At 59.6% G+C, this 57,671-nt stretch carries 56 protein-coding genes (1 of these 56 running past the window's edge); 1 reads left to right on the top strand and 55 read right to left on the bottom strand.

Annotation, left to right across the window (positions count from 1 at the left end):
• From ACZ3HH_RS24815 to flhA, 12 genes are all read right to left on the bottom strand, one after another.
• A protein-coding gene (locus ACZ3HH_RS24815; RefSeq protein WP_465808589.1) for a CheW domain-containing protein crosses the window boundary here: on the bottom strand, positions 1-641 show its 5' portion. It extends 226 nt beyond the left edge of the window; the window shows 641 of its 867 coding nt (coding positions 1-641); its start codon is at positions 639-641; its stop codon lies off the left edge, out of view.
• 132 nt (positions 642-773) lie between these two features.
• Positions 774-1,562: a ParA family protein gene (locus tag ACZ3HH_RS24810; RefSeq protein ID WP_030130563.1), complete on the bottom strand. Its 789-nt coding sequence runs from the start codon at positions 1,560-1,562 to the stop codon at positions 774-776.
• A gap of 43 nt (positions 1,563-1,605) precedes the next feature.
• Complete coding sequence (gene motD / locus ACZ3HH_RS24805) at positions 1,606-2,499, bottom strand: flagellar motor protein MotD (protein WP_465808587.1); 894 nt, start codon at positions 2,497-2,499, stop codon at positions 1,606-1,608.
• 12 nt (positions 2,500-2,511) lie between these two features.
• Complete coding sequence (locus ACZ3HH_RS24800; RefSeq protein WP_030130561.1) at positions 2,512-3,252, bottom strand: flagellar motor protein; 741 nt, start codon at positions 3,250-3,252, stop codon at positions 2,512-2,514.
• Positions 3,252-4,382, bottom strand: coding sequence for a protein-glutamate methylesterase/protein-glutamine glutaminase (locus tag ACZ3HH_RS24795; RefSeq protein WP_465808584.1), 1,131 nt, complete (start codon positions 4,380-4,382; stop codon positions 3,252-3,254). Before ACZ3HH_RS24795 ends, ACZ3HH_RS24800 begins: the two co-directional genes overlap by 1 nt.
• 49 nt (positions 4,383-4,431) lie before the next feature.
• Positions 4,432-6,675 carry a chemotaxis protein CheA gene (locus ACZ3HH_RS24790; RefSeq protein WP_465808582.1) on the bottom strand — a complete coding sequence of 748 codons (2,244 nt, stop codon included), beginning with the start codon at positions 6,673-6,675 and terminating at the stop codon, positions 4,432-4,434.
• Positions 6,676-6,728: 53 nt separating this feature from the next.
• Entirely contained in the window at positions 6,729-7,517 is a 789-nt protein-coding gene (locus ACZ3HH_RS24785) for a protein phosphatase CheZ (protein WP_465808580.1), read from the bottom strand.
• Positions 7,518-7,547: 30 nt separating this feature from the next.
• Positions 7,548-7,919: a chemotaxis response regulator CheY gene (locus tag ACZ3HH_RS24780; protein WP_367374740.1), complete on the bottom strand. Its 372-nt coding sequence runs from the start codon at positions 7,917-7,919 to the stop codon at positions 7,548-7,550.
• Between the two features lie 167 nt (positions 7,920-8,086).
• Positions 8,087-8,827, bottom strand: a complete 741-nt coding sequence (fliA, locus tag ACZ3HH_RS24775; protein WP_095080132.1) for an RNA polymerase sigma factor FliA — start codon at positions 8,825-8,827, stop codon at positions 8,087-8,089.
• Positions 8,824-9,654 (bottom strand): flagellar synthesis regulator FleN, encoded by an 831-nt coding sequence (fleN, locus tag ACZ3HH_RS24770; protein ID WP_003222917.1) that lies wholly within the window; start codon positions 9,652-9,654, stop codon positions 8,824-8,826. The genes fliA and fleN overlap by 4 nt, the downstream gene beginning before the upstream one ends.
• A gap of 117 nt (positions 9,655-9,771) precedes the next feature.
• The gene (flhF, locus tag ACZ3HH_RS24765) at positions 9,772-11,097 is read right to left on the bottom strand and encodes a flagellar biosynthesis protein FlhF (RefSeq protein ID WP_465808575.1); all 1,326 of its coding nucleotides are present in this window, start codon (positions 11,095-11,097) and stop codon (positions 9,772-9,774) included.
• 11 nt (positions 11,098-11,108) lie between these two features.
• Positions 11,109-13,238: a flagellar biosynthesis protein FlhA gene (gene flhA / locus ACZ3HH_RS24760; RefSeq protein WP_460147263.1), complete on the bottom strand. Its 2,130-nt coding sequence runs from the start codon at positions 13,236-13,238 to the stop codon at positions 11,109-11,111.
• Positions 13,239-13,820: 582 nt separating this feature from the next.
• Between flhA and ACZ3HH_RS24755 the strand changes: the two genes are divergently transcribed.
• Positions 13,821-14,180, top strand: coding sequence for a DUF6124 family protein (locus ACZ3HH_RS24755; RefSeq protein WP_465808574.1), 360 nt, complete (start codon positions 13,821-13,823; stop codon positions 14,178-14,180).
• A 116-nt stretch (positions 14,181-14,296) separates the two neighbouring features.
• Here ACZ3HH_RS24755 and flhB read toward each other — a convergent pair whose 3' ends face one another.
• The 43 genes from flhB to ACZ3HH_RS24540 form a co-directional block, all read right to left on the bottom strand.
• Positions 14,297-15,436, bottom strand: coding sequence for a flagellar biosynthesis protein FlhB (gene flhB / locus ACZ3HH_RS24750; RefSeq protein ID WP_465808573.1), 1,140 nt, complete (start codon positions 15,434-15,436; stop codon positions 14,297-14,299).
• Positions 15,437-15,439: 3 nt separating this feature from the next.
• The gene (gene fliR, locus ACZ3HH_RS24745) at positions 15,440-16,225 is read right to left on the bottom strand and encodes a flagellar biosynthetic protein FliR (protein WP_465808572.1); all 786 of its coding nucleotides are present in this window, start codon (positions 16,223-16,225) and stop codon (positions 15,440-15,442) included.
• A 3-nt stretch (positions 16,226-16,228) separates the two neighbouring features.
• A complete protein-coding gene (fliQ, locus tag ACZ3HH_RS24740) occupies positions 16,229-16,498 on the bottom strand; it encodes a flagellar biosynthesis protein FliQ (RefSeq protein WP_460147271.1) in 270 nt (89 codons plus the stop codon).
• A complete protein-coding gene (fliP, locus tag ACZ3HH_RS24735; protein WP_052966797.1) occupies positions 16,495-17,253 on the bottom strand; it encodes a flagellar type III secretion system pore protein FliP in 759 nt (252 codons plus the stop codon). The genes fliQ and fliP overlap by 4 nt, the downstream gene beginning before the upstream one ends.
• Positions 17,253-17,702, bottom strand: a complete 450-nt coding sequence (fliO, locus tag ACZ3HH_RS24730) for a flagellar biosynthetic protein FliO (protein WP_465808571.1) — start codon at positions 17,700-17,702, stop codon at positions 17,253-17,255. Before fliO ends, fliP begins: the two co-directional genes overlap by 1 nt.
• Entirely contained in the window at positions 17,703-18,161 is a 459-nt protein-coding gene (fliN, locus tag ACZ3HH_RS24725) for a flagellar motor switch protein FliN (RefSeq protein ID WP_465808746.1), read from the bottom strand. It lies immediately after the preceding gene.
• 65 nt (positions 18,162-18,226) lie between these two features.
• The gene (gene fliM / locus ACZ3HH_RS24720) at positions 18,227-19,195 is read right to left on the bottom strand and encodes a flagellar motor switch protein FliM (protein WP_465808570.1); all 969 of its coding nucleotides are present in this window, start codon (positions 19,193-19,195) and stop codon (positions 18,227-18,229) included.
• A gap of 9 nt (positions 19,196-19,204) precedes the next feature.
• On the bottom strand, positions 19,205-19,708 hold the full coding sequence (gene fliL, locus ACZ3HH_RS24715; protein WP_465808569.1) for a flagellar basal body-associated protein FliL: 504 nt from the start codon (positions 19,706-19,708) through the stop codon (positions 19,205-19,207).
• A 227-nt stretch (positions 19,709-19,935) separates the two neighbouring features.
• Entirely contained in the window at positions 19,936-21,297 is a 1,362-nt protein-coding gene (locus tag ACZ3HH_RS24710; RefSeq protein WP_465808567.1) for a flagellar hook-length control protein FliK, read from the bottom strand.
• Positions 21,298-21,400: 103 nt separating this feature from the next.
• Positions 21,401-21,748 (bottom strand): Hpt domain-containing protein, encoded by a 348-nt coding sequence (locus ACZ3HH_RS24705; RefSeq protein ID WP_465808565.1) that lies wholly within the window; start codon positions 21,746-21,748, stop codon positions 21,401-21,403.
• A gap of 15 nt (positions 21,749-21,763) precedes the next feature.
• Entirely contained in the window at positions 21,764-23,482 is a 1,719-nt protein-coding gene (locus ACZ3HH_RS24700; RefSeq protein ID WP_465808563.1) for an ATP-binding SpoIIE family protein phosphatase, read from the bottom strand.
• 5 nt (positions 23,483-23,487) lie between these two features.
• On the bottom strand, positions 23,488-23,793 hold the full coding sequence (locus tag ACZ3HH_RS24695) for an STAS domain-containing protein (RefSeq protein WP_465808561.1): 306 nt from the start codon (positions 23,791-23,793) through the stop codon (positions 23,488-23,490).
• Between the two features lie 117 nt (positions 23,794-23,910).
• On the bottom strand, positions 23,911-24,360 hold the full coding sequence (gene fliJ, locus ACZ3HH_RS24690; RefSeq protein WP_465808559.1) for a flagellar export protein FliJ: 450 nt from the start codon (positions 24,358-24,360) through the stop codon (positions 23,911-23,913).
• A gap of 6 nt (positions 24,361-24,366) precedes the next feature.
• On the bottom strand, positions 24,367-25,725 hold the full coding sequence (fliI, locus tag ACZ3HH_RS24685; protein WP_465808557.1) for a flagellar protein export ATPase FliI: 1,359 nt from the start codon (positions 25,723-25,725) through the stop codon (positions 24,367-24,369).
• On the bottom strand, positions 25,715-26,524 hold the full coding sequence (gene fliH, locus ACZ3HH_RS24680; RefSeq protein ID WP_465808555.1) for a flagellar assembly protein FliH: 810 nt from the start codon (positions 26,522-26,524) through the stop codon (positions 25,715-25,717). Before fliH ends, fliI begins: the two co-directional genes overlap by 11 nt.
• A gap of 7 nt (positions 26,525-26,531) precedes the next feature.
• Positions 26,532-27,551, bottom strand: coding sequence for a flagellar motor switch protein FliG (gene fliG / locus ACZ3HH_RS24675; RefSeq protein ID WP_367374722.1), 1,020 nt, complete (start codon positions 27,549-27,551; stop codon positions 26,532-26,534).
• On the bottom strand, positions 27,544-29,331 hold the full coding sequence (gene fliF, locus ACZ3HH_RS24670; protein ID WP_095051755.1) for a flagellar basal-body MS-ring/collar protein FliF: 1,788 nt from the start codon (positions 29,329-29,331) through the stop codon (positions 27,544-27,546). Before fliF ends, fliG begins: the two co-directional genes overlap by 8 nt.
• 15 nt (positions 29,332-29,346) lie before the next feature.
• Entirely contained in the window at positions 29,347-29,676 is a 330-nt protein-coding gene (gene fliE, locus ACZ3HH_RS24665) for a flagellar hook-basal body complex protein FliE (protein ID WP_008072611.1), read from the bottom strand.
• A gap of 341 nt (positions 29,677-30,017) precedes the next feature.
• Positions 30,018-31,403: a sigma-54-dependent response regulator transcription factor FleR gene (gene fleR / locus ACZ3HH_RS24660; protein WP_465808552.1), complete on the bottom strand. Its 1,386-nt coding sequence runs from the start codon at positions 31,401-31,403 to the stop codon at positions 30,018-30,020.
• Between the two features lie 5 nt (positions 31,404-31,408).
• Positions 31,409-32,614 (bottom strand): sensor histidine kinase, encoded by a 1,206-nt coding sequence (locus ACZ3HH_RS24655; protein ID WP_465808550.1) that lies wholly within the window; start codon positions 32,612-32,614, stop codon positions 31,409-31,411.
• Between the two features lie 128 nt (positions 32,615-32,742).
• On the bottom strand, positions 32,743-34,218 hold the full coding sequence (locus ACZ3HH_RS24650) for a sigma-54 dependent transcriptional regulator (RefSeq protein ID WP_465808548.1): 1,476 nt from the start codon (positions 34,216-34,218) through the stop codon (positions 32,743-32,745).
• A gap of 172 nt (positions 34,219-34,390) precedes the next feature.
• Entirely contained in the window at positions 34,391-34,687 is a 297-nt protein-coding gene (gene fliT, locus ACZ3HH_RS24645; protein ID WP_123496028.1) for a flagellar protein FliT, read from the bottom strand.
• Positions 34,688-34,698: 11 nt separating this feature from the next.
• A complete protein-coding gene (gene fliS, locus ACZ3HH_RS24640; RefSeq protein ID WP_123360222.1) occupies positions 34,699-35,094 on the bottom strand; it encodes a flagellar export chaperone FliS in 396 nt (131 codons plus the stop codon).
• Positions 35,095-35,220: 126 nt separating this feature from the next.
• Positions 35,221-36,651, bottom strand: a complete 1,431-nt coding sequence (fliD, locus tag ACZ3HH_RS24635; protein ID WP_465808545.1) for a flagellar filament capping protein FliD — start codon at positions 36,649-36,651, stop codon at positions 35,221-35,223.
• An 82-nt stretch (positions 36,652-36,733) separates the two neighbouring features.
• Positions 36,734-37,102, bottom strand: coding sequence for a flagellar protein FlaG (locus ACZ3HH_RS24630; RefSeq protein WP_465808543.1), 369 nt, complete (start codon positions 37,100-37,102; stop codon positions 36,734-36,736).
• A gap of 71 nt (positions 37,103-37,173) precedes the next feature.
• On the bottom strand, positions 37,174-38,019 hold the full coding sequence (locus tag ACZ3HH_RS24625; RefSeq protein ID WP_008151038.1) for a flagellin domain-containing protein: 846 nt from the start codon (positions 38,017-38,019) through the stop codon (positions 37,174-37,176).
• Between the two features lie 249 nt (positions 38,020-38,268).
• Entirely contained in the window at positions 38,269-38,535 is a 267-nt protein-coding gene (locus ACZ3HH_RS24620) for a hypothetical protein (protein WP_465808541.1), read from the bottom strand.
• Positions 38,532-39,824 (bottom strand): motility associated factor glycosyltransferase family protein, encoded by a 1,293-nt coding sequence (locus ACZ3HH_RS24615; protein ID WP_465808539.1) that lies wholly within the window; start codon positions 39,822-39,824, stop codon positions 38,532-38,534. Before ACZ3HH_RS24615 ends, ACZ3HH_RS24620 begins: the two co-directional genes overlap by 4 nt.
• A gap of 99 nt (positions 39,825-39,923) precedes the next feature.
• On the bottom strand, positions 39,924-40,850 hold the full coding sequence (locus ACZ3HH_RS24610; protein WP_007894181.1) for a ketoacyl-ACP synthase III: 927 nt from the start codon (positions 40,848-40,850) through the stop codon (positions 39,924-39,926).
• Positions 40,851-41,079: 229 nt separating this feature from the next.
• Positions 41,080-42,132, bottom strand: coding sequence for a pseudaminic acid synthase (gene pseI, locus ACZ3HH_RS24605; RefSeq protein WP_465808536.1), 1,053 nt, complete (start codon positions 42,130-42,132; stop codon positions 41,080-41,082).
• Positions 42,129-43,628, bottom strand: coding sequence for a UDP-2,4-diacetamido-2,4,6-trideoxy-beta-L-altropyranose hydrolase (pseG, locus tag ACZ3HH_RS24600; RefSeq protein ID WP_465808534.1), 1,500 nt, complete (start codon positions 43,626-43,628; stop codon positions 42,129-42,131). Before pseG ends, pseI begins: the two co-directional genes overlap by 4 nt.
• Positions 43,625-44,320, bottom strand: coding sequence for a pseudaminic acid cytidylyltransferase (pseF, locus tag ACZ3HH_RS24595; protein ID WP_465808532.1), 696 nt, complete (start codon positions 44,318-44,320; stop codon positions 43,625-43,627). Before pseF ends, pseG begins: the two co-directional genes overlap by 4 nt.
• Positions 44,321-44,326: 6 nt before the next feature.
• Positions 44,327-45,490, bottom strand: coding sequence for a UDP-4-amino-4,6-dideoxy-N-acetyl-beta-L-altrosamine transaminase (pseC, locus tag ACZ3HH_RS24590; protein ID WP_465808530.1), 1,164 nt, complete (start codon positions 45,488-45,490; stop codon positions 44,327-44,329).
• Entirely contained in the window at positions 45,487-46,488 is a 1,002-nt protein-coding gene (gene pseB / locus ACZ3HH_RS24585; protein ID WP_465808527.1) for a UDP-N-acetylglucosamine 4,6-dehydratase (inverting), read from the bottom strand. The genes pseC and pseB overlap by 4 nt, the downstream gene beginning before the upstream one ends.
• 30 nt (positions 46,489-46,518) lie before the next feature.
• Entirely contained in the window at positions 46,519-49,455 is a 2,937-nt protein-coding gene (locus ACZ3HH_RS24580) for a TIGR00180 family glycosyltransferase (RefSeq protein WP_465808525.1), read from the bottom strand.
• Between the two features lie 51 nt (positions 49,456-49,506).
• Entirely contained in the window at positions 49,507-50,244 is a 738-nt protein-coding gene (locus tag ACZ3HH_RS24575) for a cephalosporin hydroxylase family protein (protein WP_465808523.1), read from the bottom strand.
• A gap of 17 nt (positions 50,245-50,261) precedes the next feature.
• Positions 50,262-51,332, bottom strand: coding sequence for a class I SAM-dependent methyltransferase (locus ACZ3HH_RS24570; RefSeq protein ID WP_465808521.1), 1,071 nt, complete (start codon positions 51,330-51,332; stop codon positions 50,262-50,264).
• Positions 51,322-52,179 carry an NAD-dependent epimerase/dehydratase family protein gene (locus tag ACZ3HH_RS24565; protein WP_465808519.1) on the bottom strand — a complete coding sequence of 286 codons (858 nt, stop codon included), beginning with the start codon at positions 52,177-52,179 and terminating at the stop codon, positions 51,322-51,324. Before ACZ3HH_RS24565 ends, ACZ3HH_RS24570 begins: the two co-directional genes overlap by 11 nt.
• On the bottom strand, positions 52,176-53,402 hold the full coding sequence (locus tag ACZ3HH_RS24560; RefSeq protein ID WP_465808517.1) for a methyltransferase domain-containing protein: 1,227 nt from the start codon (positions 53,400-53,402) through the stop codon (positions 52,176-52,178). The genes ACZ3HH_RS24565 and ACZ3HH_RS24560 overlap by 4 nt, the downstream gene beginning before the upstream one ends.
• Positions 53,399-53,959, bottom strand: coding sequence for a dTDP-4-dehydrorhamnose 3,5-epimerase family protein (locus ACZ3HH_RS24555; RefSeq protein WP_465808515.1), 561 nt, complete (start codon positions 53,957-53,959; stop codon positions 53,399-53,401). Before ACZ3HH_RS24555 ends, ACZ3HH_RS24560 begins: the two co-directional genes overlap by 4 nt.
• The gene (gene rfbG, locus ACZ3HH_RS24550) at positions 53,956-55,038 is read right to left on the bottom strand and encodes a CDP-glucose 4,6-dehydratase (RefSeq protein ID WP_465808513.1); all 1,083 of its coding nucleotides are present in this window, start codon (positions 55,036-55,038) and stop codon (positions 53,956-53,958) included. The genes ACZ3HH_RS24555 and rfbG overlap by 4 nt, the downstream gene beginning before the upstream one ends.
• Positions 55,020-55,793, bottom strand: coding sequence for a glucose-1-phosphate cytidylyltransferase (gene rfbF / locus ACZ3HH_RS24545; RefSeq protein ID WP_367374698.1), 774 nt, complete (start codon positions 55,791-55,793; stop codon positions 55,020-55,022). Before rfbF ends, rfbG begins: the two co-directional genes overlap by 19 nt.
• A 279-nt stretch (positions 55,794-56,072) precedes the next feature.
• On the bottom strand, positions 56,073-57,671 hold a 1,599-nt coding region (locus ACZ3HH_RS24540), incomplete at its 5' end, for a calcium-binding protein (RefSeq protein ID WP_465808508.1).

Here is a 57,671-nt window from a genome sequence, read left to right as displayed (position 1 = left end):
ACCGAAATTACGTATTGCAGGCCCTGGCGGAAATCATCGCGATAACGATCTGGCATGACCCAGCGCGCGGTATCCAGCACTTTCAGGTTGCCGGCCTGGCTCGGCAGGATCCCGAGGAACCATTCCGGCTGACCGAACAACGGCGTCAACTCGTGACCGGCCAGGGAATAAATCGAGCCCAGGCACACCAGTGGCACCGCCAGGGTCAACCCGGCGACGTCGAACAACAGGCATTCGAACGGCTCGGCAGCCCATGCCGGACGACCATCGGTTTCCACCGGTGGCGGCGTGTTGCTGGGTGGCAGATGAACTTCAACCAACGGCGGCACCAACGCTTGCAGCAGTGGTGCAATCGTCGACACGGACGCCAGAATCGGTGCCGGCGCTTCGATCACGACCACCGGTGCTTTCACCACTGGCGCAACGATGGGTGCAGCGGCCACGGCCGGTTTTTGCGCATCGCGAGCCTGTTCTTCAAGCACGGCAGCCTGGAACTCATCCAGCGCAGCTTCAACCTCGACAACCTCGGGCAGCGCCTCGATCTCTGGCGGCAACTCTGCGGTCGCGTCCTGCAGCAAGGCGTCCAGATAGGACTGGAGGGCCAGTTGCGGACGCGAGGTGATTTTCACCGGCCGAGTCATGCGCACACCATCGTAGGAGCTGCCGAAGGTTCGGTGCCGCGTTCGGACGATCTTTTGGCGGATTCGAAGATGTCACAAAGCAAGATCAAAAGATCGCAGCCTGCGGCAACTCCTACAGGGATTGAGTTCATCTCAAGCCACCTGCGGAACAAGTTGTGCCGCCAGCAAATGCTTGAGCAGTGCACGGTAAGCGAGAACGCCACGGCTCTTGCCATCGAATTGCGAAGGCGTCAGCCCTGCCCGGCTCGCGTCACGCAAGCGGGTGTCGATCGGGATGTAGCCTTGCCAGATTTCTTCCGGGTACTTGTCGCGCAGCACGCGAAGGGTGCCGAGGGAAGCCTGGGTGCGGCGGTCGAACAGGGTCGGCACAATGCTGAACGGCAGCGCCTGTTTGCGCGAGCGGTTGATCATCGCCAGGGTGTTGACCATGCGTTCCAGGCCTTTGACCGCCAGATGCTCGGTCTGCACCGGGATCACCAACTGCTGGCTGGCCGCCAAGGCATTGACCATCAGCACACCGAGCAATGGCGGGCTGTCGATCACCGCGTAATCGAAGTCCTGCCACAACTGCGCCAGGCTCTTGGCGATCACCAGGCCCAAACCACTCTGGCCCGGCGACTGGCGCTCGAGGGTTGCCAGCGCGGTGCTCGATGGCAACAGGGAAATGCGTTCGTCACTGGTGGGCATCAGCAACTGACCGGGCAAGCCTTGCGGCACGCTGCCCTTGTGCAGAAACAGGTCGTAGCTGCTGTGTTCCAGGCTGTCGGGATCGTAACCGAAGTAGCTGGTCATGGAGCCGTGGGGGTCGAGATCGACCACAACCACGCGCTTGCCCGCCTCAGCCAGCAAACCGGCTAAAGCGATGGAGGAAGTGGTTTTACCGACACCACCCTTTTGATTGGCGACTGCCCAGACTCTCATTCGGATTGTTCCTCCCGGTCGAAAAGGTCGACCGAGAAATAGCTCAACGTATTAATGCGGGTGACGGAGAATTGACGGCGCTCTCTCGTCCCGGCGACTTGACCGGGGTAGGTGCAGTTTGTGTGCCAGCCCGCTTCAACGCGGCATCCGGTTTCGCATTGGCGGTTCCGGTGCCGGTGAGACTGCGGCGTACATCGAGATTTCGCGACACCACCAACACCACTCGACGGTTACGCGCCCGACCTTCGGCGGTGGCGTTATTGGCCACCGGCTGGAACTCGCCGTAACCCACCGACGCCAGACGACCGGGATTCACACCCTGCATCGCCAGCATGCGCACGATGCTTGCCGAACGGGCCGAGGACAGCTCCCAGTTGGTCGGGTATTGCGCGGTGCGAATCGGCTGATCATCGGTAAAGCCTTCGACGTGGATCGGGTTGTCGAACGGCCTGAGGATCGCGGAAATCTTGTCGATGATGTTGAATGCAATGTCGCTGGGCATGGCGTCGCCGCTGCCGAACAACAGGCTGGAATTGAGTTCGATCTCGACCCACAACTCATTGCCGCGCACGGTCATCTGGTTGGAGCTGATCAGGTCGCCGAACGCCGCGCTGATATCATCGGCAATGCTTTTGAGCGGATCCTTGGCGGCCTGGGCGATGCCGGCGTCGATCTGTTCGCTGTCCTTGACCAGCGGCTTGGCCGGGGTCACGGTCTTCGGTCGCTCTTCGCCGATAGGAATCGGCTTGAGGGCGCGATCGGAATCGGTAAATACCCCGATCAACGCCTCGGAAATGATCTTGTACTTGCCTTCGTTGATCGAAGAGATCGAGTACATCACCACGAAGAAAGCGAACAGCAACGTAATGAAGTCGGCGTAGGAAACCAGCCAGCGTTCGTGATTGACGTGTTCTTCAGGTTGCCGACGACGAGCCATGAGGTTATTCCCTTAATCCATGAAGCCCTGAAGCTTCAACTCAATGGAGCGAGGATTTTCACCTTCGGCGATCGACAGAATCCCTTCCAGCAACATCTCGCGATAACGCGACTGCCGCAACGCGATGGATTTGAGCTTGGCGGCAATCGGCAGCAACATCAGGTTGGCACTGGCCACGCCATAAATGGTGGCGACAAAAGCGACGGCAATGCCGCTGCCCAGTTGCGACGGATCGCCCAGGTTACCCATGACGTGGATCAGGCCCATCACCGCACCGATGATGCCGATGGTCGGCGCGTAGCCGCCCATGCTTTCAAAGACTTTGGCGGCTTCGATGTCACGGCTTTCCTGGGTGTAGAAATCCACTTCCAGAATGCTGCGAATCGCTTCCGGCTCGGCGCCGTCCACCAACAATTGCAGGCCTTTGCGCGAGTAGCTGTCGGGTTCGGCGTCGGCCACCCCTTCCAGACCGAGCAAACCTTCCTTGCGGGCGGTCAGGCTCCAGTTCACGACGCGATCGATGCCGCCAGCCAGGTCCACGCGAGGTGGAAACAGGATCCAGGCGAGAATCTGCATGGCGCGCTTGAAGGCGCTCATCGGCGATTGCAGCAGCGCTGCGCCGATGGTCCCGCCGAGTACGATCAACGCTGCCGGGCCGTTGGCCAGCGCGCCGAGGTGACCGCCTTCAAGGTAGTTGCCGCCAATGATGGCGACGAACGCCATGATGATCCCGATAAGGCTGAGTACATCCATCAGAGACACGCCTCGACCAGGTGTCGGCCGATATCGTCCAGGCTGTACACCGCGTCCGCGAGTTCGGCTTTGACGATAGCCATCGGCATGCCGTAGATCACGCAACTGGCTTCATCCTGAGCCCAGATCGCACTGCCGCCCTGCTTGAGCAGACGCGCACCTTCGCGACCGTCGGCGCCCATGCCGGTCAGTACCACCGCCAGAACTTTGTCGCCGTAGGATTTGGCCGCGGAACCGAAAGTGATGTCCACGCACGGCTTGTAGTTCAGACGCTCGTCGCCCGGCAGGATTTTCACCGCGCCACGGCCGTCGATCATCATTTGCTTGCCACCCGGTGCCAGTAGCGCCAGGCCCGGACGCAGGATGTCGCCATCCTCGGCTTCCTTGACGCTGATGCGGCACAGCTTGTCCAGACGCTCGGCGAAGGCCTTGGTGAAGGCTGCCGGCATGTGCTGGATCAACACGATCGGTGCCGGGAAGTTGGCCGGCAACTGTGTCAGCACCCGTTGCAGGGCAACCGGACCGCCGGTGGAGGTACCGATGGCGACCAGTTTGTAGGCTTTGCGTTTGGGCGCTGGAGACGACGGCGTCGCTGCATGGCTGCGAGCCGGAATCGGGGCCGGTGCCGGACGCGCAGGCGCGCTGCTGCCGTAGCTGCTGACGCTCGAAGGCGCAGGCGTCGGTGCTGGCGCAGCTGCCGGAGCCGGGGCACTGTAGGCGCTGACACGACGGTTACTGCGCGAGATGCTGAGAATCTTCTCGCACAGCAGTTGCTTGACCTTCTCCGGGTTACGCGAGATGTCTTCGAAATTCTTCGGCAGGAAGTCCACCGCACCGGCGTCCAGCGCATCGAGGGTCACCCGCGCGCCTTCATGAGTCAGCGAGGAGAACATCAACACCGGGGTCGGGCAGCGCTGCATGATGTGCCGCACTGCCGTGATGCCATCCATCATCGGCATCTCGTAGTCCATGGTGATCACGTCAGGCTTGAGGGCCAGTGCCTGATCGATCGCCTCTTTGCCATTGGTCGCCGTACCGACGACCTGGATATTCGAATCCGCTGAAAGAATTTCCGAGACGCGGCGGCGGAAAAACCCCGAATCGTCCACCACCAGGACTTTGACTGCCATAAACACTCCGTTAGACGGGGCGAGGCTCAGTCGCCCCGCTCCCCCAGAATCAAATACGCCGTGCGGCGTAACGCTTGAGCATGCTCGGCACATCGAGAATCAGTGCAATGCGGCCGTCACCAGTGATGGTGGCGCCGGACATGCCCGGGGTTCCCTGGAGCATTTTGCCCAATGGCTTGATGACCACTTCTTCCTGGCCCACCAACTGGTCGACGACGAAGCCGATCCGCTGAGTGCCCACCGATAGGATCACCACATGGCCTTCGCGCTGCTCTTCGTGAGCGGCGGAGCTGACCAGCCAGCGCTTGAGGTAGAACAGAGGCAGTGCCTTGTCCCGCACGATCACCACTTCCTGGCCGTCCACCACGTTGGTGCGCGACAGGTCGAGGTGGAAGATCTCGTTGACGTTCACCAGCGGGAACGCGAACGCCTGGTTGCCGAGCATGACCATCAGCGTCGGCATGATCGCCAGGGTCAACGGGACCTTGATGACGATCTTCGAGCCCTTGCCCTTGGTCGAGTAGATATTGATGGTGCCGTTGAGCTGGGCGATCTTGGTTTTCACCACGTCCATGCCCACGCCGCGCCCGGAGACGTCGGAAATTTCGGTCTTGGTCGAGAAACCCGGAGCGAAGATCAGGTTGAAGCAATCCGACTCGCTGAGACGGTCCGCCGCATCCTTGTCCATCAGGCCTTTTTTCACGGCGATACCGCGCAGAACATCAGCGTCCATGCCTTTGCCATCATCGGAGATGGACAGCAGGATGTGGTCGCCTTCCTGTTCAGCGGACAGGATCACCTTGCCGCTGCGAGGTTTGCCCAACGCTTCGCGCTCAGCCGGCTCTTCAATACCGTGGTCGACCGAGTTGCGCACCAAGTGGACCAGCGGGTCGGCCAGGGCCTCGACGAGGTTCTTGTCGAGGTCGGTTTCTTCGCCGACCAGCTCCAGGTTGATCTCTTTCTTGAGCTGGCGAGCCAGGTCGCGAACCAGACGCGGGAAGCGCCCGAAAACTTTCTTGATCGGCTGCATCCGGGTCTTCATGACCGCGGTTTGCAGGTCGGCCGTGACCACGTCGAGGTTCGACACGGCCTTGGACATGGCTTCGTCGCCGCTGTTGAGGCCCAGACGGACCAAGCGGTTACGCACCAGTACCAACTCGCCGACCATGTTCATGATTTCGTCGAGACGCGCGGTATCGACCCGCACGGTGGTCTCGGCTTCGCTGGCCGGTTTTTCCGGTGGCGGCGCAGCCGGGGCACGAGCAGGAGCCGGTGCAGCAGCGGCAGCAGGCTTGGGCGCTTGGGCTTTTGGCTCAGGCGCTTTGGCGACAGGTGCCGGCGCCGCAGCCTTGACCACTGGGGTTGCTACCGCCGAAGCAGCAGAACCGGTGCCCACTTCAGTGAACTTGCCTTTACCGTGCAATTCGTCGAGCAGCGATTCGAACTCATGATCGGAGATCAGATCACCGCCGGCCGCTTTAGCGGTTGGCGCAGCCGGGGCCGGGGCCGAAGCAATCGCCGATTCCAGCGCATCGACCGCAAAGTTGCCTTTGCCGTGCAACTGATCGAGCAGTGTTTCGAACTCGTCATCGGTGATGTCGGAGCTGTCGCCTGCCCCTTTCGGGGCAGCCGGTGCGGCGGGCGCCGCGACCACTGCATCGGCGGCGAACTGGCCTTTGCCGTGCAATTGATCGAGCAACGATTCGAACTCGGCATCGGTGATTTCGTCGCTGGTCGCCGTATCGGCGGCAGGCGGAGCAACCACAGGTGCCTCGGCCTGAGCCTTGACGGCATTCAGCGAGTCCAGCAGTTGTTCGAATTCGTTATCGGTAATGTCGCCGGATTCACTTTCAGCGGCCGGCTCTTGCACCACCTCAGCGACAGGTGCCGCTTCATCGCCGGTTTGCGGCTCGGCCAGGCGGGCCAGAGCAGCCAGCAATTCAGGCGTGGCAGCCGTGATCGGGCTGCGTTCGCGGACTTCGCTGAACATTCCGTTCACCGCGTCCAGTGCCTCGAGAACCACGTCCATCAGTTCCGAGTCGACGCGTCGTTCACCCTTGCGCAGGATGTCGAACACGTTCTCGGCGATGTGACAGCACTCCACCAGCTCATTGAGCTGGAGGAAGCCGGCGCCCCCTTTTACAGTGTGAAAACCGCGAAAAATTGCATTGAGCAAATCCGCATCATCCGGTCGGCTTTCAAGCTCGACCAGCTGTTCGGACAGTTGCTCTAGAATCTCGCCGGCCTCAACCAGGAAATCCTGAAGGATCTCTTCATCGGCGCCGAAGCTCATTAAGGGGGTGCTCCTGAGGTCTAAAAACCTAAAAAACCTAAAATGCTAAAACTCTAAAATCCTAGGCTGGATAACAAATCGTCCACATCGTCCTGACCGGACACAACGTCTTCTCTTTTATCGGCATGAATCTGCGGACCTTCACCCTGCGAGAGATGTTTTTGTGGATCTTTTTCAGCCAGCATCGCTTCATGGTCATGTTCGATACCCGCAAAGCGGTCGACCTGACTGGCCATGAGCACGAGCTTGAGCAGATTGCTTTCAACTTCGGTGACCAACTGGGTCACGCGTTTGATCACCTGACCGGTGAGGTCCTGGTAATCCTGGGCCAGCAGAATGTCGTTGAGGTTGCTCGACACGACACGGTTGTCTTCGCTGCTGCGTGTCAGGAAACCGTCAACCCGCCGGGCCAGTTCACGGAACTCTTCAGCCCCGACTTCGCGACGCATGAACCGTCCCCAATCCGTGCTCAGCGCCTGAGCTTCATCGCTCAGGCCGTTGATCAGCGGCGTGGCGTTTTCCACCAGGTCCATGGTGCGGTTGGCCGCAGCCTCGGTCAGCTTGACCACATAACCCAGGCGCTCAGTGGCATCGGTGATCTGAGACACTTCCTCGGCTTGCGGCATGTGCGGGTCAATCTGGAAATTGACGATCGCGCTATGCAGCTCGCGGGTGAGCTTGCCCACTTCCTGATACAGGCCGCGGTCACGGGTCTGGTTGAGCTCATGGATCAGTTGCACAGCGTCGCCGAACCTGCCTTTTTCAAGGCTTTCGACCAGTTCGACCGCGTGTTTTTTCAGGGTCGATTCGAAATCGCCCTGTGAAGATTCGTTTTGCTCCATAGCTCCCCCGTGACGGACTGGCTTTGCACATCAACCGATGCGTTCGAAGATCTTTTCAATCTTGTCTTTCAACGCTTGAGCAGTGAATGGCTTGACCACATAGCCGTTCACACCCGCCTGAGCGGCTTCGATGATTTGCTCGCGCTTGGCTTCAGCGGTCACCATCAGCACCGGCAGGTGCTTGAGCTTTTCATCGGCGCGCACGTGACGCAGCAGATCGATGCCGGTCATGCCAGGCATGTTCCAGTCCGTTACCAGAAAGTCGATGCCCCCGCTGTTGAGAACCGGAATGGCAGTGATGCCATCGTCAGCCTCGACCGTGTTGGTGAACCCAAGGTCACGCAACAGGTTTTTTATGATCCGCCGCATCGTTGAGAAGTCATCAACGATGAGGATTTTCATGTTCTTGTTCAATTCGACCTCCAAGCAGTCTTAAACGCGTCCAGCACCTGGACGCGCCATTTCAATCAATCCGGCAAAGCACTCAATGACTGTCTGGAGCACAACAGATCGAGACCGGCGCGGTTCAACACCACACCGGCTCCATTCGCAGTGTCCCCACACTGCCTTCAGCGCGCTCGCCACTCCCCCAAACGCCCCCGCAAACGGGCCGCGCACTGGCTGTGTAACTGGCTGACCCGCGATTCGCTGACCCCCAGGACCTCACCGATTTCCTTGAGATTCAACTCTTCGTCGTAGTACAGCGCCAACACCAGTCGCTCACGCTCCGGCAAATTGGCAATCGCGTCCGCCAGCGCCGCCTGGAAGCGTTCATCTTCCAGATCGCGTGACGGCTCGAGATGAGCACTGGCGCCATCCTCATGCAGCCCTTCGTGTTCGCCGTCCTGCAACAGATCGTCGAAACTGAATAACCGGCTGCCGAGAGTGTCGTTCAAAATCCCGTAATAATCGTCGAGACTCAATTGGAGTTCGGCCGCAACTTCGTGATCTTTAGCGTCACGGCCGGTTTTAGCTTCAATCGAGCGAATCGCGTCGCTGACCATGCGGGTATTGCGGTGAACCGAACGTGGCGCCCAGTCCCCCTTGCGCACTTCATCGAGCATCGCGCCGCGGATTCGAATGCCCGCGTACGTCTCGAAACTCGCGCCTTTGCTGGCGTCGTATTTGGTTGATACTTCAAGCAGGCCGATCATGCCGGCCTGGATCAGGTCTTCAACCTGGACACTGGCCGGCAAACGCGCCAGCAAATGGTAGGCAATGCGTTTGACCAGTGGCGCGTAACGCTCGATTAGTTCGTACTGCGCGTCACGTGCCGAATTCTTGTAGAGGTTGTAACCACTGGCTGTCATAGGACGGGTCCTGCCGTTTGTTGCACGAGGCGCTCGACGAAAAATTCCAGATGCCCACGCGGGTTGGCCGGCAGCGGCCAGGTATCGACCTTCTGCGCAATGGCCTTGAATGCCAGAGCGCACTTGGAACGGGGAAAGGCTTCGTAGACGGCACGCTGCTTCTGCACGGCCTTGCGCACGCTTTCGTCGTAAGGCACCGCACCGACGTACTGTAAGGCGACGTCAAGAAAACGATCGGTGACCTTGGTCAACTTGGCGAACAGGTTGCGGCCCTCCTGCGGGCTCTGCGCCATGTTGGCCAGGACACGGAAACGATTCATGCCGTAGTCGCGGTTCAGCAGTTTGATCAGCGCGTAGGCGTCGGTAATGGAGGTTGGTTCGTCGCACACCACCAGCAAGACTTCCTGGGCTGCGCGCACGAAACTGACTACCGAGTCACCAATGCCCGCAGCGGTGTCGATCACCAATACGTCGAGGTTGTCGCCGATGTCGCTGAAGGCCTGGATCAGGCCGGCATGCTGGGCCGGGCTCAGATGAACCATGCTCTGGGTGCCGGACGCGGCCGGGACGATGCGGATACCGCCGGGCCCTTGCAGCAGCACGTCGCGCAGCTCACACCGGCCTTCGATCACATCGGCCAAAGTACGTTTGGGTGTCAGCCCCAGCAGGACGTCAACGTTCGCCAGCCCCAGATCGGCATCCAGCAGCATGACGCGCCGGCCGAGCTCAGCTAGAGCCAGGGACAAGTTCACTGACACGTTAGTCTTCCCGACGCCACCTTTGCCGCCGGTCACCGCGATCACCTGTACGGGATGCATGCTGCCCATGTTATTTCTTTACCTTGTCTTACTTAGACGGAGGCCACATTACTGGCTGCGCGTTCACCAACTGAACAATGCATTGGCAGACCATCGATGTAGGTACAAAAACTGTTCATTAATACCTCAGCCAACCCGCTTGGTCGGACTGTGGTAGAGGTCAGCGAACATATCAGCCATGGCTTCTTCGCTGGGTTCTTCCTGCATTTGCACGCTAACGGCGCGGCTGACCAACTGATGACGACGCGGCAGATGCAAGTCATCCGGGATCCGCGGGCCATCGGTCAGGTAAGCCACCGGCAATTCATGACTGATGGCCAGGCTCAACACCTCACCCAGACTTGCCGTTTCATCCAGTTTAGTCAGGATGCAGCCAGCTAGCCCGCAACGCTTGTAACTGTGATAAGCGGCGGTTAGAACCTGTTTTTGGCTAGTGGTTGCCAAGACCAGATAATTTTTTGATTTGATCCCTCGTCCGGCCAGGCTTTCGAGCTGCATGCGCAGTGCCGGATCGCTGGCCTGCAGGCCGGCGGTATCGATCAGCACCACGCGTTTGCGCAGCAAAGGCTCCAGCGCCTGCACCAGCGATTGGCCCGGGTCGACGTGGGTGACCGACACGTTGAGGATGCGGCCCAGAGTCTTGAGCTGTTCCTGAGCGCCGATGCGGTAGCTGTCCATGCTCACCAGCGCGATGTTCTGCGCGCCGTACTTGAGCACATAGCGGGCCGCGAGCTTGGCCAGCGTGGTGGTCTTGCCCATGCCAGCCGGGCCGACCATCGCAATTACACCGCCCTCTTCCAAGGGCTCGACTTCCGGGGTGGCAATCATCCGCGCCAGGTGCGCGAGCAACATGCGCCAGGCCTGACGGGGTTCTTCAATGTCGGTAATCAGTGCCAGCAGATCGCGCGACAACGGGCCGGACAGGCCGATGCGTTGCAGACGACGCCAGAGGTTGGCCTGCGCCGGACGGCTGCCTTGCAGCTGATTCCAGGCCAGCGAGCCGAGTTGCACTTCCATCAGTTCACGCAGGCTGTTGAGCTCGAAACGCATCGAGTCGAACGCACGCGGGTCGACGCCGGTCGCCGCGGCAGGCGCAGGTGCCGGGCGCCGAGGTTCTGCCAGCGTTGGCTCGATCAGTGGCTCGGCGGCGGTCAACGGCAGGCCGGCGAACAACTGGCGATTGGTGGTTTTGTCGCTCTCGCCATCGCTACGCAGGCTCAGTTCGGCCTGGGCGGTGACGATCCGCGACTGGGTCTTGCGCAGCTCGTCCTCGAGTTCCATGTTCGGAACACGCGGGGCCAGCGCCGACAATTTGTAATCCAGGGCAGCCGTCAGCTCGACACCGCCAGCGATCCGGCGATTGCCAATGATGGCGGCATCGGCGCCCAGCTCATCACGAACCAGTTTCATGGCCTGACGCATATCGGCGGCGAAAAAACGCTTAACTTGCATAAACCACTACCTCAGCCGTTGGGCCCTACTGTCGCAACGATGGTCACTTGCTTGTTGTCAGGAATTTCCTGATAAGCCAACACATGCAAACCCGGGACTGCCAGTCGGCCGAATCGCGAGAGCATCGCGCGAACCGGACCGGCCACCAGCAGAATCACCGGTTGACCTTGCATTTCCTGACGCTGCGCCGCTTCGATCAACGAGCGTTGCAGTTTCTCTGCCATGCTTGGCTCCAGCAGAACACCCTCTTCCGAGCCTTGTCCTGCCTTCTGAAGACTATTGAGCAATATTTGTTCCAACCTTGGTTCCAAGGTGATCACAGGCAGCTCCGACTCAGTACCTACAATGCTTTGCACGATTGCGCGAGATACGCCGACGCGCACCGCGGCCACCAAAGCGGCAGTATCTTGACTCTTGGCGGCGTTGTTCGCGATGGCTTCGGCGATGCTGCGAATGTCTCGTACCGGCACTTGTTCGGCCAGCAATGCCTGCAAGACTTTGAGCAGTTGCGACAGCGAAACCACCCCCGGCACCAACTCTTCTGCCAGTTTCGGTGAGCTTTTGGCCAGCAATTGCATGAGTTGCTGGACTTCTTCGTGGCCTATCAGCTCGCTGGAGTGCTTGTACAGAATCTGGTTCAAATGCGTTGCCACTACCGTACTGGCATCGACCACTGTGTAACCCAGGGATTGGGCCTGGGCACGCTGGCTGATTTCGATCCAGACCGCCTCCAGACCAAAAGCCGGATCTTTGGCGGTGATGCCGTTGAGCGTGCCGTAGACCTGCCCCGGGTTGATCGCCAACTCGCGGTCCGGATAAATCTCGGCCTCGGCCAGGATCACGCCCATCAGGGTCAGGCGGTAGGCGCTGGGCGCCAGGTCGAGGTTGTCACGGATATGCACAGTCGGCATCAGGAAGCCCAGGTCCTGGGAGAGTTTTTTACGCACACCCTTGATCCGCGCCAGCAACTGACCACCCTGGTTGCGATCCACCAGCGGAATCAGGCGGTAGCCGACTTCCAGGCCGATCATGTCGATCGGCGTCACGTCATCCCAGCCAAGCTCCTTGGTTTCCTGCGCGCGGGCCGGCGATGGCAGCAGTTCCTGCTGACGCTTGACCTCTTGCAGGGCCTGAACCTTGACCGCGTTCTGCTTCTTCCAGAACAGGTAAGCACCGCCGGCCGCCAGGGCCGCCATGCTCAGAAAGGAGAAGTGCGGCATGCCCGGCACCAGGCCCATCACCGCCATCAAGCCAGCGGCCACTGCCAGGGCTTTCGGCGAAGCGAACATCTGACGATTGATCTGCTTGCCCATGTCTTCCGAGCCGGAAGCACGGGTCACCATGATCGCAGCGGCAGTCGACAACAGCAGTGATGGCAATTGCGCCACCAAACCGTCACCGATGGTCAACAGCGCATAAACCTTGCCGGCATCACCAAAGCTCATGCCGTGCTGGAAGATACCGACCGCCATGCCGCCGATCAGGTTGATGAATAGAATCAGCAGGCCAGCGATGGCATCACCGCGCACGAACTTGCTGGCACCGTCCATCGAACCGTAGAACTCGGCTTCCTGGGCCACTTCCATCCGGCGCAATTTCGCCTGGTTCTGATCGATCAGGCCGGCGTTCAAGTCGGCGTCGATCGCCATCTGTTTGCCAGGCATCGCGTCGAGGGTGAAGCGCGCGCTCACCTCGGAAATCCTCCCGGCACCCTTGGTCACCACAACGAAGTTGATGATCATCAAAATCGCGAAGACCACGATACCGACTACGTAGTTACCGCCGATCACCACCTCACCGAAGGCCTGAATCACCTTACCGGCGGCGGCATGACCGTCCTGACCGTGGAGCATCACCACCCGTGTCGAGGCCACGTTCAGCGCCAGTCGCAGCAACGTCGCCACCAGCAAAATGGTCGGGAACACCGCAAAATCCAGCGGTCGCAGGGCGTACACGCAGACCAGCAACACCACGATGGACAAGGCAATGTTGAAGGTGAAAAACACGTCCAGCAGGAACGGCGGCACCGGCAACATCATCATGGCCAGCATGACCAGCAGCAACAGCGGCACACCCAGATTGCCCCGACTGAGGTCGGCAACGTTTGTGCGTGCAGTGTTGATTAACTGAGAGCGATCCACCGGTATTCCCCGTTCCTTTGAAGCAAACTTTTGACGCCTGAAGCAGGCGCAGGGCGGCTATTGCAAGAAGCCTTCCAACTTTTGCCGGGGTGGAAAATAGAGGGTTGCGCGAGTCACGGAAGATCAAAAGATCGCAGCCTTCGACAGCTCCTACGGATTGGGTTTACACCGCAACATCGCGGGTAACGTGCGATCCGTGTAGGAGTTGCCGAAGGCTGCGATCTTTTGATTTTAAACAGACATGTTTAATCGACATCTCCAGACACTCACCCAGGCTACACATCCTTGCGTCGTTGCCTACGACTACGCCAGAATCCGCCGGCTTGTGCGCCTAAGGGCCGGGCTCTATCGTTTCCCTGTCGCTGAAAAACAGCGATCGGGTTTGGTAGCCCGGTTTGACTTGCGTGCATAGCGCACCTGATGCAGAGCCTTTTCGGCCTGCGTTTATGGTGGCCATGCGCAGGGCGCCTTCGGGCGCGCCGGTTTTCCAAGTCACCGGTCTACCAACCTTCGTATGGCCACCACCCCTTCGTTTGGTAGCGAAGGATGATGGCTCCTCTTTTCTGATTTGGAGATTCATCTATGTTCAAACCAACACCCAACCCACCGGAAACCGATCCGGCATCCCCTTACGAATCTCTCGATTCCAAAAAACTCAACGAAGCCGCCGACCGCGCCCTCGATTACTACCTCAAACCGGTTATTCCCAAAGATACTCCGCGCAAGCCCAGCACCATTTACCACGTCGGCACCGAGGTCGATAACGAGACCCTGCTGGTCAATGCCTGCGCATCCCTGGCATCGGCAAGCGTGATGCTCAGTGATTTCGCCGGGTTAGTGGACGGGACACATCGCAACACGATGCTGGGGATTCAACAGGTGGTCATGCTCGGTGAGTTGGCGGTGAACCGGGTGCTGGATAACTTCGACCCACAAGGCTAGTGCAGACTTGTGGTGAAGGGCTTGCCCTACCACAAAAGCAGGTAAAGCAGAAAAGATCGCAGCCTTCGGCAGCTCGCGTCTATGGGCACCGCCGAAGGCTGCGATCTGTTGATTTATCAGGAATCGCGCCGCAGATCCGGCGGAATCGGCAAATCGTCCTGAAGCGGATCCGGACGCTTGCCCTTGCCGGCACGGTGCTGGCGGATCTGGTAGACATAGGCCAATACCTGAGCCACAGCCAGATACAGCCCACCAGGAATTTCCTGCTCCAGCTCCGTGGAGTAGTAGATCGAACGCGCCAGCGCCGGCGATTCGAGCAGCAGCACATTGTTGGCCACGGCGATCTCACGGATCTTCAGGGCCAGGAAGTCGCTGCCCTTGGCGATCAGCATCGGCGCCCCGCCCTTTTCCGGATCGTACTTGAGGGCTACGGCGTAGTGGGTCGGGTTGGTGATGACCACGTCGGCTTCGGGGATCGCGGCCATCATCCGCCGCTGCGACATCTCGCGTTGCAACTGGCGAATGCGCTGCTTGACCTCCGGCTTACCTTCTTGATCCTTGTGCTCGTCGCGCACTTCCTGCTTGGTCATCAGCAGCTTCTTGTGACTTTCCCAGAGCTGCACCGGCACGTCGACCGCAGCGATGATGATCAGCCCGCAAGCCATCCACAAGGTACTCCAGCCGACCACCTGGAGGCTGTGAATGATCGCCATGTCCAATGGCTCGTGGGCGATGCGCAGCAGATCGTCAATGTCAGATGACAACACCGCCAACGCCACGAATAACACGATGAAAAACTTCGCCAAGGCCTTGAGCAATTCAACCAAAGCCTTGGCCGAGAACATCCGTTTCAAACCCGCGCCGGGGTTCATGCGACTGAATTTCGGCGCCATGGAGCCGGCCGCGAACAGCCAGCCGCCGAGGGAGATCGGGCCAATCAACGCAGCCAGCAGTAAGGTGATCATCACTGGCTGAATCGCAACGAGGGCGATCTGCCCCGAGTGCAGCAGATAGGTGCTCATGGAGCGCTGATCCAGAATCACGTCTCGCGAGAGCGAGAAGTTCATGCGCATCAACTCCATCAAATCCTGAGCGAGTGCGCCGCCAAAAATCAGCAACCCACCGGCGCCGGCGAGCATGACCGCCAGGGTGTTGAGCTCCTTGGAGCGCGCAATCTCGCCCTTCTCACGTGAGTCCTTTTTGCGTTTCTCCGTGGGGTCTTCTGTTTTGTCCTGACCGCTTTCGCTCTCAGCCATGACTCAGCGCGCCCGTGCCAGTTCGCGTAACAACTGCAAAGCCTCGGCGGCCAGCGGCTGATACTGATTGAGAATGTCCGCCAGGCCGACCCAAACAATGAACAACCCGAGCACCAGGGTCAGCGGGAAACCGATCGAGAAGATGTTCAACTGCGGCGCCGCCCGGGTCATCACGCCAAATGCAATGTTGACCACCAGCAACGCGGTGATCGCCGGCAACACCAACAACAGCGCCGCACCGAGCACCCAGCCGAGCTTGCCGGCCAACTCCCAAAAATGATTGACCATCAACCCGCCGCCGACCGGCAGTGTAGTGAAGCTTTCGGTGAGGACTTCGAACACCACCAGGTGACCATTCATGGACAGGAACAGCAGCGTCACCAGCATGGTGAAGAACTGTCCGATCACCGCCACCGACACACCGTTCGTAGGGTCGACCATCGAGGCGAAGCCCATACCCATCTGGATCGCGACAATCTGTCCGGCGACCACGAAAGCCTGAAAGAACAACTGCAAGGAGAAACCCAACACCGCGCCAATAATGATTTGCTCGGCGATCAGCAGCAGCGCGCTCAGGTCCAGTGCATTGACCGGCGGCATTGGCGGCAGGCCAGGGGCAATCACCAAGGTGATCGCCAGGGCGAAGTACAGACGCACGCGCTGGGGCACCAGCGTCGTGCCGAAAATCGGCATGACCATCAGCAACGAACCGATGCGAAACAACGGCAACATGAACGTCGCCACCCAGGTGCTGATCTGGGTGTCGGTCAGCTGAAGCAGCGACGACATGGCTTAACCGATGACCATCGGGATGCTGTGGTACAGCTGGAGGATGTATTCCATGAACGTCTGCACCATCCACGGGCCGGCAACGATCAGCGTCACCAGCATCACCAACAGACGCGGCAGGAAGCTCAGGGTCTGTTCGTTGATCTGGGTGGCAGCCTGGAACATCGCCACCAACAGCCCCACCAGCAAGCTCGGGATCACCAGCACGGCGACCATCATGGTGGTCAGCCACAGCGCTTCGCGAAAGATGTCTACGGCAACTTCCGGCGTCATGGTGAAACGCCGCCGAAGCTACTCGCCAAGGTGCCGATGATCAACGCCCAGCCATCCACCAGCACGAACAGCATGATCTTGAACGGCAGGGAAATGATCAGTGGCGAGAGCATCATCATACCCATCGCCATCAGCACGCTGGCCACGACCAGGTCGATGATCAGGAACGGGATGAAGATCATGAAGCCGATCTGGAACGCGGTTTTCAGCTCAGAGGTCACGAACGCCGGCACCAGAATCGTCAATGGCGCCTGATCAGGCGTAGCAATGTCAGTGCGCTTGGACAGGCGCATGAACAACTCCAGATCGCTGCTGCGAGTCTGGGCCAGCATGAAGTCCTTGATCGGTACCTGCGCCTTGGTCACGGCATCCTGAGCGGTGAGTTTCTCCGCCAGATACGGCTGCAAGGCATCCTGATTCACGCGGTCGAACACCGGCGCCATGATGAACATGGTGAGGAACAGCGCCATGCCGGTAAGGATCTGGTTCGACGGTGTCTGCTGCAAGCCCAGGGCCTGACGCAGGATCGAGAATACGATGATGATCCGGGTGAAACTGGTCATCAGCATGACGAACGCCGGGATGAAACTCAGCGCGGTCATGATCAGCAGGATTTGCAGGCTGACCGAGTATTCCTGAGCGCCTTCGGCGTTGGTGCCCAAGGTGATCGCCGGGATCGACAACGGATCGGCGGCGAACGCCAGCGGCGCGACCAGCATCAGGGCCAGCGTCAAGACGATGCGTAGCGCACCCATTACTTCTTATCCTTCTGATCCTTACCGAGCATCTTCAACAGATGCTGGGCAAATTCCGGGGTCGCTTTTTCAGTTCCGCTCGGCACTTGCACCGGCTCCTTGAGCACATGCAACGCGGTGATGGTGCCGGGGCTCAGGCCGAGCAGAATCTGTTCGTTGCCGACCTGCACCAGCATCAAACGGTCACGAGGACCTAGCGCGCGGGAACCGATCAGCTCGATCACCTGCCCCTTGCCGGCCGGCCCAGCCTGCTGGACCCGGCGCAGCAGCCAGGCGAGGAAGAAGATCAACCCCAGCACCAGCAGCAAACCAAATACCAATTGCGTCAATTGCCCAGCCACACCGCTGCTGACGGCCGGCGCAGCGGCCGTCGTTACCGGCTCGGCCGCCAACACGCTGAACGGCAAGGCCAGCGCTAACCCCAGCACAAAACCCAGAACCTTTTTCACTCAGCGCAGCTTCTTGATGCGTTCGCTTGGGCTGATCACGTCAGTCAGGCGGATGCCGAACTTTTCGTTGACCACCACCACTTCACCATGAGCGATGAGCGTACCGTTGACCAGCACGTCCAGCGGCTCGCCGGCCAGACGATCGAGCTCGATCACCGACCCCTGGTTGAGTTGCAGCAGGTTACGGATGTTGATGTCGGTGCTGCCGACTTCCATGGAAATCGACACCGGGATATCGAGAATCACATCCAGGTTCGGACCGTCCAGCGTCACGGGCTCGTTGTTCTTCGGCACGCTGCCGAATTCTTCCATTGGCAGACGGTTGGACGGCGAACCGGCGGCGTCGGCGGCCAACAAGGCATCGATATCGTCCTGCCCGGCGTCACCGGTTTCTTCCAGGGCCGCAGCCCATTCATCAGCCAGTGCCTGGTCGTCCTGGGCGTTCATATCGTCGTTCATCATTTGTCCTCGGCGGGCACCTGCTCAATCAAGAGCAGTCAATTAAAAGGGGGTTGGAGAGCCGGTCAGCGGCGCTCGATCGGCTCGATCACCTGCAACGCAAGGTTGCCTTTGTGCGAGCCCATCTTGACCTTGAAGGCCGGTACGCCGTTGGCGCGCATGATCATTTCTTCCGGCATCTCGACCGGAATAATGTCCCCGGGCTGCATGTGCAGAATGTCGCGAAGGCGTAGCTGACGGCGGGCAACGGTGGCACCGATCGGTACGTCGACGTCCAGTACGTCCTGGCGCAAGGCGTTGATCCAGCGCTCGTCCTGATCGTCGAGGTCTGACTGGAAGCCGGCGTCGAGCATTTCACGCACCGGCTCGATCATCGAGTACGGCATGGTCACGTGCAGGTCGCCGCCACCGCCATCGAGTTCGATGTGGAACGTCGACACCACAACGGCTTCGCTCGGGCCGACGATGTTGGCCATGGCCGGGTTCACTTCCGAGTTGATGTACTCGAAGTTCACTTCCATGATCGCCTGCCAGGCTTCCTTCAAATCGACGAAGGCCTGTTCCAGCACCATGCGTACCACACGCAGTTCGGTGGGGGTGAATTCGCGCCCTTCGATCTTCGCGTGACGGCCATCGCCGCCGAAGAAGTTGTCCACCAGTTTGAACACCAGTTTGGCGTCGAGGATGAACAGCGCAGTGCCGCGCAGCGGTTTGATCTTGACCAGATTGAGACTGGTCGGCACGTACAGCGAGTGCACGTATTCGCCAAACTTCATCACCTGCACGCCACCGACGGCAACGTCCGCCGAGCGGCGCAGCATGTTGAACATGCTGATGCGGGTGTAGCGGGCAAAACGCTCGTTGATCATTTCCAGGGTCGGCATGCGTCCACGGACGATGCGATCCTGGCTGGTCAGGTCGTAGCTTTTGACACTGCCGGGGTCGGCAGCGTTATCGGTCTGTACCAGACCATCGTCGACGCCATGCAACAGCGCATCGATCTCATCCTGGGACAGCAGGTCCTGCACGGCCATGTCGTGTTCCTACTGCAGTACGAAATTAGTGAAAAGCAACTGTTCGATCACCACTTTGCCAAGCTCTTTCTGCGCCACTTCCTGGACGCTGGCGGTGGCCTTCTGACGCAACATCTCCTGGCCGACCGGGGTCGCCAGCGTGGCGAAATCCTGACCGGAAAACAGCATGACCAGGTTATTGCGGATCACCGGCATGTGGACTTTGAGCGCTTCCAGATCGGCCTGATTGCGGCCCAGCATGGTGATACTCACCTGCATGTAGCGCTGACGGCCGTTCTGGTTGTAGTTGGCCACGAAGGCCGGAGCCATGGGCTCGAAAATCGCCGGCTGCTTGCCGACCGCAGCGGTTTCAGCGGCGGGGGCAGGCTTGCTCTGGGCGCTGTGCATGAAGAACCAGGTCGCCCCCACGGACAAGCCGATCGCCAGCAACAGGGCCACGACGATCACAATGATCAGCTTGATTTTGCCTTTGGTTGCGGGGTCTTTCACTGGTGCTGCGTCGCTCTTAGCCATGCCAATAATCCGTCACTATTCGGGTTTTCACAGTCGCACGGCAAGGCAAGAGCAAGTGTTATGCCAGAAGTGTCTGGAGAAGATGGGTATGGAAAGCATGCTGTCTGGAGAACGCCACAAATCACTGTGGGAGCGGGCTTGCCCGCGATAGCGGTTAGCAGTCACGAAAATATTGACTGCCAGCCCCCATCGCGGGCAAGCCCGCTCCCACAGGGTCTTGTGGTGAATCAGGCGTAATAATCGACCGCGCTGGAGCCAATCACGCTGGTGGTGTTGGCGGTTACTTCAGCGACAGTCACAGGAAGCTCTTCATCGACAGAATCGAGACGACCGCCACTGGCATTGGTACGTCCACCCTGCCCTTGTTGAGCCTGCTCCTGACCCTGACCCTGCCAGCCACGAGACTGATCGGAAACGTTGACGTCGACCTGACCCATGCCTTGCTGCGCGAACATGTCACGCAGGCGATGCATTTGCCCGTCGAGCGCTTCGCGAACGCTTGGGTGGGCGCTCATGAACGTCACCTGGGTCTGCTGATCCGGAACCATGTTCACCCGAATATCCAGGCGTCCCAGCTCGGCCGGTTGCAACTGGATATCGGCCGCCTTGAGATTGGCGCTGGACAGATACATGACCCGATTGACCACCTCTTCGGTCCAACCGCTCTGATGCATGGCGATTGGCTGGCTCACCGGCAATGCATTGGCCGTCTTCGGCGTTGCCGCCTGGGTCAGTGCCGCCAGACGGTTGGCGAAATCATCGACACGGGTGTCGCTGCTGGCGGACTTGAGATCCTTGAGGCCGTCATCGATCAGGCCACTGAAAGCCTTCTCGCCACCTTGACTGGTGCTGTCCTGGTCGGCTTGCACATCGAGCATGCTCGCCATGCCCGCGGCAAAGTTTTGTGCCGACGTTGGCTCGCTGTCGATTTTAGCCGGGGTCGGCACAGCTTTTGGCTGGGCCTGGCTGGCGGCCGAAACGTGCCCGCCCTGCTCCATGGCCATGCGCACGGCTGGCAGCGCATCGAGAGGATCGGCTTCGGGATCAAAATCTGGATCGATGGTCGCAACCACCTGTGCCGCAGCCGCGGTAGCCACGGCAGCGACAGGTGCCTCAACGTGTGATTGCGCAGTGGCCACAACTGTTGGGGTTTCCGGCACCGGGGCTGGCACCGCCGGCTGCACCATCAATGCAGGATCGAGAGCCGGATCGACAGGCGCGGCATCGACCACTGGCGTCAACGCCTCGGCCGTACCCGGCGCGTCATCGCTGGCCGTCTGGTCGTCAGCCTGCGCCGGTTTATCGGCGGGCAAGGAATTGCCGCTATCGGCAACTGTCGGTTCCGGGGCGGCAGACTTGTCGTCGCTCACGTCTTTTTTGCCGACGCTGTCCGAGACTTTGTCGCGTGCGGGTTTAGCCGATCCATCCGCCACGGCCGAGGGCTTGTTCTGGGCTTGATTGGCATAGACCTGAGCGAAGCTGGACGCCTTGTCCCCGGGCTCAGCCGCCAGCGCCGGCGCATTGGCGGTCGCGGCTTGAGTCTTGGCCGTAGCGGCGGCCTGAAGCAGAATATTGGGGGTAACGGGCATAACGGTCTCCGCTGCACTGGGATCGTAGGTACAGTTGAGTAAGTTGACTGCAAGGGTCGAGCCAGCTTTGTTCGCCGACTGCTAAAAGAGCCGGACGGCTGCCTTATTCAGCAAGAGAGCGCTGGCGCTCCGCTTCGTAGAGGGGCCGGACAATGGCGAATTCACCGTCAATTTCTCCGACCAGCGCTTCAATACCTTCGAGGCTTTTTTGCTTGGCTCGCTGCTCCAGCTCATGGCACAGCTCGGCCAGCCGGGTAGCGCCCATATTGCTGCTGCTGCCTTTGAAGCTGTGCGCTGCGGCGCCCAGCTGATCGGCATCGTCAACTTTACGCAGCAGACTCAAACGCTCTTCGGAATCGGCGAGAAAGGTATCAAGCAATTCTGGATACCCATCCTCCATAACTTCCTGCAACGCGCTCAGCACGTCATGGTCCAGATGTGTGTCAGCCACTTGTTCGCTCCTTGATCAAGAATGCCCGGGATTGGCCAGAGCCTCCCAGAAGAACTCCACGTGAGCACTGCGACCATTATCGGTCCAGCGCGCATGATGGCTCAACTGGCGGATCAAACTGACGCCACGTCCCGACAGACGGACATCATCGACAGGACGCTCCATCACCCGCGCCACATCGAAACCCTTGCCACTGTCTTCGACCCGGACCGTCAGGCAACCGCCCTCGCCTTTTGGTGCCACCTGCAAATGCACCCGTACGTAGCCATCTCGCAACTCGTCCAGACGCGCATTGCGCTGCTGATAATAACGCGCAAAACCTGAAGCATCTCGTTTCAGACTTGAATCCAGGCCCAGCACGCCATGCTCCAGGGCATTGGAATAAAGCTCTGCCAGCACACTGTAGAGTGCGCCACTCTGAGTCCGCAGGCCATGCACCTCAAGCAGCAATTGCAACAAATACGGCAGCGGATTGAAGCGTTTGAGGGTGGCGGCGCGAAACTCAAAACTCACCGACCAGTCCAGCGGGCTGGACTGGCCACTGTCGGAGTACACCGGCGCTGGCGGACTCAGTTGCGTAGCCTCCAGCAGACTGACCTCGACCATGCTCACGTCATCGCGGGCCTCGCCGCGAAAATCCCGCAGGGCCTGTTCGATTTCTTCGAACAGCGCATCAGGCTGACGATTGACTGCAAACACCTGCTCCAATCGCTCTACGCCAAACAATTGTTCATTGGCATCGCAGGTATCGATCACCCCGTCGGACAACAGAAAGACCCGATCCCCTACGGCCATCGGGAACACCTCGGTGCGGTCATCGAAGGTTTGCGGGCTCAGCACGCCCAGCGGCAAGTGCCGTGCCGTCAGAGCGATACGTTCGCCGCTGGCGGTGCTGTGCAAGTAACCGTCCGGCATCCCGCCGTTCCAGACCTCCACCGATCCTCGTTGAAAACTCAGGCACAGCAGGGTCGCACAGCAGAACATGTCCACCGGCAGGATGCGCTTGAGCTTGGCGTTCATCTCGCGCAGGGTTTCGGACAGGCCATAACCCTTGGCGGTCATGCCGTAGAAGACTTCGGCCAGGGGCATGGCACCCACAGCGGCCGGCAAACCATGGCCAGTGAAATCGCCGAGCAACACATGCATGTCGCCGGCCGGGGTGAACGCGGCCAGCAACAGATCGCCGTTGAACAGCGCATAGGGCGATTGCAGGTAACGGATGTTCGGTGCATTCAGGCACCCGGAGTGAGCGACCTTGTCGAACACGGCTTTGGCCACCCGTTGTTCGTTGAGCAGGTAATCGTGGTGCCTGGCGATCAGGTCGCGTTGCTCCAGCACCGTGGCTTGCAAACGCCGCAAGCGGTCCATCGCCTTGATCTTGGCGGCGAGGATCACCTGGTTGTAAGGCTTTGCCAGAAAATCGTCGCCCCCGGCCTCCAGACAACGAGCCAAGGCTTCGCTTTCGGTCAGCGACGTCAAAAAGATGATCGGCACCAGGGTTTCGCCGGCCAGCGCCTTGATCTGCTGCGCAGCCTCGAAGCCGTCCATCACCGGCATCATGGCGTCCATCAGCACCAGGTGCGGTCGCTGCGAGCGGAACGCTTCGACCGCCTCGGCGCCGTTGGCAGCCGTTAGCACCTCATGACCCTGACGACGGACGATAGTCGACAGCAGCAGGCGATCGGCCGCGCTGTCTTCAGCGATCAGAATCGTCAGCGGCTCGAGCGGCTGCATGGCGATCAACTGATGTCGAACAGTTTGTCGAAGTTGGAGATGGCGAGGATTTTCTTCACATCGGTGCTGCTGTTGACGACGCGAATATCGGAATTGTCGCCACCGGCGTGATCACGCAGCAAGAGCAACATGCCCAACGCAGAGCTATCGAGATAAGTGGCTTTCTTCAGGTCCACCACAATGGACTCGGGCTTACTGTTGAGTCGCTCGTAGGACTCGCGAAACTCCTGATGCCGACCGAAATCGAATCGCCCCTCGATCGAAATCGTCAGCTTTTTCCCATCCAGAGATACTTCTGTAACGACTGACATTTCACGGCTTCCTTGTCATTGACGAACGTACGTGTAGAAGGTTTAGCACCTGATGGGGGCTGGAGCAAGGCTGAACAATTGTACGGTTAGTAAAATCGCCTTCGCGGGCTACCTGATTCAATACGGATCATGACGCGGCAACCGTTGGGACAGTTCATCGAGCAACTTCTGCTCGCGCTTGTCTTCCAGTTCCCGCGCCTCATCCCTGTAGCGCTGAACCAGCTTGCGCAAGCCTTCGACCCGGGCAAACGCCTGCTGCCAAGTCTCCCGAGCCTTGTTCAGGTTGTTCTGATGCCAGGCCAGACTTTGTCGCTGCTGATCGATGGCCGTGCCCAGTTGCGCCAGGAAACCTTGATACCCCAGCAGCCATTGACCCGACACGCCGCCGCTGCCGCGCACGATCCATTGCTCTTGATAATCGAGATGAAAGGCTTCGAGGTCGGCCAGTTTGCTTTCCGCCAGGCGCACCTGACCCTGGAAGTGCCCCAGGCGCTGGACGGCGGTTTTCTCGGCCTTTTCAGCCATTTCCACCACCGGTGCCAGGCGTGCTGCGCGACTCAGGGCCATGGTCGATTAACCGCCTGGCGCTGGCGCGAATACCGACGCAAGATGGCCTTCGCTGGCGCCCATGCTGATGTTGTCGTTCAAGCCCTGGCGCAGGTACATCGTCATGGCCGGTTGCAGATTGATCGCGGTGTCGGTTTCCCGGTCACCGCCGGGCACATAGGCGCCGACGCTGATCAGGTCGCGGCTCTGCTGATAGCGCGACCAGTATTGCTTGAACATCTGCGCGTGGTTCATGTGCTTGATGCCGACCACCGACGGCATGACCCGGCTGATGGACGCTTCGATATCAATGGCCGGGTAATGCCCTTCCTCGGCCAGGCGCCGGGACAGCACGATGTGCCCGTCGAGCACGCCCCGCGCCGAGTCGGCGATCGGGTCTTGCTGATCGTCGCCTTCGGACAATACGGTGTAGAACGCAGTGATCGAACCGCCGCCCTTTTCGGCGTTACCGGCCCGTTCCACCAGTTTCGGCAACTTGGCGAACACCGACGGCGGATAGCCCTTGGTCGCTGGCGGTTCGCCGATGGCCAGGGCGATTTCTCGCTGGGCCTGGGCGAAACGGGTCAGGGAATCCATGAGCAACAGGACATTCTTGCCCTTGTCGCGGAAATACTCGGCAATCCGTGTGCAGTACATCGCCGCGCGCAGACGCATCAGCGGCGCATCGTCCGCTGGCGACGCCACCACCACCGAACGCTTGAGCCCTTCTTCACCGAGGATGTGCTCGATGAACTCTTTAACTTCTCGACCCCGCTCACCGATCAGCCCGACGACGATGATGTCGGCCTCGGTGAAGCGGGTCATCATGCCCAGCAGCACACTCTTGCCCACGCCGGTACCGGCGAACAGCCCGAGCCGCTGACCGCGACCGACCGTCAACAAACCGTTGATGCAGCGAATACCGACGTCCAGCGGCTGGCTGATCGGGTCACGCTTGAGCGGGTTGATGGTCGGGCCGTCCATCGGCACCCAGTCTTCAGCCTTCATCCCGCCCTTGCCGTCCAGCGCGCGACCGGCGCCATCCAGCACCCGCCCGAGCATGCTCATGCCCATTGGCAAGCGGCCGGTGTCGGCAAGTGGAACCACGCGGGCGCCAGGCGCAATGCCGGCGACGCTGCCGACCGGCATCAGAAAAACTTTGTTGCCAGAGAAGCCCATGACCTCGGCTTCGACCTGCACCGGGTGATAGCTGTCATCGTTGATGACCATGCAGCGGCTGCCCATGGCGGCGCGCAAGCCTTCGGCTTCAAGGGTCAGGCCGACCATGCGCAACAGGCGACCTTCGAGGATCGGCGCAGCAGCAAGCGCAGTGGCCTCGGCGTAGCCACCGAGGCGTTTGGCGAAGCTGGTGCGATCAAGGCGCATCGGGGTCGTCCAGTTCCGGCTCGACCGGGGCAACCGCAGGCTTTTCGTCGACCGGCAGTTCCAGGCTCAGGTCCGGTGCGGCTGGGTGCAGCGCTTGATCGTGCAATTGATCGAACAGCTTGGCCATGACCTGGGTCACACGGGTTTCGATGGTGGCGTCGATGCGACTGTGCTCCGTTTCGACCCGGCAACCGCCCGGCAACAAGGATTCGTCCTCGACAATGCGCCAGGTTTCTTCATGGCGCTCGCGCAAGGCTTTGACCTGTTCGAAATCCTGCGGATTGACGTACAACCGCACATTGCCCACGCCCAGTGGCAAGAGCTTGAGCGCTTCGCGCATGACGTGTTCGATCTGCGTCGAGTCGATCGCCAGTTCGCGCTGAATCACTTGCTTGGTGATGTGCTGCACAAGGTCGACCAGCGACTTTTCGATCTGGGTGTCCTGCTCGGCAATCGGCTCGAACAAGTTGGCCATCAGTTGTTCCAGGCCAGCGATCTTGGCCGTCAGGGCCACTTCGGCTTCCTGACGGACCTTGAGCGTGGTGCTGTGGAAACCCTCTTTTTCGCCAACCGCGAAGCCTTCGTTGTAGGCCTCCTGACGAATGCTTTCGAGCTCTTCGAGGGTCAGTGGCTGGACTTCTTCCAGCGGCACTTCTTCCATTTCCGGCGGTTCGGGCTCTGGCTCCGGCTCGGGTTCCGGCACAAACGGGTCGAAACTGGGCAGCGACCAGATGTCGAAACCACCGACGTCCTTGCCGCGGATCAGGTCGGTATTGGACTCATCATGTTTGGACGACATAGTGACCTTAGATCATCTCTTCGCCGCCCTTCCCGCCGAGAACGATTTCTCCGGCTTCGGCCATACGGCGGGCAATGGTGAGGATTTCTTTCTGCGCGGTTTCCACGTCGCTGACGCGCACCGGGCCTTTGGCCTCGAGGTCGTCGCGCAACAGTTCGGCCGCCCGTTTGGACATGTTCTTGAAGATCTTTTCCTTGACGCCTTCGTCCGAACCCTTGAGGGCCAGCACCAGAACGTCCGAGGACACTTCGCGCAACAGCGCCTGAATGCCGCGGTCGTCGACATCGGACAGGTTGTTGAACACGAACATGAGGTCTTCGATCTGACCGGACAGGTCTTCGTCGACTTCGCGGATCGAGTCCATCAACTGACCTTCGATCGAGCTGTCGAGGAAGTTCATGATGTCGGCCGCACGCTTGATGCCACCCAGGGTGGTGCGCGCGGCATTCGAGTTGCCGGAGAACTGCTTCTCGAGAATCAGGTTGAGTTCTTTCAGGGCCGCTGGCTGCACGGTGTTCAGCGAAGATACCCGCAGGATGATGTCCAACCGGACCTTGTGGTCGAAGTTGCCCAGCACTTCACCGGCCTGATCCGGGTCGAGGTACGCCACCACGATTGCCTGGATCTGCGGGTGCTCGTAACGAATCACGTCGGCGACGGCGCGCGGTTCCATCCACTTCAGGCTGTCGAGGCCGCTGGTGTTGCCGCCCAGCAGGATCCGGTCGATCAGGCCGTTGGCCTTGTCTTCGCCCAGCGCCTGGGTGAGCATGTTGCGCACGTAGTCATCGGAGCCGACGCCCAGGCTGGTCTGGTCGCCGACGATGTCGACGAACTCGCTCATGACCTGTTCGACCTGCTCGCGGTGTACGTTACCCATCTGGGCCATGGCCACACCCACACGCTGGACCTCTTTAGGCCCCATGTGGCGCAGCACTTGCGCGGCGTCGGTAGAACCCAGGGACAGCAGCAGGATCGCCGCTTTATCAACCCGGGACAGTTTGGCGACAGCGGCTCGGTTATCACTCATCTGCGTTAATCCACTCTTTCACGACCTGGGCCACGCGACCCGGATCTTCTGCCACCAGACTCTTGATTGCGTTCAACTGTGCGTCATAGCCTTCGCTCGGGCTCGGCAGCAAGATGCTGGTCGGGCCGCCGAGGCTGACGCGGTCGTTGGCCAGTTCGCCGTCCAGGCCGCCCATGCCACCGAGCTCCATGTCGCTGCCCAGGCCAGCGAGTTGCTTGTCTTTGCCGCCACCGGTGATGTTGTTGAGCACCGGGCGCAGCACGCCGAACACCAGCACCAGGATGAACAACACACCCAGCACTTGCTTGACGATGTCCCAGAACCACGGCTGGGAATAGAACGGAATCTCGGCAATCACTTCACCGCGCTCGGCAGAGAACGGCATGTTGATTACGCTGACGCTGTCGCCACGGCTGGCGTCGAAACCGACCGCGTCCTGTACCAGACGGGTGAAGCGCGCCAATTCATCGGCGCTCCACGGCGCACGGGTAGTTTCACCGTTGGCCGCGTTGACCTTGACTTGATCATCCACCACCACCGACACCGACAGGCGATTCAAACGACCCTGCTGTTGTTTGGTGTGGCTGATGGAGCGGTCGAGTTCGAAGTTCTTGGTGGATTGTTGACGCTTGTCTGCCGGGTACGGCGCCAGCATCGGCTGGCCGGTGGCCGGGTCCATGATTTGCTGACCGTTGGCATCGAGCAATGGCTGACCTGGCTGCACCATGCCTGCCGACGCGGTGGCGCCACCGGTGGTTTGCGGCGCCGAGGCTGGCGACGGCGGCTGGTTGCTCAGGGCACCCGGCACACCTTGCGGGCCATTGCTGGCGGTACGCTGTTCGTTGACCGACTGCTCGCTGCGCAAGGCCGGCTGGTCCGGGTTGAACTGCTCGGAGGTCGACTCGACGGCACTGAAATCCACGTCCGCCGAGACTTCGGCTTTATAGCGGTCATTGCCCAGTACCGGTTGCAGGATGTTGTGCACGCGCTGGGTCAGCATGCTTTCCATGCGACGGCTGTAATCGAATTGCTTGCCGGCCATGGTCAGTTCGGAATTTTCCGCCTGATCCGACAGCAGGTTGCCCTTCTGGTCGACAACGGTGATCTGCGATTTGCTCAGCTCGGGAACGCTGGTCGCCACCAGATTGATGATGGCGACGACCTGGCCCGGCTCCAGCGAGCGACCGGAATAGAGTTCAACCAGCACCGAAGCGCTTGGTTTGCGTTCGTCACGCACGAACACCGAGCTTTTCGGAATCGCCAAGTGTACGCGAGCACCCTTGACGTTGTTCAGGCTGGAAATGGTCCGGGCCAGTTCGCCTTCGAGGCCGCGACGATAACGGGTCGCTTCCATGAACTGGCTGGTGCCCAGCCCCTGTTCCTTGTCGAGAATCTCGAAACCGATGTTGCCGTCGCTGGGAGTGACACCAGCGGCTGCGAGCTTGAGTCGCGCACGGGACAAGTCATCGGCCTTGACCAGCAAGGCACCGGAGTTCGGTTCAACGGTATAGGGAATGTCGGCTGCGGCCAGGGTTTCCATGACCTGCTTGGCGTCCATGCCGGCAAGGCTGCCGTACAGAGGCCGGTAGTCTGGCTGCTGGGACCACAACACCACGGCAAAACCAATCGCCACGCTCGCAGCCAGGCCGACCAACAGGCCCACCTGACGCAACATGGTCATCTCGGAGAGGTTTTCCAGGAAAGACAACCCGAACAGCGGCGGTTTGCCGTCTATTGGGGTGGCCTTGGCCGGAACATTATCGGCGATTGCTTCTGCCATGACTCAATCTCGTCCTTAAACCGGCATCTGCATGATGTCTTGATAAGCTTGAACCAGCTTGTTACGCACTTGGGTCAGCGCCTGAAAAGACACGCTGGCCTTCTGTGAGGAAATCATCACGTCTGTCAGGTCGACGCCGCTTTTACCGATCTCGAAGGCACTGGCCAACTGATTGGACGCTTGCTGGGTGTCGTTCACTTTATTGACGGCCTGACCGAGCATGTCGGAAAAGCTGCTGCCACCCAATTCAGGGACTGCGGCAGTCGATTTCGGCGCAGACATCGCATCCATTTGCATGGAGCGCATGTCCAGCATCAACCGATTGAATTCAATACCTTGGCTCATGGTTTCTCTCTTTGACGAAGCTACGTCTTTGGCTACCCGCAATTTTTTGACACTCACTCGGCGGGTAGTGAGGTGTTAGCAACAAGGGTGCCAGCTCCGTGGTCGCTCTAAACAAAAGCCTTCCGGGGTTTGCTTTAACCATGAATCACTGCAAAACAAATGTGGGAGCGGGCCTTTGTGGCGAGGGGGCTTGCCCCCGCTCGACTGCGCAGCAGTCGCAAAACCTGAGCACACAGCAAACCTGCATCCCTGAAAAAGAAGGACCGCTTCGCGCTCCAGCGGGGGCAAGCCCCCTCACCACAGGGCCCCCACATTTAGACCGGTGTTGCTTGCGTCAACTTTCAGGTGGCGAACAAGTACGCTTCCACGTCCATTCCGGCGTCGCGCATCTGCGCCAGCTTGTAGCGCAAGGTGCGTGGGCTGATGCCCAGTCGCTCGGCGGCTTCTTTGCGACGGCCGCGCTCAGAGCGCAGGGTGTCAATAATCATCTGGAATTCACGGCGCCGCAGGTCATCGCCGAGGGCGCCCGCCGATTCGGCTTCGACTTCCACTGCGCGCACGGGCGCCGGTGCCAATGTCGGCAGCGGCGCACATGCCACAGGCCCGGCCAGGCAGAAATCCTGCGGCTGGATCAAGCCGCCCTGCTGCAGAATCAAGGCACGCTGGATCGCGTTATCCAGTTCACGCACGTTGCCTGGCCACGGGTAACCGACCAGACACGCCTGCGCCTCGGATGAGAGCTTCGCCGCGGCATGCTTCATTTTATTGACGTGTTTGGCCAGCAGTCGCTCGGCCAACGGCAGGATGTCGGCGGTGCGCTCGCGCAGCGGACGCCAGGCCAACGGAAACACCGACAAGCGATAGTAAAGGTCTTCACGAAAACGCCCCGCCGCCACTTCAGCGGCCAGGTCACGGTTAGTGGTGGCGACCACTCGGATATCCAGCGTAATCGGCTTGCGTGCGCCGACTCGTTCGACTTCACGCTCCTGCAATACCCGCAGTAATTTGGCTTGAAGGCCGAGAGGCATTTCGGAGATTTCATCGAGCAGGATCGTCCCGCCATCGGCCTGCTCGAACTTGCCGGCCTGCGCTGCGATGGCGCCGGTGAACGAACCCTTTTCGTGACCGAACAAGGTGGCTTCGAGCATGTTGTCCGGGATCGCTGCACAGTTGATCGCAATAAACGGCTGACTGGCGCGATGGGAGTGCTGATGGATGTAACGCGCCAGCACTTCCTTACCGGTTCCGGATTCACCGGAGATCAACACCGTGGAGTCACTGCGCGCCACTCGCGCGGCCAATTCCAGCAATTGCGCACTGGCCGGCTCGTACGCCACAGGCCCCTCACTCTCGGTCGCGCCGAGATTACCCAGTGCGTGACGCGCCACCAGATCGAGCAAGGCTTTGGGCTCGAATGGTTTGACCAGATAATCCGCCGCGCCCTGACGCATGGCGTCGACTGCCCGCTCGACGGCGCCGTGGGCGGTCATCAGCAGCACCGGCAGTTGCGGCTGACGAGCGCGCAGCAATCCAAGCAGTTGGTGGCCATCCATGCCCGGCATGTTGACGTCACTGATCACCAGATTGAACGCCTCGGCACCGACCGCAGCCAGCGCCTCTTCCGCCGAACCGACCGCCGTGTAATCGTGCCCGGCAAGCAGCAACGTATCGGCTAGTGCCTCCCGTAGTGCGCGATCATCCTCGACCAGTAAAACCTTGATCGCCATGTCTTTCACTTCGCTCCCTGAGCGCTGCGCTGTTCACCCGAAAAAAGCGGCAAGATCACCTGTGCACAAGTGCCGCGACCCGGCCGCGAGCGCAACCGTAATTCTCCCTGATGTGCTCGGGCGACTGCCTTGACCACGGTCAGGCCCAGGCCGGTGCCAGTGGTTTTAGTGGTGAAAAACGGCTCACCCAAACGCGCCAGAACCTTCGTGTCGATACCACTGCCACTGTCGCTGACGCACAAGCGCAGGTTGTTACCGCGGGTATACAGGTGAACCTTCAAACGGACATCACCGGCACTCGCCTGAATGGCGTTCTCGATCAGATTCAGAATGGCCCCGACCAGGGTGTCGCGATTGCACAACAACTCACCGGCATGACTGTCGCACTGCCAGCGAATCGGCAAATCCTGAACATGGGTCAGCGCTGCCGCTTGCAGCGACTGCATCAGCATTTTTGGGGTCACGCGATCGGTCAGAGGCAGCTCGCCGCGAGCGAACACCAGCATGTCGCGAACCTGGTGTTCGAGCTCATGCAGACGCTCTTTCAGGCGCCCGGCAAAACGTTGCTGGGTCTCGACCGGCAACGCCTGCTCAGTCAAATGACTGGCATAGAGCAACGCAGCGGACAACGGCGTGCGAATCTGATGAGCCAACGATGCGACCATACGACCGAGAGACGACAGGCGCTCATGGCGAGCCAGTTGACCTTGCAGATGACGGGTTTCAGTCAGGTCGTTGAGCAACACCAATTGACCAGGCTCGGCGTCCAGCGAGCGGGTAGCGATCGACAGGCGTCGACCGTCCTTGAGAGAAATTTCGTGACCGTCGTCTTCGCGCGGCGCAAAGCATCGAGTAATCACATGACGCCACAGCTCGCCTTCGAGAGGCAGACCTAGCAGTTCACTCGCGGCGGGATTGGCTTCGCGCACGATGCCTTGGGCATCGATGACGATGACGCCGCCAGGCAACAGATCGAGGAGATTTTGCAGGCGGTTAGCCAGGCGTTCTTTTTCCGCCAGCTCCTGCATGCGCTGAGCACTGACCACCGCCAGCTCGCCCTTGAGCTCGGTGACCCGGGCTTCGAGCATGCTGTAGGAATCGGTCAATTGGCTCGACATCTGGCTGAACAGCGCAAATGCCTGCTCAAGGCCAAGCCGGCTTGCCTGCTCTACGGACGACGGTTGCCCCGAAGCATCTGGGACAGGAGACATCTGGGCGGCTTGGGGCATCGTGCTCTCTCGCGTGGTTGACCGTCAGTTAAACGGAACGTTGCGAGGGATGTAGCAATACCCGTGCCTAAAAAAAAACGCCTATAAATGAAGGAGTTGAAAAACAGGCGTCAATCATCCGCCTGTTCATCACCGTCACGACGGCTCATGCCGTACTTGCGCATCTTCTCAACCAGCGTGGTGCGACGAATTCGCAGCCGTTCGGCCGCCCGCGCCACGATGCCATTGGCATCATCGAGCGCCTGCTGAATCAGCCCTTGTTCCAGACCGCCGAGATAGTCTTTCAGGTCCAGGCCTTCCGGTGGCAGCAGGGCATTGGCGGTGAAGTCCGGGGCATGACCGTTGATGGCCACCCGCTCTTCAAGATCGCTGCGCAGGCTGTCGACCAGCTGCTCGTCTTCGTCATCGACGTAGCGGAATTTCTTCGGCAACTCGACCACGCCGATCACCCCGTACGGATGCATGATCGCCATGCGCTCCACCAGGTTGGCCAGCTCGCGAACGTTGCCCGGCCAGCCGTGACGGCACAGCGACATGATCGCCGCCGAGTTGAAACGGATCGAACCGCGCTTCTCGTGTTCCATGCGCGAGATCAACTCGTTCATCAGCAGCGGGATGTCTTCGACGCGTTCACGCAAGGGCGCCATCTCGATCGGGAACACGTTCAAGCGATAGTAGAGGTCTTCGCGGAAGGTCCCGATCTCGATCATGCTTTCGAGATTCTTGTGAGTCGCCGCAATGATCCGCACATCGACGCTTTGGGTCTTGTTGCTGCCCACGCGCTCGAAGGTGCGCTCCTGCAAGACACGCAGCAGTTTGACCTGCATCGGCAGCGGCATGTCGCCGATTTCGTCGAGGAACAGCGTACCGCCGTTGGCCAGCTCGAAACGCCCGGCGCGGCTGGTGATCGCTCCGGTGAAGGCGCCCTTCTCGTGGCCGAACAATTCGCTTTCCAGCAACTCGGCCGGGATCGCCCCGCAGTTGACCGGCACGAACGGCGCGTCACGACGCTTGGAGTGGTAGTGCAGGTTACGCGCGACCACTTCCTTGCCGGTCCCGGACTCGCCGAGGATCAGCACGCTGGCGTCGGTGTCGGCGACTTGCTGCATCATCTGACGGACGTGTTGAATCGCCCGACTGGTGCCGACAAGGCTGCGGAAAAGATTGGGTTCACGGTGACGACCGCGCTCACGGGCCTGGTCATACATCTCGCGATAGACCTGGGCACGGTGCAACGAATCGAGCAATTTGCTGTAGCTGGGTGGCATTTCGAGAGTCGAAAGCACTCGGCGACGCTGGTCTTCCGGCAAGTCAATGGAAGAATTATCGCCCATTAACAAAACTGGAAGGAACTCATCCCAGGTTGAGAGTGTCTTTAACAGGCCCAAAAGTGCACCAGGAGCATTTACCGTCCCGATGAGGACACAGATTACTTCACGACTTGATGACAGAGAGCCGACCGCCTGCTGCCAGTCATGGCTGCCACAGGGTAAATTTTCTTCGCCGAGAAAATTTAAAATCACCGCCAAATCGCGGCGACGGACGCTATCGTCATCAATCAGCAGAATTTTGGTTTCACGCCACATGCAATAGCAACTTCCCTAGTCAACTCAATGCCCAAAATGAGGGGCAAGCTAGACGCTTGCAGACACGTTATGCCTGTAGACGCCTGAAATCTGGAACCAGCCACTAGTTAAGTCAAAAAACCGTGCACAGTCAAATTTATGGCGCACTATGTTTGGATTAACTGAGGGTTAATTAACCAAACAGATGGTAAACCTTTGCCGCGCTCTGCGCTTGGTGGATCTGCGACATCTCGTCGACTATCGCCTGCCGCTCTCCCGTCGCCGCCTCCAGAAGCTGTTTATACACTCCCAGCAACTCCTCAAGGTTGTCGCGCAACGCGGCCTCGTCCACCGCAGCTTCACTCAAAACGTCTTCCATGCAGGAACGGCAAGCCAGGTCCAATTCACCAATGGCTTCCCAGTTGCGCTCGGCCAATGCACCGACGAGGGCATCGCGGGTTTGTTCGATTCGCTGCAAGACAAGACTCATGAGTGATCTCCTTAAAACTGGGGAGCAGGTGCGCCAATGGCGTCCCAACCGTCTTTGACCGTACGGAGCAGGTCGGCGACTTCGTCGAGGATTTTCGGATCAGTCTTGAGGTTCGCTTCCGCCAGGCGCTTCATCATGTAAGCGTAGAGACTATCCAGCTCACTGACGGACTCTGCCTGCTTTTCCAGATCCAGACCCTCTCGCAAACCACCGACAATGCCGATGGCCTTGCTGATCAGAACACCCTTGTTGGCGATATCCTTGCGCTCCATGGCACCTTTGGCCTGAGCGATGCGATCCAGAGCACCTTCCATAAGCATTTGCACCAGACGATGAGGACTGGCCTCGGAAGTCTGGGCTTGCGCGCCAATCTTCTGGTACTGCCGAAGGGCTAACATCGGGTTCATGTTTTACCTCATCCAAAACTCTGTGATTCGTATAATCAGGCTATCGACACAGCGTCAAAAATCTTTAATCCGAAACCAAAAAGCCCGACAAGCGTAATCCGCTGCCGGGCTTTTGGCGTCTATGTTTTACGAGGCGTTTTTCTGCGCGTTCATCGCCTCGAACATCGAGGTGATGTTGCTGGCAGTTGCCTTGAGTTTGCCAACCAGAGAATCCATGTCGTTGTACTTCTTGGTCAGCACAGCAGTCAGCGTCTCGATACGGCGATCCAGGGCTGTCTGTTGGTTGGCCAGATTCGACTTGGCCTTGGCCAGGTTGGTCGAGCGGGTATCAAGGATCCCTTTAGTGTAAGGGGTGATCGCATCGTCCATGCGCGTGAGCAGACCCTTGGCGGCATCGCCAGTCGCCGTCGGATCGCCCAGGAACAGCTTCTGAACCTCACCACCGAGCTTCTGGGTATCCATCGCGGTCGTGAACTTGGTGCTATCGAAATCCAGTGCACCGGTTTTCTGATTGGTGGTGATACCCAATTGCGACAGGACAGTGAGCTTGTCACCCGCGCCGGTAGTGACTAACGGCGAACGAATCGATGCCATGACACCGCGCGCCAACGGGTCACCGGTCAGTGCTGCAGCAACGGTCAGCTTGCCGTCGCCATCCAGGGAAGGCTTGGTCAGCGTATTAACACTGGTCACAACCTGGTTATAAGCGTCAACGAAAGCTTGAATGGATTTTTTCAGGCCATCACTGTTCGGCCCGACCGTCACCGTCGTGGTTGCACCAGCACCGGCGACCAGATTCAGGGTCAAGCCGGAAACGGCCGCATCAACCTTGTTGCTTTTGCTGGTCAGCGCGAGCCCGTCCACGGTGAAGTTGGCGTCCACCGCGAAATCGCCAATGGCACCCGCCGAAGTAGCTGTCGGTGTTGCACCCATTTGCTGGCCGGCATTGATTTCCAGACCCGCGATACCGCTGAGGGTGATATCGGAGCCGGCACCGGTCGCTGTGGAACCCATCACCAGACGCGAGCCAAACGAGTCGGTCACGATGTTGGCACTGAAGCCGTTGGCGCCCTGCTGGGTGTTTATCGCATCCCGAACCGACTGCAACGTCGCGCCCGCCGGAATGGTGACGGAACTGGAAACGCCGTTTTGCGTGATATTGAGCGTGCCGCTTGGAATGGCACTGCTGGTACCGCCGGCAAACGCTGCGGTAGCTACTTTGGACGAGGTCGCAAGGTTAGTGACCTTGACCACGTAAGTGCCGTTCACGGCCGTGTTGCTGGCCACAGCGGTCAGTACTTTCGCATCAGCAGAGGTGGCGTTGTAGCCCAGGAATTGCGGAGCCTGCGAATCTTGCAGCTTCTTGATTGCAGCCTGGAAGTTTGCCAGGACACTTTTGAGAGTACCAATACCGGAAATCTGCGCAGTGTTGGTGGTCGTCTGACGGTCGATCTGGTTCTGCTTGGCTGCTTTGTCGGCATTGACCAAGGCTTTGACAATAGCACCGGTATCAAGGCCAGAGCCTAAACCCGTGCCCGGTAGAATTGGACTTGCCATGCATATCTCCCTTCAGTGTGTCGCCGGTCTTTTGACCACTACAACGTCCAAAAGAACATAGCAACAATATTCATGCCAGCTGTCAGACTTTCGCGCTGAACAACAGGCTGCTTGCATCATTCAAACTGTTCGCCAGTTTAAGGACTTCTTCATTGGGGATTTGGCGAACCACCTCACCCGAATCACTGGCAATAACCTTGACGACTACTTTGCCTGAAGGCTCGTCAATCGAGAACTCCAGATTGCGCTTGACCGACTGAACGAACTTTTCAATTTCCTGAACGGCCATCTTGAGTTTGTCCTGCTCGGATACCGCGCCTTTCTTTTGTTCATCCTTGACCGGCGCCACCACAAGGGCATCGGTTCGAGGCTTCTCCACCGGCTTGTCAGCAACAGTCGTCGCCGGCTTCGCAGCTGGATAAGACAAGTTCAGCTTCACGCTCATATCCATGTCCATCACCTCTTAAAGTAAAAAGCGAGAGAGTGCGACAAGCGCACTCCCCCGCCAAAACTCATCAGCTATTACTGAAGCAGTTTCAGTACAGCGGATGGCAGTTGGTTGGCCTGGGCCAGAACTGCGGTGGAAGCTTGTTGCAGAGTTTGTTGCTTGGTCAGCTGTGCAGTTTCAGCAGCGAAGTCGGTATCTTGTACGCGGCTCAGTGCAGCACTGGCGTTTTCGTTGATGTTTTGCAGGTTGGAAATGGTAGTCGAGAAACGGTTCTGAGCAGCACCCAAGTCAGCGCGAGTGGCGTTGATGTTTGCCAGAGCAGCGTCGATAGCCGAGATAGAGGCATCAACGTTAGTGTGGTTAGTTGTATTATCAACGCCGGAAATAACAGTACCAGTCATGGCCAGGGCGCTGGCGTCGAAGCTGGTCGACAGGGTCAGAGTGATCTGGTTGTCGGAAGTGGTGTTCGAACCTACCTGGAACTCCATCGCACCAGCAGTACCGTCGATCAGCGCTTTGCCGTTCAAGTTGGTCGACTGAGCGATACGGGTCAGTTCAGCGATCGACTGTTGGTATTCTTTGTCCAGAGCGGTACGGTCAGCAGTGCCGTTGGAGTCGTTACGCGATTGCAGTGCGATTTCACGCATACGCTGCAGAATGTTGCTCGACTCTTGCAGTGCGCCTTCAGCGGTCTGAGCGATCGAAACACCGTCGTTGGCGTTTTTGATAGCCATGGTCTGACCACGGATCTGCGAATTCATACGGGTAGCGATCTGCAGGCCGGCGGCGTCGTCTTTGGCGCTGTTGATTTTCAGGCCGGAGGACAGACGGGTCATCGAGGTCGACAGTGCGTCGGACGCACGGTTCAGGTTCTTCTGAACATTCAAAGATGTAGTGTTGGTGTTTACTGTTAAAGCCATGACGAATTCCTCGTTGGTTGGGTACTGCGGCTTCCGGCCCTGGCAACCGCCCGGTATGGCCTAGAGAACCTTCGTAATAGTTATCGTCGGCAATGCAGGTTGCTTGAGGGGATTTTTGAAATTTTTTGCCATCACCCTGCCACCCCCTGTAAAACCGAGGCTTAGCGACGATCCAACCACCAAAAAATGACGCCAGAGAACTGCCACAACCCTTTCTTACAACCTCGCTCCCGCTGATCCGCAACGGCATTACGCGGAATTGACAGCCATCAGCAAATCGACCAGTTCGTATTCAAGGTAGTCCGCCAGCGCCAGCCAGTCCTGTCGTTCCTGGCTATCCAGCATGCCTGCCAGCAATGCCATCCACCGGGCCGCGATCTGGCTGCCTGCCCCGCCGACCCGCGACTGCACCAGCTCCGCTACCTCGACCATGACCAGCGCAGCCTCGACATCCCTTCCCAAGCGAAACAACGCTGAACATTGCCGGGCCTGATCAACGAGTGGCACTTCGGTCATCGACTGAACTCCGGATGAAATGTCGTACCGGCAATCATGGCCCCGGCCCGACTGCTGTTGTAGAAGACGACTTGTGACTGCGCAGCGATATAGCGCTCCAGCTCACACAGGTAGCTGCGGAAATTGAGCTGGGTCTTGACCCGCTGCCCATTCCCGTCCAGCACCCAATGGCGAGCCGCGCCCAATTGGGGGCCGAGGTCGCCGTCACCCCAGCCAGCATGGGTCTTGTTGTTGGGGAACGCGAAGTCAGCCCCGAACAGCGTGATCTGACTGGCCCCCATTTTCACCGCCAGGTCCACCGCCGGATGAATCACACTACCGCCTGCAAACAGCCCGGCCCGTGGGAGCTGCTCGCGCAGATCCCGAAAAACCGGGCTTGCTGAGTAGGCGACATAACGTTTGCCCTGCCAGGCCTGCAATACGACAGGGTCCACCAGCGGCATGTAAACCAGCGTGGTATTGGCGCTGTCTTCGGGTGGCAGGTGGCGCAGCGAAATACGCTGATCAATCGTGACGACCACATCTGGCTTGATGCCGTGCTCAATAAGCGGCCGGTAAGCGGTATCGACACAAACGAACAGTGGTCGCGGGGTCTGGCTGCGAATTGATCGCAAGGTCACGAAGTGCTGTTCCAGGCTCGGCCCGGTGGCGATGACAAACATCGGCTGGCCAGCGTGTGTTGCGAACAATTGTGCGGCGTCGCCATCAACGCGGATCTGTTCGACACTTTCCAGCAGGCGCGTCGCTATTTCCGGATTGTCCGGATCGAACTCACGGTTGTTGAACGTCAGGTGGGTTTCGCTGATCAAGCGGTCGCGGATCCTGGCGTTGTAGTCATCGGCCAGCACCAGCTCTGAAGGCAGGGCAAAAAACGGCAAACAGATTTCAGCTAAATCACCGGCGTAGTGCAGCTGGACACGCGAATCGCTGAGCCACGGCTGCTGATCGAGCAATTGCAAGACCAGCGCAAACACGGCGCCGTTGAGGATATGTACATGCAGCTGAATCAGCCCCGAACGCTGCAGCAGTTCCAGTTGCAGATCACCCAGCCCTGTGCCGTAAACGTGCAGAACCTGGCTGTCGACCGGCAGGCTTTCGGCCTGAAGCTGCGCTTCGCGGGTGCGGTCATGGCGACTGGTCAGCTGAATGCCGTTGATGCTCAGGGTCGAGCCAAGCCCTTCCACCAGATCGGCCTGCAACGGTCCCGGATCTTCAACCAGCAGACGCTCAGCCACGGCCGGCCAGCGGCGCTGTATGACCTCGGCGTTGCGCTCAAAGAACTCGCTCATGGAGCCTCGCTTTTCATTCGGGCAAAAAAATAGCGCTCAAGGTTACACCTTGAACGCTTTTTTTGTGCCTGGCTTTCTTTGACTAAATAGAGCCGAGATTCAAGGACGATAAATGATCGCCGAACCCCAAGACAAACCAACACCAAAACCACTCAGCGCCACACGCTTCCACTTGGAATCAAGCACGTGTTTTTCCAGCAGCAACGGAATGCTCGACGACACGGTATTGCCGGTCTCGACCATGTCCTTGATGAACTTCTCGGGCTCGCCCTCGAAGCGTCGTGCCACGGCATCGACAATCGCCGCACTGCCCTGGTGAATGCAGAAGGCATCGATATCGTCAGCCGTCAGCCCCGAGTCAGCAAGCAACTCATGCAAATGCGCTGGCACTTTGAGCAATGCAAAGTTGAAGACCTGACGGCCGTTCATGAAGAACACCCCGTCGGAAACCTTCAAGTGCGGCGCGCCGGAACCGTCGGTGCCGAACTTGGCCTTGCCCAACTGCCATGGCGCGTCTTCGCCCATCCAGGTGGCAGTGGCGGCATCGCCAAAGAGCATGGTGGTGTTGCGGTCTTCCGGGTCGACGATCTTGGAGTACGGATCGGCGGTCACCAGCAAGCCATTCTTCAGGCCCGCGGCTTCCATGAAACCCTTGATGGCGTAGATGCCGTAGACGTAACCGGAGCAGCCCAGGGAAATATCGAACGCGGCCACGGTCGTCGGCAGGCCCAGTTTGTCCTGAACGATGGCGGCGGTGTGCGGCAGGCCTTCTTCGTCACCATTCTGGGTAACGACGATCAGTACGTCGATGGCTTCACGCTTCAATTCGGGATTGTTGGCGAACAGCGCGTTGACTGCTTCGACACACAGGTCCGAAGTTTCTTGCCCGGCGTCTTTGCGCGGCAGGAAGGCGGAACCGATCTTGCCCAGGATGAACTCTTCATCCTTTTCGAATTTTGCACCTTGTGCGTAATTGTCCACGCCGGCTACAGGAACGTAGCTCGCAATGCTCTTTATGCCAATCATTACGGCTTCCCAATAATAAACAGCCCAATACCACCGCTCGCAAGGAATCGAGGGGCGCCGACAAACAACGAATAACGTCGCCCTCAAGGGGTGACAGCGGGAAGAATAAAAGGCCAACACTGGGCTAAAAACAGTCCAGGCGCCATCTGCCCCTTTTTATACAATACAGTGAAGATGCGCGTTATGACTCGCAGGTCACGCTAATTTGCCGAATCAGCCCCACAAGGAGTTATTCGACCAGCGACCAGTCCAGCGGGGTTCCGCGCTTGATGGCTTGTCGGGCGCGGCGGCCCAGAAGGGTTTCAGCGTGTTTGGGGGCGAGCCCCAGGCCAGGCCGGATGGCCCGCAGATTGGCGACGGTGAAAGGCTCTCCGGCGACCATGTCCCGGGTGACATACAGCGACCGGCGGTACACCAGGGACTTGCGCTCGGCTTCAGTCACGCCGTAATGCACCTGGCCCATGGCTTGCCAGGCACGCTCGGTTTCGATCACCAGGCTGGCGAGTTCGGCCGGTTCCAGGGAGAAACTGGCGTCCACGCCACCGGCGGCACGGTCGAGGGTGAAATGTTTTTCCACCACCGTCGCCCCCAACGCCACCGCAGCGACGGACACTCCGACCCCCATCGAATGATCGGACAAACCGACCTCACAGCCAAACAACTCACGCAGATGAGGGATGGTGCGCACATTGCTGTTAGCCGGTGTCGCCGGGTACGTGCTGGTGCACTTGAGCAACACCAAATCCTTGCAACCGGCCTCACGGGCGGCGCGCACGGTTTCATCGAGTTCGGCGATGCTGGCCATGCCGGTGGAAATGATCAGCGGCTTGCCGGTGGCAGCGACCCGCCGGATCAACGGCAGATCGGTGTTCTCGAAACTGGCGATCTTGTAGGCCGGCACATCCAGGCTTTCGAGGAAGTCCACCGCGGTGTCATCGAACGGTGTGGAGAACGCCAGCATGCCCAGCTCCTTAGCCCGAGCGAAGATTGGCGCGTGCCATTCCCACGGCGTATGGGCCTTCTCGTACAGCGCGTACAGCGAAGAACCGGCCCACAGGCTGTTGGGGTCCTTGATGAAGAACTCGCCTTCGGACAGGTCCAGGGTCATGGTCTCGGCGGTGTAGGTTTGCAGCTTCAAGGCATGCGCGCCGGCCTTGGCCGCGGCTTCGACGATTTGCAGCGCCACGTCCAGCGACTGGTTATGGTTGCCGCTCATCTCGGCAATGATGAACGGCGGCGCATCGGCACCGATCGAGCGGTTGCCGATCTTGAAACTGGTCATGGGTGATCCTTTAAAACGCGTGTGAACGCACAAGCACTCTGAGTGAAACCTGCCTCGCGGAAAACTTTCAGCGACGCTTGATTGGCCGGCAGCACCTGAGCGGTGATGGCTTCCAGTCGCGGCCAATGAGCGGTGACGAAAGCTTCGCCCCGCGTCAGCAGCGCCCTGCCCCAACCCAGGCCAATTCGGTTTTCGAACAAATAAATCGAGACTTCGGCACGAGCATCGTCGAGGTCATAACGCAGCACACCGACCGGGCCATCATCCGCCTCGGCGATCAACAGCAACCGCCGCGGGTTGCTCAGGCTCGCGGCCAGCCAGGCCTGATGCCGTTGCCAGTCGATGACGTGCGTGTCCAGCGACCAGCGCCGTACCGCCTCGGCATTGCGCCCCTCGAACAACAATTGCGCATCATCCTGAGTGGCCTGACGAACCTGCAACACCGCCCCCGCCAGCGCTGCCGCCACCCGCTGCACCCCACGGCCATCGACCAACTGCCGCGAACGTTCGGCCAGACTCTGACGAATCCCCTGATTGCCCACGACAAAACCGATGGTCTGATGCAACTGCTCGATGCTGACCCGCTCGCGATTGCCCAGGAACACATGAGCCCCCGAGGTCGCCATCACCTCGCCGTTGGCCTGCTGATTATTCGAGACCGCAATGCAGATCGTCGGCAGCCCCATGGCCGCCCGCTCCCAACTGGTACCGCCACCGGCACCGATGAACAGATCAGCCTCAGTCATCAGCCGGTAGAAGTCGCTGACAAAACTGTGCAAGCGCCAGTTCGGACGATACGCCGCCAGAGCCTGCATCTGCTCCCAGGCTGGATTGTCTGCACCCGCCACGAAATCGACCTCCAGCTCATGGAGGTCCGCCAATGCCAACATCGCGTGATGGGTCTGCATGGCCGCATCGAAACCGCCGAAATTCACCAGCACTCGCCTGGCCCGAGGTTTGATCTCGATTGCCGGACAACAGAACTCATCGCGCAGCAGGGCAAACCGTGGGCCCAGCAGGGTCTGGCAATCGGGCGTCAGCAGTGAGGCATAAGCCTCTGGGGTGCCCGACAGATTTTGATTGAGCAACAGATCGACGCTGTATTGCCGAGTGGCCAAATCGTCCACCGCCGCGATTCGTGGAGCCCAACGGCGGGCTGCGGTCTGCCAATGGTGATCGAGCCCATAGTGGTCGACGATGACCCAGTCGAAGGCTGGATGACTTTCCAATGCTTGCCCCAGCGCAGCGATGTCCGCTTGCCACGGCAGCATCGACTCGATGGCCTGCTGCGGGTCTTCATCGGGGTAGCGCTCCGGCAGCGCGAAAGTCTCGAAATCCTCGGCCTGCAGACTGTCTAGCCGATGCCCCGGCAACACACGACACGCGAAAGCAACATGCGCGCCCTGCTTGCGTAATACCCTGGCCAGAGTCAGGCAGCGGGCGATATGACCACTGCCAATGGTCGGCGATGCATCAGCGCGGATCAGTACCCTCATTGCAATTCACCCCCAGCCTTCAACGCGGCATAAAGGTATTCGGCACGCGTCCAGTCCTCAAGCGTGTCGATATCCTGCACCAGATGCCGCGGCAGGATCACCGGCAGGCTCGCCGGCGAGAACAACACATCGCCGCGCAACCAGGCCTCGCTGCGCCCCCAGTAGAACTGGCCGGCATCTTGAAAGGCTTCGGGCAAATCCTGAGAACGGGTGTCGCGAAATTCCGGGTAGAGCGAGGTCAAGGCGCCCTGCTCGTCGAGGGTCAAGGCCCGTTGTACCGGGAAGCCAAAACCGGCGACTGAAAACGCGAAAGACTTGTCCGGATGCTGCATCAACAACTCATGCCCCTGACGCAAATAACGCGCCTGCAACAGGGGCGCCGTCGCGTAGACGCAGCACGCATAGTCGAACGGCGGCAATTGCTGCAAAGCATGCACGATCACCGCTGCGGTCCCGGTGAAATCGTCGGCAAGCGCCGCAGGCCGCATGAACGGCACTTGAGCCCCATTGGCCCGTGCGACCTCGGCGATTTCTTCATCGTCGGTGCTGACGATCACCTGATCAAACAGATTCGACTCCAGCGTCGTGCGAATCGAACGGACAATCATCTGCACGCCGTCGAACGGCTTGAGGTTCTTGCGCGGTATTCGCTTGCTGCCACCACGGGCCGGAATGATCGCAACGCAGCTCAAGAGTCACTACTCCTCAAGGATCAGTCGTCGCAATTGCTCGACTACATAATCCTGTTGTTCATCGCTCAGCAGAGGAAACAGCGGCAGGCTGATGGCCTCGGCGTAATAACGTTCGGCCTCTGGGAAATCCCCCTCGGCAAAACCCAGGTCGCGATAATACGGCTGCACGTGCAGCGGAATATAGTGCAGGTTCACACCCACCCCGGCCGCTCGCAAGCCTTCAAACACCTGTCGATGGCTGAGGCTGATCCGCTCCGTCTGCAAGCGCACCACGTACAGATGCCATGCCGACTCGGCCTCCGGCTGCGCGCAGGGCAAGGTCAGCGGCAAGGACGCCAGCAACCGCTCATAACGCGCCGCCAGTTCACGACGGCGTTCGATGAAACCATCGAGCTTGTTCAACTGCGACAGACCGAGGGCCGCTTGCAGGTCGGTGATCCGGTAATTAAAGCCCAATTCCACTTGCTGGTAGTACCAGGGGCCATGGCTGGGTTCGGTCATCTGCGCAGGGTCACGGGTCATGCCATGGCTGCGCAGGCGCTGCAAACGCTCGGCCAGTTCCGGGCGATTGGTCAGTACCATGCCGCCTTCGGCGCTGGTGATAATCTTCACCGGGTGGAAACTGAACACCGTCATCGCCGCGAATTCGCCGCAACCCACCGGACGCCCGGCATAAGACGCACCGACCGCGTGGGAGGCATCCTCGATCACCGTAAAACCATAGCGCTCGGCCAGTTCGGCGATCCTGCGCATGTCGCAGCTCTGTCCGGAGAACGCCACCGCCACCAGCACTCTCGGCAGTTTGCCGTCGCGCTCGGCGATTTCAAGCTTCGACGCCAAGGTGCAGGCGTCGAGGTTCCAGGTCAGCGGATCGATGTCGACGAAATCGACCTCGGCGCCGCAATAGCGACCGCAGTTGGCCGAGGCCAGGAAAGTGTTCGGCGTGGTCCACAAGCGATCGCCCGGCCCCAGGCCGGCGGCGAGGCAGGCAATGTGCAACGCCGCCGTGGCATTGCACACCGCCACCGCGAAATCGGCCTGACAACGCTCGGCCATGGCCTGTTCGAAACGCTCGATGGTCGGCCCTTGCGTCAGCCAGTCGGACTGCAACACGGCAACCACCGCGTCGATATCGGCCTGATCGAGGCTTTGCCGACCGTAGGGAATCATGCCGACAGCTCCGCGTGCAGGTCAGCGATCTGGCCTATCGACAGGAAGTGCGGGTTGGTGTCGGAGCGGTACTCGAAATCTTCGCTCACCGGCCGGCCCTGCTCGCCCAGTTTGTCGACGGCAAAATCCACGTCGACGCTGGTGAAACGAATCGACGGCTGAATGGTGTAGTGATCATCGAACTCCAGGGTCATGCGCGCATCGTCCAGCGGCACCATCAGTTCATGGAGTTTTTCCCCCGGACGAATGCCGACGTTTTTGTGCGGCAAATGTGCAGCCATGCCCAGCGCCAGATCGACGATGCGAATCGACGGGATCTTCGGCACAAACACTTCACCGCCGTGCATGCGGGCGAAGCTGTCGAGCACAAACTTCACACCGTGATCGAGGGTGATCCAGAACCGCGTCATGCGCTCGTCGGTGATCGGCAGTTCTTTGGCGCCCTCGGCAATCAGTTTGCTGAAGAACGGCACTACCGATCCACGCGAGCCAGCAACGTTGCCATAGCGCACCACGCAAAAGCGGGTCTGCTGTTCGCCAGCAATGTTGTTAGCGGCCACGAACAGCTTGTCCGATAGCAACTTGGTCGCGCCGTACAGATTGATCGGGCTGGCGGCCTTGTCGGTGGACAGCGCTACGACTTTTTTCACGCCGTTGTCGATGGCAGCGGCAATGATGTTTTCCGCGCCGTTGACGTTGGTGCGGATGCATTCGGTAGGGTTGTATTCCGCCGCCGGCACTTGTTTCAAGGCTGCTGCATGCACCACGTAATCGATGCCGCGCATGGCCTGACGCAAACGTTCGGCGTCGCGCACATCACCGATGAAGTACCGCATGCACGGTGCGTTGAATGTCTGCTGCATCTCGTATTGCTTGAGCTCATCGCGGGAAAACACCACCACGCGCTTGGGCTGATATTGCTCCAGCAGCCGGCGGATGAAATTGCGCCCGAACGAGCCGGTGCCGCCGGAGATGAAAATCGATTTACCGTTGAACATGCCTTGAGTCCTTTTACCTGTCAGCCAGGCTTATACGAGCAACTGCGCCCAGTTCAAGCTAGTCGGTTCGCCGAGAGTAAAGCCCTTGCCGGTCCAGGCCAGGTTCTGGTTGCAGGCTGAATCCTGTTCGAAGCGAGCGTGCCACTTGTCACGCAGAGCAGCTGCCGCCTGCGGGTGATCCGGCAAAGTGCCGGGATGGACGATTTGCACTTGCGGCGTCCATACGGTCAGCAACCCGGCATCGGCGACTTTCAGGCACAAGTCGACATCGGCATACGCTTGCTCGAAATGCTCTTCATCCAGCCCGCCCAGTGCATCGAACACCTCTTTGCGCACCATCAGACAAGCGTCGGAAACCGCCGAATAATTCTGCTCGACCAACAGTCGATGCATATGACCCGGTGCGTCTTTTTTCTCGCCGACGAACGCAGATGCCACGCCGTCTCCCAGCCCCAGAATCAAACCCGCGCCGGTCACGCTGCCCTCGCGATCAACCAGCTTGGCACCCACCACCCCTACTTCCGGACGCTGAGCCTGGTTGAGCAAGGTTTCGATCCAATTGGCATTAACCACCTCGGCGTCAGCCGCGAGCAGTATCAGGTACTCACCTTGCGCCTGCGCGGCGGCCTGGTTGAGCAGTGCCGACGGGCTCACGCGCTGCTGGTTCTTGATCAGGCGAATCCGCCCGCGGCCGTTTTGCTCCAGACTGTCGAGCCACGCCAGCAGATCGGCTGACTGGCTGTGGTTGTCGGTGATGATAATTTCGTTGTTCTGATAGCGCGTGCGCTGCAATACGCTCACCAGGCAGCGCTGCAATTGCTCCTGACAGTCTTCGCTGCGCACGATAATCGACACCTTCGGACGCTGCGCGTGGCGGTAGTCGACCCGCAAGCCACCGAACGCTTCGGCACTGACCTGCGCCTGATAACCACGGGTTGCCAAGTGGCGTACCAGCGTTTGTCGTTGGTGCTCGTTCGGCGCCAACTCCACCGCCGGGGTGATGAGCAATGGCTCGGCCAAATGCGCCAGCCCCGCCAGCCCGCCAGCTTCGATCAGGCGCAGCAGCAGGTCGAATTCCAGTGCATCGCTGAACTCGCGGGCATATCCACCGACATCTATCAGCACCTCGCGTCGGATCAGCCAATGCCGGGCGGTCAACGTCGGCAGACTTTGCAGCAGGTCGAGGTTGAAGGCCGGGCGGAAAACCTCGGTCAATGTGCCGTTACTACGGCGATGAACTTCATCCATTGCCACCGCACGGCAACCTTCGGCGTTCTGCAACTCAAGGCTGGCGCGCAGCAAGCCCGCAGCCGTGAACTCATCGCCGGCCTCGGCCAACAGCAGCCAGTCCGAGGTCGAGCGCTGGGCAATCTGGTTCAGTCTATCGACGTAGTTGCTTGCACTGACCTTTACAAAATGCACGGTATTTTGTTCGGTGGTGACGTCGGGTAAATCACCGGTGGTGAAGACCACCACCTTGAAGGCGCGGAAAGCGCTTTCCATCAGACTGTCGAAGGTGACCTGCAACTTGTCCATGTCGGCTTCAAGGTCCAGCAATAGAATGCCGAACTGAGGCCCACCCTTGTTGGCCGCCAGGTGTTGATTGATTTTCCGTACCGCTGTCTCGTTCGGCTGGCGTGCCTGCAACCAGTTCAACAACCGGCCGGAAGGCATACTGGCCAGCAACTGACGGCTGTCATAGGTCGGTAGGCTGCCTAGGCGGACAATCCAGTCGGTCAATATTTTCGCATCGGCGCTCTCGCCCATGTCCAGCAGCTGCTGCGCCAGTTTTTGCACGACCTGACGGTTGAATGCACCCAACTGAACGGCATGCAGCAAACGGGTCTGGATGGTCTCGGGCGTGTCATTGGAATAGGTGCGCTGCAACGTATGCTGCTGAAGTAACGCACCCTCCATTTCTTCCAGCTGCAAACGCCCGGCAGGCATCGCATGGAGCAGAAACTCGCACTCGGTCAGTTGATCGAAAAACGCCTGGTTGTAGAACGGCATCTCGACATACTGCTGAGTCCCGAATGCGCGTTTCGGGCCAATGGTGGGGTCTTTCCAGTAGGACTCGAAGATCGGCTCGATCGTCAATGCATTGCGCGTGGCCAGGCTGTCGGCCAGCGCCTGAAAACTTTGCAGGGCGAACTCTGCGGTCTGCGTCTGGTTCAGGCCACTGATGTCGGTCGCCAGCGTGGCGAGGAAACCGGCAAAGCGCTCACGCTCGGCGACGGAGCGGGCGTCTTTGAAACTCAGAACGTGAATGATTTCGGTGTTGTGATCCGAACGGCCGTAGTTGACCTCCCGCACCACATAAGGCACTGGCAGAATCCGCGCCTTGGCCCGTGCGAGCATGTAATACACATGGCCGATTTCCTGCCACTCGAAAATCGTGCCCTCCGGCATGGCCGCGTACCAGTCCTGCAACAGCGAAGTGCGGTGCACCGCATAGAACGGCGGAATGTACTGGCCCATGTAGTCGAGTACACGATCCTGCGCACGCTCGGCGTTGTAATCCTCTTTCACCTTTTTGTCGCGACGGTAGTACTGCACATAGTTGGAGTGCGTCAGGTACATCAGGCAGTAGCCGTGGCACATACCGTAATCGGGATTGGCCTCGAGGAAGTTCACCGACTCGGTCAATGCATCGTGCAGCAGGAAATCATCGTCGGAAGCCAACACCATGTACGGCGTGGTGACCTGGCTGACGCCATACGCGAGCTTTTGCTGAAACCCCGTATAGGTGAACTGCGGCAAATGGCGATAGTCGACCGACGGAAAGTCAGATGCGATGCACTCATCACTCTGCACGGACGAATCCAGCACCAGCACCTTGGCAGAGTAACGGCTGTAATACTGCAAGGCGCGTCGCAGGAACGCCCTGCGGTTGTGGGTGATGACCACTACCGTGAACAGCTCGTTCAGCGGTGTCACGTTGGTTTGAGTGCTGCTTTGAACCTGCATCTTTCTATCCCCACAACCGGCCAATCGCCAAGAACCTGAAACCACTTTTGATTAACGAACGCGACGCAGATAGCCGTCCGGTGCCACGGTGATCAGCAGTTTGTTTTGCAACTGCTGGTCAATCTCGAAGTCCTTGTTTTCTTCCAGGTACTTCCACACGGCAGTTTTCGGGTTGTCGCCCGGACCCCATGGGCGATCCGGGAAGAAATCGGCTGGCATGTCTTCAACGACGGTGTCCATCACCACGCAGTAGCTGTCCACCGACACCAGCGGTGCGTACAGACGCAGCTCTTCGAGCACGTGATCGTGAGTGTGGTTGGAGTCCAGCACCAGAATGACTTTCTTGCCTTCGGCCGCGGCGCACACTTGGGCGGCGATGGCCGGGTCGATGCTCGAACCTTCGATCATCGAAATACGCTTGCTCATCGGGTGGCTTTCGATGGCTTCGCGGTTGTGCGGGCGAATGTCGAGGTCGATGCCCAGCACTTCGCCGTGGCCTTGCAGCTCCAGCAACGATGCGTAGTAGATGATGGAACCGCCGTGGGCGATGCCGCACTCGATGACCAGATCCGGTTTGACCTGCCAGATGATCTCTTGCATGGCCATCATGTCTTGCGGCAGCTGGATGATCGGACGGCCCATCCACGAGAAGTGGTAGCTGTATTTGTGCTTGGCCGATTCGTTGAAGAACTCTTGGGCCAGGCCGGTGAGTTTCTGGTCGTCACCTTGCTGGGCAATCTGTTCCCGGCATTCGGCTTCGAAGGCTTCGTTGATGCTGTTGTCGGTCATTTCAAAATTCTCAATGGTCACTGGAACGAAGCGCTATCGACGGCGTGATAGACGTAGCGTCCACCGGTCATCCGCTTGATTTCTTCGAGGTAATTGGAGTTCATCACAAACAGGTTGGCACCTTCGGGCAAGGCATCCATGGCCTCTTGCGGCGAGGACACCCGCACGCCGCTCAGGGGCAAATATCGGCCCTGTTTGGCCGGGTTGATATCCACCACGCGATCCACCGCCACGCCCGCCCGTTGCAGGAACAGCGAATAAATCACGCCTTTGGACGAGCCCCCCCAGATCGCCGAACCTTGTTCGGGCGCGGCCTGAATGATCTGCACGGCGCGGTCGAGGCTGGCGGTGAAACCTTCGGGCAGCGTCAGGCGCGGCACCGGTTGCTCCGGGGTCAGGCGCAACGTCGACAGGTCGGCGACGATGTACAGGTATTGGCCACCGAACAGGTGACCGGCCTCATGCACGGTGCCGAACATCCGGCGCAGGTCATCGAGGCGGAAATAATTGACGTGTTCGTAGAACAGGTCGAACCAGGCACGGTGCTCAAGGATCCAGTCCAGGCATGGCACTTCGATGTAGATCTGCCCGCCCTGATTGGCCTCGGCCATCTCGGCAAGAAAACTAACCGGGTCCTGGATATGCTCCAGCACATGCCGCAGCACGATAGCGTCCGCCGACAGACCCAGGCCGCGAGTGAACGGAGCCTTGATCACATCACGATTGTCGCCTTCATAAGCCGGATCGATACCGGTGATGGCGTAGCCCAGGCCTTTGAGTAGCTCAAGAAAGTAGCCTTTGCCGCAGCCGACTTCGATCAACTCCTGACCCTTGAAGTGTCGGGCAATGATCCCTTCGACATCGCTCAGGTGCTTCTGGAACTGGCCGGAGTGCGCCTGCTCATTCTGATAGTCGGCGTCGTAGCTGAGCTTGTCGGCATCGAAGGCCTGATTGAAGATCAGCCCGCTCACTTCGTCTTGCACCAATACCATGTCGGCGCAGGCCGAAGCTTTCGCCGATTGCGCATCGGCAAAGGTACGGTTCTGCAACACCGGCAGGTCGGCGACCCGATACAACTCATGCCTCATGCTCTGCTCCCAGTAGCTGTTGCAAGCGCTCCGCCATCCCCCAGAACGCCATCGGCTCATGGGTCGGGTATGGGTAATGGCCCAGGTTCAAACGAATCGACGCGTCACGTTCACGCAGCCGTTGTTCGACCAGCGCTCTGACCGATATCGGCCGGCCACTGGAACAATTGATCACGCCGTCAAATTCGCGCTGTTGCAGGATCGCGGCGAGGTAATTGGCTGCCGTGTCGATCGCCAGGTAATCGCGCAACTGCTCGCCGGCCGACATATTGAAACTGTCGTCCCCGGCCTCGATTGCCCGGTCCAGTGCCGCCAGTAAACTGTTGGGGTTTTGCCCTTCTCCATGCAGGTAAAACAGTCGCGCCCATTGCAGGGTGAAGGGTTGTTGGCGCTGCAGGTTTTCAAGGAACAGGCGCAAGGTGTTCTTGGCCAGTCCATAGGGGTTACTCGGCCGCGCCTCGGTCTGCTCGCTGAGTGGCCCGCTTTGCAGGCCATATTCGAAACAGGTGCCCGTCACCAACACCTGCGACACGCCCGCCTCGACCGCGCCCTTGATGAACCGGTAATCGGCCATCAGGTTGTGCTCGAAGTGAAACAGTGCCTGATAGTTTGGTAATCCTGGCCAGGCGAGATGCGCCAAGGCATCGACGCCATCGGTCAGCGCGGCGAGGTCCACATCGGCGGCATGAATATCCGCTGCCACGAACTCCACGGCATTGATCCACGGAAGTTGCGCAGCGGTCTCGGCGTTACGCGCCACGGCCCGGACCTGGCAGCCACGGGCGAGCAAAGCCGCGACCAGATGTCGGCCGACAAACCCGGTGGCACCGGTCACCAACACTTTCACAGTACGGTCAACTCAGGCACCGCGATCACAAAACGACCGTCCCACTGACGTACTTGCGCCAGTTGCTGACTGACTTCGTGCAACAGGTTCCACGGCAACACCAGGATGTAATCCGGTTTCTCCAGATCGATCTGCGCCGGCGAAACGATCGGAATGCGACTGCCCGGCAAGTACTTGCCCTGCTTGTGCGGATTGGCGTCGGCGACCCAGGCCAACAGGTCCGGTTTGACCCCCGCATAGTTGAGCAACGTGTTGCCCTTGGCCGCCGCGCCATAACCGACCACGCGCTTGCCATCGGCCTTGGCCTGCAGCAGGAAACGCAGCAGTTCGTGCTTGATACGTTCAGCCGCTGGCGCGAGGGTTGCGTAGTACTCGGGCGTCTTCACCCCGGCGTCCAGCTCGGCCTGCAACTGTTGCTGCACGGTCGGTTGTACGGCGCGGCGTTCACCGTCCTTGCGCTGCACAAACACCCGCAGCGATCCACCGTGAGTCGTCAGCTGGCTGACATCGAACACCTCCAGGCCATTGCGCTCGCACAAGTTCTGCACGGCGGTCAGGGACAAATAGGAATAGTGCTCGTGATACAGCGTGTCGAACTGCTGCCCCGCCATCAGCGTCAGCAGTTGTGGAAACTCGAACGTCGCCACACCGGCCGGCTTGAGCAAGGAGGCAAAACCACCGAGGAAATCATTGATGTCCGGGACGTGGGCCAACACGTTGTTGGCGGCCATCAGGTCGGCGGCCCAGCCTTCGTTTTTCAGCTGCGCGGCGGTGTCGCGACCGAAGAACAGTTCGCGAATCTCCAGGCCTTTTTCCCGCGCCGCTTGCGCAGTGCTGCGGGTCGGTTCGACGCCCAGGCAAGGGATGCCGCGCCCGGCAACGTACTGCAACAGGTAACCGTCATTGGCGGCGATTTCCACCACACGGCTGTCGGCGGTCAGGCCGAAGCGCTCGACCATTTGCGCCACATAGCGCTCGGCATGGGCCAGCCAGGTGCTGGAGAACGAGCTGAAATAGGCATACTCGGCGTCGAACAGGCTGTCGGCGCGGGTGTAATCCTCGGTCTGCACCAACCAGCACTGCTGACACACTGCAACCTTCAATGGCACCCATTGCTCGGCTTGTTCCAGGCGATCCGCGTGCACATAGGCGTTGGATGGCGGCGAGGTGCCGAGATCGATCAGCGGCAGGCTCAGCGGTGCGGCGCACCCACGGCAGTTCATAGACGCACTCCAGTGAAGTGTTCATCGAGCAAGGGATGGCTGGAATCCCTGGCCGACAGATTATTGACAGGCAGCGGCCAGGCAATTGCCAGCCGTGGATCGTTCACCGACAACCCACCCTCATGCGCAGGTGTGTAATCGGCGCTGTGCAGGTAGAGCAATTCGGCGTCGTCGGTGAGGGTCTGGAAACCATGGGCGAAGCCGGCCGGAATCAGCAAGCTTCGGCCGTCACCGGCCTTCAGGTGCTCGGCGTGCCAAGACAGGAAGGTCTCGGAATCGGGTCGCAGATCCACTGCCACATCCCAGACCTCACCGCGCAGGCAGGTAATCAACTTGGCTTCCGCCGCATTCTCGTTTTGATAATGCAGACCGCGCACACTCCCCCGCTCGCGGGTGCAGGAATGGTTGATCTGGCGGATATGAAACGGCTGGCCGAAAGCGCTCAGGCTGCCTTCGCAAAACAGCCGTGCGAAGTGCCCGCGATCATCTTCGAAGCGTTTGTGCTGCACGCTGAACAGACCGGCCAGCGGCAGGGCTTTCAACAGAAATTCGCTCACAGCGCGCCTCGGTACAGGTTCAACTGACCCAAGGTGACTTCACGCATGTCATCGCCGTTCTGCCACGCCAAGTGCCAATCGAGGGTCTGGGTCAGGCACTGCTGCAACGACCAGCGCGGTTGCCAGGCCAACAGTTGCCGGGCGCGACTGCTGTCCAGGCGCAACAGACCGGCTTCATGCAAATCACTCGGTTCGATGCGCAAGCCGCGCGCTTGCGGCCAGCGGCTGGCGAGCAGCTCGACCACTTCGCCGACGCTGCACATGTCTGCTTCGCTCGGGCCAAAGTTCCACGCGCCGGCAAACGCCGGGCCTTGCTCATAGAGGCCAGCGGCCAATTGCAGATAACCGGCCAGCGGTTCCAGCGCGTGCTGCCACGGACGCACCGCCTGCGGGTAGCGCAGGGTCACGGGCTCGTCTGCGGACCAGGCCTTGAGCACGTCAGGAATCAAGCGTTCAGGTGCGAAGTCACCGCCGCCCAGCACGTTACCGGCGCGCGCGGTGGCCAACGCCAGGCCGTGTTCGGTGTACTTGTCCGCCGGGAAAAACGACGCGGCATAAGACTGCGCCAACAATTCACAGCAAGCCTTGCTGCTGCTGTAAGGGTCGTGACCGCCGAGGGCTTCGTCCTCACGGTATGGCCACAGCCATTCCTTGTTCGCATAAACCTTGTCGGTGGTCACCAATACGCAGGCGCGCACACCGCCGACCTGGCGGATCGCTTCGAGCAGGTTGAGAGTGCCCATGACATTGCTGGAATAGGTGCCGAGCGGATCGCGATAGCCTTCGCGCACCAGCGGTTGGGCCGCCAGGTGCAGGACGATTTCCGGCTGCACTTCGGTAATCAATTCCAGTAAGGCGCCGAGATCACGCAGGTCGCCGCGCTGATCGTTGATGCCTTCATGCACACGGGCCAGTTCGAACAGGCTCGGTTCGGTGGACGGATCGAGCGAAAACCCGCTGACCTCGGCACCGAGACTTTGCAGCCACAACGTCAGCCAGCTGCCCTTGAAACCGGTGTGGCCGGTCAGCAGGACACGCTTGCCACGCCAGAACTCCGGACTCAGGCCCATTGCTTCCATGGGGCCTCCCCGCTCTGCCACAGCGCTTCGAGGTGGTTCTTGTCACGCAAAGTGTCCATCGGATGCCAGAAGCCTTCGTGCTCGAAGGCCTTCAACTGTTCTTCCTGGGCCAGACGGGCCAAGGGCTCGGCTTCCCAGGTGGTGTCATCACCACCGATGTACGGCAGCACTTTCGGCGAAAGCACAAAGAAACCGCCATTGATCCAGCCACCGTCGCCACGAGGCTTCTCGGTGAAACCGAGCACCTGATCGCCGTGACGCTCCAGGGCACCGTAACGGCCCGGCGGTTGTACGGCAGTGACGGTTGCCAGACGACCGTGGGCGCTGTGGTAGTCCACCAGTTGACGGATATTGATATCGGAGACGCCGTCGCCGTAGGTAAAACAGAAGGCGTCTTCATCCTTGAGGTAACGGCCGGCGCGCAGCAAGCGGCCACCGGTCATGGTTTCCTCGCCGGTGTCGATGAGGGTGACGCTCCACGGCTCGCTGTAGTTCTGATGTACGTCCATGCGGTTGTTGCGCATGTCGAAGGTGACGTCGGAAGTGTGCAGGAAGTAATTGGCGAAGAAGTCCTTGATCGCATAGCCCTTGTAGCCAAGGCAAATCACGAAGTCATGAATTCCGTGGGCGGAGTACTGTTTCATGATGTGCCAAAGAATTGGCTTGCCGCCGATCTCGATCATCGGCTTGGGCTTGAGGTGCGACTCCTCGCTGATGCGCGTGCCCAGGCCACCCGCCAGAATTACTGCCTTCATCGTCTCCCCTCTTGTTCTTCACAGAGCTCGGCCAAGCTATTTCAGGCTTTTGCGGGCTGTCTGGCTAAAACGCTCTGCCGTGTCAGGCGCTGGCGTACGGCCGCAAGCGCTCGTTTTATGGCGATATGAGGGGGACTTGCAGGAAACGCGCCAGCTCATGAATCCAAGTAGCAGACACAAAAAAGGGACGAATCCGGATCATGCAGACCGGGTTCGTCCCCAAGCGTAAAGCGGGCACCTTCAATCCCGTTGCAGGAGAGAAGGCGCCTGATTCAGGTATCAGCCGAACATGGCAAATGCATCGCCGTTGGCCGGCAAGTTGAAGAGCTGGCCATCCGCCGTCTGGATTTGCTCGATAGTATCGGAGCCGGCAAACCAGTCCTTGAGCTGTACACCTTCCTGCGGAACCTCTCCTGGACTAACACTCGATCTGTGCAGGTAGAGGTCATTACCCACTCGATCAACCAGCAGTTCGGCACTACTGATGTACGACAGCACTATTTTGTCGGAGCCGCTGACACCATCGTCCTGGATCGTCACCAATGCCGAGGTGTCGACGTTGTAGGTATCGTCACCCTCGCCACCAAAGGCCGAACCACTGGCTTGCAGAACCAGATTGTCATCGCCAGCACCACCAAATAGCGAAAAGCCCGAGCCCGTGCCGGTCAGCAGATCGTTGCCGTCACCACCGTCGGCCATGCCGTGAACCACCGTGATGACGTCGCCCCCCGCTTCACCATAGGCCTGGCTGCCCTCGTCGTTGCCAGCGGTGACAATGGTGTCGTTGCCATTGCCGCCATACAAGGTGTCAGCCTGCGGCCCATTGATCACATCATCAAGGGTGAATGGCCCGATCTGGGACACCAGCCCGCCATAGAGGTAATCGTTGCCATCGCCCCCGTAGATGACGTCGTTACCCAACCCGCCTTCAAGGTAATTGACGTTGGCATCACCGGTCAGGGTGTCATTGAAGTGACTGCCCACTACGCGCTCGATGTTGCTCAATACATCACCTTGCGCATCGCCACCCTGATTGACGCCAGTCAACAGGTTGATGTTCACGGCGGTGGCACTGGTGATGTACATGGCGCTGTCCTGACCGTCGCGGCCGTCAATCACATCCGCACCTGCACCACCGATAAAGACGTCACCGAACCGCGAACCCAACAACGTGTCATCAAAGTTGCTGCCCTGAAAGAACTCGATGTTGGTGAAAGTGTCGCCCTCGGCATCACCGGCGTTGGCATTGGTGGTCAGGTCGATGGTCACCGCTGCGTCCGAAAGCTCGTAACTGACCAGATCCTGCCCAACGGCACCGTCCAGGCCCATGGCGGTGGTACCACCATAGAAAATGTCGTTGTAGCTCGACCCCTTGATCGCTTCGATGTCGGTGAAGGTATCGCCCGCCCCGATTCCGGAGTACACCCCGGTCTTCAGGTTGATGGTCATCGCCACGCTGCTGTCGGTATAGCCGACAGTGTCGTAACCGGCGCCACCGATGAACTGGTCGGCACCCGCGCCACCGTACAGCGTGTCGTTGCCCGAACCACCGTACAGTGTGTCGTTACCCGAACCACCGGCGATGATGTTGTCGTTGGCATTGCCCCAACCGGTGAAGTCCTCGCTGCCGACATAGGTCAGACGCTCGATGTTCGCCGCTATATAGGTGTTATCGGGGTTGATCACCGACACGCGCACTTCGTCATTGCCGCCACCTTCCTGCTCGACGATGGTCGCTGTAGCGCCGTTGTTGATGTAGTAGATGTCGTCACCAGCACCGCCTTCCAGTGTGATCGTCGGTGCGGTGTGATCCGGGCCGACGGCGAAGGTGTCATTGAACGCCGAGCCGATGACGTTCTCGATGTTGGCCAGGGTGCT

It is taken from the genome of Pseudomonas sp. PME37.24/025, assembly GCF_055556615.1.
This window is presented reverse-complemented; position numbering and strand designations above follow the sequence as displayed.

Coding starts and splice junctions, on each gene's coding strand:
- ACZ3HH_RS24810 (WP_030130563.1), bottom strand. CDS start 1,562: ATGAGAGTCTGGGCAGTCGCCAATCAAAAGGGTGGTGTCGGTAAAACC.
- motD (WP_465808587.1), bottom strand. CDS start 2,499: ATGGCTCGTCGTCGGCAACCTGAAGAACACGTCAATCACGAACGCTGG.
- ACZ3HH_RS24800 (WP_030130561.1), bottom strand. CDS start 3,252: ATGGATGTACTCAGCCTTATCGGGATCATCATGGCGTTCGTCGCCATC.
- ACZ3HH_RS24795 (WP_465808584.1), bottom strand. CDS start 4,382: ATGGCAGTCAAAGTCCTGGTGGTGGACGATTCGGGGTTTTTCCGCCGC.
- ACZ3HH_RS24790 (WP_465808582.1), bottom strand. CDS start 6,675: ATGAGCTTCGGCGCCGATGAAGAGATCCTTCAGGATTTCCTGGTTGAG.
- ACZ3HH_RS24785 (WP_465808580.1), bottom strand. CDS start 7,517: ATGGAGCAAAACGAATCTTCACAGGGCGATTTCGAATCGACCCTGAAA.
- ACZ3HH_RS24780 (WP_367374740.1), bottom strand. CDS start 7,919: ATGAAAATCCTCATCGTTGATGACTTCTCAACGATGCGGCGGATCATA.
- fliA (WP_095080132.1), bottom strand. CDS start 8,827: ATGACAGCCAGTGGTTACAACCTCTACAAGAATTCGGCACGTGACGCG.
- fleN (WP_003222917.1), bottom strand. CDS start 9,654: ATGGGCAGCATGCATCCCGTACAGGTGATCGCGGTGACCGGCGGCAAA.
- flhF (WP_465808575.1), bottom strand. CDS start 11,097: ATGCAAGTTAAGCGTTTTTTCGCCGCCGATATGCGTCAGGCCATGAAA.
- ACZ3HH_RS24755 (WP_465808574.1), top strand. CDS start 13,821: ATGTTCAAACCAACACCCAACCCACCGGAAACCGATCCGGCATCCCCT.
- flhB (WP_465808573.1), bottom strand. CDS start 15,436: ATGGCTGAGAGCGAAAGCGGTCAGGACAAAACAGAAGACCCCACGGAG.
- fliR (WP_465808572.1), bottom strand. CDS start 16,225: ATGTCGTCGCTGCTTCAGCTGACCGACACCCAGATCAGCACCTGGGTG.
- fliQ (WP_460147271.1), bottom strand. CDS start 16,498: ATGACGCCGGAAGTTGCCGTAGACATCTTTCGCGAAGCGCTGTGGCTG.
- fliP (WP_052966797.1), bottom strand. CDS start 17,253: ATGGGTGCGCTACGCATCGTCTTGACGCTGGCCCTGATGCTGGTCGCG.
- fliN (WP_465808746.1), bottom strand. CDS start 18,161: ATGAACGACGATATGAACGCCCAGGACGACCAGGCACTGGCTGATGAA.
- fliM (WP_465808570.1), bottom strand. CDS start 19,195: ATGGCCGTGCAGGACCTGCTGTCCCAGGATGAGATCGATGCGCTGTTG.
- fliL (WP_465808569.1), bottom strand. CDS start 19,708: ATGGCTAAGAGCGACGCAGCACCAGTGAAAGACCCCGCAACCAAAGGC.
- ACZ3HH_RS24710 (WP_465808567.1), bottom strand. CDS start 21,297: ATGCCCGTTACCCCCAATATTCTGCTTCAGGCCGCCGCTACGGCCAAG.
- ACZ3HH_RS24700 (WP_465808563.1), bottom strand. CDS start 23,482: ATGCAGCCGCTCGAGCCGCTGACGATTCTGATCGCTGAAGACAGCGCG.
- ACZ3HH_RS24695 (WP_465808561.1), bottom strand. CDS start 23,793: ATGTCAGTCGTTACAGAAGTATCTCTGGATGGGAAAAAGCTGACGATT.
- fliJ (WP_465808559.1), bottom strand. CDS start 24,360: ATGGCCCTGAGTCGCGCAGCACGCCTGGCACCGGTGGTGGAAATGGCT.
- fliI (WP_465808557.1), bottom strand. CDS start 25,725: ATGCGCCTTGATCGCACCAGCTTCGCCAAACGCCTCGGTGGCTACGCC.
- fliH (WP_465808555.1), bottom strand. CDS start 26,524: ATGTCGTCCAAACATGATGAGTCCAATACCGACCTGATCCGCGGCAAG.
- fliG (WP_367374722.1), bottom strand. CDS start 27,551: ATGAGTGATAACCGAGCCGCTGTCGCCAAACTGTCCCGGGTTGATAAA.
- fliF (WP_095051755.1), bottom strand. CDS start 29,331: ATGGCAGAAGCAATCGCCGATAATGTTCCGGCCAAGGCCACCCCAATA.
- fliE (WP_008072611.1), bottom strand. CDS start 29,676: ATGAGCCAAGGTATTGAATTCAATCGGTTGATGCTGGACATGCGCTCC.
- fleR (WP_465808552.1), bottom strand. CDS start 31,403: ATGGCGATCAAGGTTTTACTGGTCGAGGATGATCGCGCACTACGGGAG.
- ACZ3HH_RS24655 (WP_465808550.1), bottom strand. CDS start 32,614: ATGTCTCCTGTCCCAGATGCTTCGGGGCAACCGTCGTCCGTAGAGCAG.
- ACZ3HH_RS24650 (WP_465808548.1), bottom strand. CDS start 34,218: ATGTGGCGTGAAACCAAAATTCTGCTGATTGATGACGATAGCGTCCGT.
- fliT (WP_123496028.1), bottom strand. CDS start 34,687: ATGAGTCTTGTCTTGCAGCGAATCGAACAAACCCGCGATGCCCTCGTC.
- fliS (WP_123360222.1), bottom strand. CDS start 35,094: ATGAACCCGATGTTAGCCCTTCGGCAGTACCAGAAGATTGGCGCGCAA.
- fliD (WP_465808545.1), bottom strand. CDS start 36,651: ATGGCAAGTCCAATTCTACCGGGCACGGGTTTAGGCTCTGGCCTTGAT.
- ACZ3HH_RS24630 (WP_465808543.1), bottom strand. CDS start 37,102: ATGGATATGAGCGTGAAGCTGAACTTGTCTTATCCAGCTGCGAAGCCG.
- ACZ3HH_RS24625 (WP_008151038.1), bottom strand. CDS start 38,019: ATGGCTTTAACAGTAAACACCAACACTACATCTTTGAATGTTCAGAAG.
- ACZ3HH_RS24620 (WP_465808541.1), bottom strand. CDS start 38,535: ATGACCGAAGTGCCACTCGTTGATCAGGCCCGGCAATGTTCAGCGTTG.
- ACZ3HH_RS24615 (WP_465808539.1), bottom strand. CDS start 39,824: ATGAGCGAGTTCTTTGAGCGCAACGCCGAGGTCATACAGCGCCGCTGG.
- ACZ3HH_RS24610 (WP_007894181.1), bottom strand. CDS start 40,850: ATGATTGGCATAAAGAGCATTGCGAGCTACGTTCCTGTAGCCGGCGTG.
- pseI (WP_465808536.1), bottom strand. CDS start 42,132: ATGACCAGTTTCAAGATCGGCAACCGCTCGATCGGTGCCGATGCGCCG.
- pseG (WP_465808534.1), bottom strand. CDS start 43,628: ATGAGGGTACTGATCCGCGCTGATGCATCGCCGACCATTGGCAGTGGT.
- pseC (WP_465808530.1), bottom strand. CDS start 45,490: ATGATTCCCTACGGTCGGCAAAGCCTCGATCAGGCCGATATCGACGCG.
- pseB (WP_465808527.1), bottom strand. CDS start 46,488: ATGTTCAACGGTAAATCGATTTTCATCTCCGGCGGCACCGGCTCGTTC.
- ACZ3HH_RS24580 (WP_465808525.1), bottom strand. CDS start 49,455: ATGCAGGTTCAAAGCAGCACTCAAACCAACGTGACACCGCTGAACGAG.
- ACZ3HH_RS24575 (WP_465808523.1), bottom strand. CDS start 50,244: ATGACCGACAACAGCATCAACGAAGCCTTCGAAGCCGAATGCCGGGAA.
- ACZ3HH_RS24570 (WP_465808521.1), bottom strand. CDS start 51,332: ATGAGGCATGAGTTGTATCGGGTCGCCGACCTGCCGGTGTTGCAGAAC.
- ACZ3HH_RS24560 (WP_465808517.1), bottom strand. CDS start 53,402: ATGAACTGCCGTGGGTGCGCCGCACCGCTGAGCCTGCCGCTGATCGAT.
- rfbG (WP_465808513.1), bottom strand. CDS start 55,038: ATGGAAGCAATGGGCCTGAGTCCGGAGTTCTGGCGTGGCAAGCGTGTC.
- rfbF (WP_367374698.1), bottom strand. CDS start 55,793: ATGAAGGCAGTAATTCTGGCGGGTGGCCTGGGCACGCGCATCAGCGAG.